Below are 55,365 nucleotides of genomic sequence, written 5' to 3'. Positions count from 1 at the left end.
CATGGCTGCCTACGAATACCTCGCCATGTGCAACGCCGGACGCCGCAGCCGCGGCGTGCAGGAAGCCGACAGCCTGCGCCAGGCGCGCCAACTGCTGCGCGAACGCAACCTGGTCCCCCTGCAGGTCAGGCCGGCGCGGGGCAGCCGGGCTCCGGAGCAGGCCGCGGGAGCACCCTCCAGCCGCGGCCTCGGCGCCGCCGAGCTGGCCCTGCTGACCCGCCAGCTGGCCACCCTGGTACAGGCCGCCCTGCCCCTGGAGGAAGTCCTCTCGGCGGTCGCCGCGCAATGCGAGAAGCGCAGCCGGCAGGGCATGCTCCTGGCGATCCGCTCGCGGGTCCTCGAAGGACACGGCCTGGCCCGCGCCATGGGCGAGTTCCCCCGCGCCTTCCCGGCGCTGTACCGGGCCACCGTGGCCGCCGGCGAACGCGCCGGCCACCTCGGCCAGGTGCTCATGCAACTGGCCGACTACACCGAGGCGCGCCAGGCCGCGCGCCAGCAGATCCAGCTGGCGATGCTGTACCCGGGCATCCTCCTGCTGGCGGCCTTCGGCATCGTCGGCTTCCTGCTCGGTTTCGTGGTACCGGACGTGGTCAAGGTGTTCATCGACAGCGGCCAGGAGCTGCCGGTCCTGACCCGCGGGCTGATCGCCCTGAGCAACCTGCTGCGCGACTACGGGATGCTCCTGCTGGTGATCGGCGGCGGCCTCTCCGGGGCCGCCCGGATGGCCCTGCGCAAGCCCGCCGCGCGCCTGCGCTGGCACCGTCTTCAGTTGCGCCTGCCATTGCTCGGACGGGTGATCCGCGCCAGCAACTGCACCCGCTTCGTCAGCACCCTGGCGATCCTCGGGCGCAGCGGCGTGCCGCTGGTGGACGCGCTGGAGATCGCCGCCGAGGTGGTCGCCAACCAGCAGATTCGGACCGGTCTGAAAGACGTCGCCCGCTCCGTGCGCGAAGGTGGCGGCCTGACCCGGGCGCTGGAACGGAGCGGGCATTTCCCGCCGATGATGCTCTACATGATCGCCAGCGGCGAACGCTCCGGCGAGCTGGACGCCATGCTCGACCGCGCCGCGCGCCAGCAGGAAGCCCAGCTGGCGAACCGCATCGCCATGCTGGTCGGCCTGTTCGAGCCGGCGATGCTGGTGTTCATGGGCGCCAGCGTACTGCTCATCGTGCTGGCGATCCTGATGCCCATCCTCAGCCTCAACCAACTCATCACCTGAAAGACAGGAGCGCGCATGCGCACGCACTTCAAGCAACGGGGTTTCACCCTGATCGAAATCATGGTGGTCGTGGTCATCCTCGGCGTGCTCGCCGCGCTGGTGGTCCCGCAGATCATGAGCCGTCCGGACCAGGCCAAGGTCACCGCCGCACAGAGCGACATCAAGGCCATCGCCATGGCCCTGGACATCTACAAGCTCGACAACCATGGCTACCCGAGCACCCAGCAGGGCCTCGAGGCGCTGGTGAGCAAGCCGTCGGGAAGCCCGCCGGCGCGCAACTGGAATCCCGACGGCTACCTCAAGCGCCTGCCGATCGACCCCTGGGGCAATCCCTACCAGTACATCGTGCCCGGCAGCCAGGGCAACGCCTACGACCTGTTCTCCTACGGCGCCGACGGTCGCAGCGGCGGCGAGGGGCTGAACGCCGACATCGGCAGCTGGAACCTCTGACATGCCTGTGCGCGGCATGCTGCGACAGCCCGGCCAGCGCGGCTTCACCCTGCTGGAAGTGCTGGTGGTGGTTCTGCTGGTCGGCCTGCTCGCCGGCCTGGCCGGCCTGGCCCAGGTCGACAGCGGCGGCCAGCAGGCGCGGCGCGAGACCGAACGCCTGCGCAGCCTGTTCGGCCTGTTGCGCCAGGACGCCCTGCTCAGCCAGCGTGACTACGGCCTGCGCATCGAGCGCCGGGGTTACTCGGTGCAGGTACTCGACCTCGACGGCGAGTGGCGTCCGGCGCCCGGCTACCGGCCGCAGACATTGCCGGAGAACCTGCGCCTGAACCTGGAGGCCGGCGCGGACGCACCGACGCCGGGACGCTCGCAGCGTAGCCGCGCCCCCCAGTTGCTGGTGCTGTCCAGCGACGAGATCACGCCCTTCAGCCTGCGCCTGGAGTACCGCGGCCAGCCGCTGTACGCGCTGTCCAGCGACGGTCTCGCGGAGGTCCGCGTTGAAGCGCTGTGAAAACCGGCGGCAACGGGGCTTCACCCTGCTCGAGGTGATGGTCGCCCTGGCTATCTTCGCCGTCCTCTCGGTCGCGCTCTACAGCGCCGCCCAGCACATCGCCGGCAACAGCGCGGGGCTGACCGAGCGCAGCCTCGCCCAGTGGCTGGCCGACAACCGGCTCGGCGAGCTGCGCGCCGGCATGCGTCCGCTCGGCGATGGCCGGCGCCAGGAACAGGTCGCCTTCGGTGGCCGCGACTGGCTGCTGGCCAGCGACGTCGAGGCCGCGCCGGACCCGCGCCTGCGCAGGGTCAGCGTCGAGGTCTCGCTCGCCGGGCCGCGCCCCGTGCGACGCGCGCTGCTGGTCGGGTTCGTCGGGGTGCGGCGATGAATCAGCGCGGCTTCACCCTGCTCGAGGTACTGATCGCCATGGCCCTGTTCAGCCTGCTCGGCCTGGCCTGCTACCAGTTGCTCGAGCGGGTCCTGCACAGCGAGCGGCGCATCGACCAGCACGACCGGCAACTGCGCCAGTTGCAACGCGCGCTGGGCATCTTCGAGCGCGACCTGAGCCAGGCCATCGGCCAGCCGCTGAGCGACGACCCGAGCCGCCGCCAGGCGCTGATCGGCCGCGCCGACGGCCTGCGTCTGGTGCGCGGCGGCTGGAGCAATCCGCTGGCGCAGAGGCGCAGCGAGGTGCTGGAAGTGAGCTACCGCTGGCAGGACGACGCCTGGATCCGCGAGTACCGCAGCCCGCCGGAGCGCGACCAGGACGTGCCCGCCGGCCACAGCCAGCGACTGCTCGAGGGGGTGGCCCTGAAGCGCCTGGGCTATGTCGACGCCCACGGCCGCACACACCCCGCCTGGCCCGCCCACGGCGCGCCGCTGAGCCTGCCACAGGCGATCGACATCGAGTTCGACGCGCCCGGCTATCCCGGCCTGCGCCGGGTCGTCCTGCTGCCCGGCGGCCAGGAGCGCGACGATGAGTGACACGCACAGGCAGCGCGGCGTGGCCCTGATCAGCGTGCTGCTGATCACCGCCCTGGTCACCCTGGTCATCAGCGACATGCTCGCCCGCCAGCGCCTGAACCTGGCCAGCGGCGCCAACCAGTCCGCCCAGCTACAGCTCTGGCAACTGGCGCTGAGCGGCGAGGCCTGGGCGCGCCAGCAATTGCTCGCCGACCTCGGCGATGCCGACGGCCTCGCTCGCGTCCACCTGGGACAGCGCTGGGCCAGCGGCGCGCAGGAGTTCGAGATCGAGGGCGGCCATATCCGCATCCAGTTGCAAGACCTCGGCGCACGCTTCAACCTCGACCGCCTGCGCGATGGCCGCGACCACATCAGCCGCGCCCGCTACCAGCGCCTGCTGGCCCTGCTCGGCCTGGCCCCGCACGACCCGGCCCGGCTCCCGGTACCGCTCGGTCACGACGGCAAGCCGTTGCCATTCGCCGACGCCAGCGAACTCTGGCGCCTCGAAGCGCTGGACGCCGCCGGCATGCGTCGCCTGCGTCCCTGGGTAGCGGCGACGCGCGATGCCGGCCTGAACCTGAACACCGCGCCGGCCGAGCAGCTGGCCTGCCTCGAAGGACTCGACCCGGGCATCGCCCAGGCCCTGGTACAGGCCCGTCCGGCCGACGGCTATCCCAGTGTGCAGGCCTTCATCGAGCAGCCGCTGCTTTCCGGGCGCAAGGTCGAGCAGTACGGCCTCGCCGTGGCCAGCGAGCGCTTCCGCGCCGTGCTCGACGTCCAGCTCGGCGAACACCGGTTACGCCTGCTCAGCGACCTGCGCACCCGCAGCGACGGCCAGGTGCAGGTTCTGCGCCGACGGCTCGCGGCGCCCGACCTTCCCTTCCCGGAGTAACCACCGTGCAAGCCTGGCTCTACCTCACTTCCACCGCCGACGACGCGCCGCTGTGCTGGTGGCGCGCCGACCATGACGTCCGCCACGGCGGCCTCGGGCAGGCCGCCGCTGACCTGGCCGATGCCGAGCTGACCCTGCTGCTGCCGGCCGAGGCCACCAGCCACCATGAAATCGAAGTACCGGCCCGCAGCGGTCGCTGGCTGCGCCAGGCGCTCGATTCGGCGCTGGAGGAACGCCTGCTGGAAGACCTCGAAGAACTGCACCTGGCGCGCGGCGGCCTGCGCGACGCTCGTTTCTGCCGGCTGTTCGCGGTGCGCCGCGACTGGCTGCGCGAGCGCCTCGCGCGCCTGGCGGCCCGGCACCTGCGACCGAAGCACATCCATGTCGACGTCGACTGCCTGCCGGGCGATCCGCCGCTGGCCCTGCGCTGCGCCGGCCGCTGGCTGGTGTCCGCCGGCAGCGCGCAGCGGCTGGCGCTGGACGACGCCGGCCTGGAGGACCTCGGCCCGGTGCTTCCCCCCGGTTTGCGGCGCAGCGAGGCCCCGCCCTGGCCATTGCTCGCCGAAGGCGCGCGACTGGCCATCGACCTGCGCCAGGGGGAGTTCGCCGCGCACGCCGCGAAACGGATTCGCTGGCCCCTGCTGGCGCTGCTCGCGGTGCTTGCCGGCGTGGCGCAAATGGGACAGGACATCGGCCATCGCCTGCTGCTGGAACAGCGCAGCGCGGAGCTGCGGCAGGACAACCTGGCGCTCTGGCAGCAACGCTTCCCCAGCGAGGGCCGGGTCGTCGACCTGACCCGCCAGGTGCAGGCGCGCCTGCGCCAGGATGGCCAGTTGCCGGTCGACCTGGCCCGACGCCTGGATCGCCTGGCCGACACCTGGAGCGCCGGTGGCGGCGCCACCGCCACGGTCCGCCGGCTCGACTACCAGGCCGGCGAGGGCTGGAGCCTGGAGGTCGGCGCGCCGGCCTTCGCCGATCTCGAGCGCCTGCGCGAAGGCCTGGCGCGCCAGGGCCTGGACGTCCAGGCCGACTCCGCGGTGCGCGGCCACGATGGCGTCAGCGCCCGCCTGCAGATAAAGGACTGAGCCATGCCCCGCATCCCTCCCGCCCTGCACGCCCGCTGGCTGCGCCTGCCCACTCGCGAACGCCGGGCGCTGCTCGGCCTGGCGGCGTTCCTCGGCCTGTCCCTGGCCTGGGTCCTGCTCTGGCAACCGCAACGCCAGGCCTTGCTGGATGCCGAACGGCACTACCAGGACGAACTGCGTCTGCACGCCGATCTGCAGCGTCTGCCCGGCGATACGGGCGGCGGCCCGCGCATCGACGCCACGGCGCTGCCCGGCCTGCTGGCGCGCAGCAGCGCGCAAGCGCGGCTGAACGTGGAGCGCATGGACAGCGAAGGCAGCGGACGGATGAACCTGGCCCTGGAGGGCCAGCTCGCCGACCTGCTCGGCTGGTTCGAATCGCTCGGCCGCAGCGGCGTGGAAGTCACCAGCCTGGACCTGGAGGTGAGCCCGGATGCGCTGGCCAGGGCGCGCCTGGCGGTGGAGCTCCGCTGAACGCGCGCCGCCGCTCGTTGCGGCACCGGCGCAGGCGCTAGAATGTCCCGCAGCGCCGGCCACCTCCGTGCCCGCCCTCACCAAGGATGCCTTCGACATGGACCGTGACCGCCGTCTCTACGCCTGGACCTGTTGCCTGCTGCTGGGGCTTGCCAGCCAGGCGCAGGCCCGAGAAGCGCAACCCTGCGCGCCCCATCTGCTCGATGCCGTGGCCAGGCAGCTCGGCCACAGCGACTGGGTCGAGCCGACGTACGACGTCCCCGGTCCGTTCCCCGCCGTGGCCTGCAAGCCCTGGCCGGACGATCGCGGACAAACGGTGATCGCCATGGCCTACCTGGATCCCGGCGACACCGCCGTGGAAGGCGAACGCCATCCGCATCTGTTGCTGGCCAAGGTCGACAGCCGCAGCGGCAAGCTGCTCGAACGCCATGACAGCGAGTTCGAGGAGGACGCCGCCGTCGCCGTCGGCAGCGATAGCCTCTGGCTGGACACCGCGCGCTACCGCCTGAGCCCGACGGTGCGCGCCTTCGGCGTGGTCTTCCACAGCGTGGCGCGCGGCGCCAGTTGTCCGGACGCCGGCTTCGACAACCTGCTGACCCTGGTGGTACCGGCCGGCGACGGCAAGCTGCGCCCGGTGCTGAGCACCTACCTGGACCAGTGGCGGACGCTGAAGGGTTCGGTCTGCTCCGCCGAGCCCGGCTTCGAGCAGGAAGTCTCGCAGTTGACCCTGGCGCTCGGCCCGGGGCGCACCAACGGCTTCGCCGACCTGATCGTCACCTCGCGGGTCGGCGATGGCGAGGCGGAGGACGGCAAGCCGTTGCGCACGGTGAAGCGCACGCTACGCTACGATGGCCGGCGCTACCCGCTCGAGGAGTACTCGGACTTCTGGCATCGCCCATGAAGGAAGGCCGTGGCCGCGAGCCACGGCGAAACAGCGCGCCCGTCATGAGGGACGGACGCGCGCGAGGAACTCAGCCCTCGCTGGTTTCCCCGTCCTCTTCGGTGGGCGCCGGCTCGCTCTCTTCGTCCTGCCCGTCGTCGTCCGACTGGCAGTAAGGCGTCGGATCCTGCGGCCAGATCGCCTTGCCGTTGCCATCGAGCAACTGTTCGGCGCCGCACTCGGTGGTGGTCACGCTGAAGCGCGGCTTGCCGTTCAGGTCGTACAGCGCGCGCAGGGTTTCCGTGGCTTCGTCGCCGCTGCCGCTGACTTCGTAGCCAAGCACGTAGCCCTGCTCCAGGTTCACCTCCAGCTTCTGCCAGAGCGCCGGCACCAGCGTGCGGCCCTGGCGGTCGAGCAGGACGGTATGGGCATGATTGTCCATCCCGTCGATACCCTCCAGGTAGCGGCCATCATGCGCCGACTGGATACTGATCAGTTCGCCCGGCTCCAGCAGCATCTTGCCGCTGCGGTCCATCAGGCCGACCACCGGCACCTGGCTTTCCGAGCCCATGAAGCTGACCGTCTTCTGCGCGCCGCCCTTCTTCGCCACGACGAACAGGTCGTTGCCCAGCGCGCCGATCTGCGGATAACCCGGCTTCACCCACTCGCTGCCTTCGTCGAGGTTGAAGATGCCGAAGTCGGCGCTGAACAGGCCGGTGCTCACGCCGACCGCGGCCAGCCCAGGCACCTCGGTGGTGTAGCCGAGCGCGGTGAGTCCGGCGCTGTCGGCCGAATCGTACTGCGGTTGCACCTTCCAGGCGCCGCTGCGATCGATCAGGCCGTACTTGCCCGACGAACCGTCCTCCAGGCGTTGCTGGGCCAGCCCGCCCTGCTTGCCGAAGGCGCCGCAGCCGGCGAATTGCGCGGCGATCGCCACCTTGCCCTGGTAGTCGAGGTAGCCGCAGGGGCTGTCGAACTTCTCGCGGAACGCCACCAGGCCATTGGCCGGAGTGCCCAGGTAGTCGTAGCTCTTGCCGTCGCCGAGCGCGTCGCCCTTGGCGTCCACCAGCTGGTAGCCCTTGCCTATGACGCTGGCGGTCATCACGCCATCGTGAAGGTCGCCCAGGCTGTCGTAGGCCACCGCCTTCTGCTCGCCGCTGGCGAGGTTGATGATCCACTTCTCCTCGCCACGCTCGGCGCTGATCAGGCCGCCGTACTCGGCGACGCTGCCGTTGACCAGGGTGGTATCGTAGAGCGCCTCGGTCAGTTGCCTGCCCTTGGCGTCGAGGATGCCGCGCTTGCCATCGATCTCGTAGATGATGAATTCGTTGGCGCTGTTGGGGTAGATGTCGTCGAAACGCGGCGCCTGGACTTCCTTGCCCTGGCCGTCGACCACGCCGTACTTGTCGTCGCGGACGAACCCGTAGAGGCCGGGGGTGAGCAACGACAGGGCTTCGCCGATGTCGTCGCGCAGCACCTTGCCGTCCTTCGCCTGGATCAGGTTCCAGCGCTCGTCGCGGGCGGCCATCAGGGTGCCCTGGAAGGAACTGGCGACGAGGTTGTCGTAGTCGTTGTCGAAGGGAATGAGCAGCTTCGCGTCCTGGTCGATCACTGCGCACTGGCCGTTCAGGCACAGCGGAATGCTCAAGGCGGCCATGCTCGGCGCGGCCGGTTGCGGCGCGGCTGCCGTCGGGCTGGGCGCATCGTCGCCCTGGTTGCAGGCACTGAGGAGCAGGGTGGAAACGGAGACGGCCAGGGTGTTGCGGCCGATACGCGACAGTCTTTGCATACGGATAGGTTCTCGAATGATCCCTGAGATGAATGTCCTGCCGCGACACGCGTCGATCGCGAGACGCGGCGAGCCTTTCTCCGTGGAAAGGCGCGGGCATGATGCCCGTGCCATGCCTTGCCTGGCAATGCCCGCGCACCGCCTGCCCGCTCCGCGTGACGACAGGCGGCGCGGTTGCTGGCAGAATCGCGGCTTTCCACAAGCGGCGCAGAGAGCCCCATGAACGACGAACTGCGGATCGAAGACCTCCGGCTGGGCGATGGCAAGGAGGTGGTCAAGGGCGCCCTGATCACCACCCAGTACCAGGGCACCCTGGAGGATGGCACGGTGTTCGACTCCTCCTACCAGCGCGGCCGGCCGTTCCAGTGCGTGATCGGCACCGGCAGGGTGATCAAGGGCTGGGACCAGGGCCTGATGGGCATGAGGGTCGGCGGCAAGCGCCGGCTGTTCGTCCCCGCCCACCTGGCCTATGGCGAGCGGCAGGTCGGTGCGCACATCAAGCCGCACTCCGACCTGCTGTTCGAGATCGAATTGCTGGAAGTACTGACCCGCGACGACTGAGCCGGACGTCGACGCCGACCTTCGACCCTCCACGAGGCAAGGGTCTCTTCTAGCCCGAGGGACGAGCCGCGAAATCCGTGGAAGCGACCGTTGGCAGATTGCCCAGCGTACGCAGCAGGCAGACCCCCAGGGCGGCACCCGCCACCCCCGCCCCCAGCATCAGTCCTATCGCCCCCGACCAGTCGAAGCGGCTGACGATCAGGCCGATCAGCAGCGGGCCGACCACCTGTCCCAGGTAGTTGCCCTGCATCACCCAGCCGATGGCCAGTGGCGTCAGCGCGGGCGTGGGCGATGCCAGCGGGGCGCTGGCCAGGGTCGTGGTGGGAAGCATGCCGGCGACCGCCGAGAAGACGAAGCCCAGCCCGACCGCCAGCGATGCCGGAGTGGCGGCATGGAAGAAGGCCGCCCCAGTGACGCCCATCAGGACGGCGGTCAGCGCCAGCAAGACTCCGGGACGGACCCCGCGGGACAGGACGACGCCCGCCGCGAGATTGCCGAGGGCGTTCGCCGCGACGATGGCCGCCCCGACGAGCCCGGCGGTTTCCAGGGGAACTCCCAGGCGCTGCATGAGGAACACCGGAAGGAAAGTCATCAGGGCGAAGAACTGCAGGTTGTAGACGCTGAAACTCAGCGCCAGCAGGCTGATGGCGGGATTTCGCAGCAGCACGCCCAGCCCGCCTCGCTGGCCGCCCGCCGTCCCGCCAGCCGCGGCGGGCACCGTGACGAACAGCAGCGCCGCGGCGAGCAGCACCGGCAACGCGCTCGCCAGCCAGTCCGCGCGCCAGTCGGCGAGCAGCGGCCCGATCAGCATCGAAAGGGCGATCCCGCCCGCCATGAAGGTGCTCCACAGGCCGAACACCAGGCTACGCCGCGACTCGGCGGTGATCCGGTGGAGCACGGCGGGAGCCGCCACCACCACGATGAGAAACCCCAGACCCTCGACGAAACGGGTACCGAGCAGCCAGGCGAAGTCTGTCATCGACGCGCCGAGCAGGCTGGCGCCCCCCAGGATCGCCAGGCCGATGGCAAGCAGCCGGCGATCGCCCCAGCGGCGCACGAGGATGCCGGCGGCGATGCCACCGAACACGCCGACGAAGGGAAAGGCAGACATGATCCAGCCGAGCGCGGCGAGATCGCCGCCGAAGTCCTGCTGCAGCGACGGCAGGGCGATGGACGCCTTGCCGACATGCAAAGCCGCGGCGATACCGGCGAAGATCAGATTGGCGACCGCCATGGCCTGGGTACGCGGACGTGCGGGAGTGGACGGGCTATCCATCGTCGTTGCCTCCGGGCAGGGAGTGACGCCCGGCACGATCGCCAGACGCGTTGCCCGGATTCTGATAGCTCAACTTAACTTGAGGTAAAGCCCCTAGGAATCGAACGGTGCGTTCCCTGGAGCGAACCAGTGGCGGGCCCGCCAAGATGGATCAGTAGAAGTGCTCGGCGTACAGGTCCCAGGCATTGCGCCGGGCCATGCGGCGCAGGCGCTCGGTACAGCCCCGCCGACCGGCGGCGGGACGCGGAACGGCGCTGGTGGTGGCGTCGCCATCCTCCCGCGCCGGCTTGCTGTGTGGAGTGTTCAAGCGCATGCCGACCTCACCAGTTCATTCCCTTCGCCGCTTCGCTCAGCAGAGCCTTCGCCATGCCGCGGGCGGACGCGAGGTCCGGCGCCACGCTCACCGGCGGACCATAGACCGCCTGTAGCACCGGGGCCAGCTGTTGCAGGTCGGCGAGATTGTCCGGTTGGCCGTTGGCGCTGAGCAGGATGCCCCGGCAGTGCTCGACGAAACGCTGGCGGTTTTCCTTGAGCCACAGGACCAGGCGTTTGCGCGCGCGCTGATCGCCTTCCCCCTCCCCTGCGGGGAACGGTGGATAGACCAGGGCGAAGTCGCGCTCGACGGCAAGCACCGCCTCGACCTCCTCCAGCCAGCGCTCGACTGCCGGCAGGTCGCGCGGCATGTCGCGGACCTGGACCAGGGGGAAGGCATCGATATCCAACAGGCTTTGAATGGCGGCATTCATGGGGGCGGACTCCTGCGGTGGAAGCAAGGTTGGGGGCGAAAGGACTTGCCAAAACAGTACTGTACGATACAGTTCTGAAATGACCAGCGTCAACCATGACGAGAAACGTTCTCAGCAAATTGCCGGGAGACTTGAACGGGCGGTCCCTACGCCCCACCATGCGCACCTCCCGCACGCCACCCCGCGAGGCCCGATACCGCCCATGAACGAAGCTTCCCCCCGCCTGACCGAACGCGGCCGGCAACGCCGCCGCGCCATGCTCGACGCCGCCACCCAGGCGTTTCTCGAACACGGCTTCGAAGGCACCACGCTGGACATGGTGATAGAACGAGCCGGCGGCTCGCGGGGAACCCTGTACAGCTCGTTCGGCGGCAAGGAAGGACTGTTCGCCGCGGTGATCGCCCACATGATCGAGGAAATCTTCGACGACAGCGCCGACCAGCCCCGCCCCGCCGCCACGGTGCGCGCCACCCTCGAGCATTTCGGCCGGCGTTTCCTCACCAGCCTGCTCGACCCGCGCTGCCAGAGCCTGTATCGCCTGGTGGTGGCGGAGTCCCCGCGTTTTCCCGCGATCGGCAAGACTTTCTACGAACAGGGGCCGCAGCAGAGCTACCTGCTGTTGACCGGGCGCCTGGCCGCGGTGGCCGGCGAGGTGGCCGAGGAAACCCTGTATGCGGTGGCGTGCCAGTTTCTCGAGATGCTCAAGGCCGACCTGTTCCTCAAGGCCCTCAGCGTGGCCGACTTCCAGCCGACGATGGCGCTGCTGGAAACCCGCCTGGCGCTCTCGGTGGACATCATCGCCTGCTACCTGGAGCACGGGGCGCGCAGGCCCGCCGCGGGCTGAGCGAAGCGTCCGGCGGTCAGGCCGGTGGCGATGACGCCTGGGCCGGCAACTCGGTGAGGTGGATCTCGGTGACCAGCGGCTCCTGGCGCGGCAGCGTGCGTTCGAGCAGGGGCGAGAAACGCGACAGGACACCGATCAGGTCCCACTGGGTTTCCAGGGCGGCGCCCAGTTCCGAGAGTTCGTTCAGGACCCGGTGGCCGACCCGCTGCAGGCGTGGTTCCTCGCTCTGGCTGAGTTCCACCGAAAGGTGCGCCAGCATGGTCGTCATGTTGTTCATGTTGCGCGTCGCCAGGACCAGTATGTTGGCCAGCAGGGCGACATCGCTGTCAGGCAGGGAAGCGTGGGAGGAACCGGCGGTAGCGTGCATGCGAGCATCCTTTCTCGAAGTGCGGTCCGGAGCGAACGTCGCGGGAGAATAACATCATATTGCCATTACGCAATATCACCCGCGAAACGCTCAGGTTGATTTCCTGATTCCAGGCAGACCGCCCAGGGCGACAAAGGTTTCCATCAGGTAGGCCGCCGGCGCCTCGCCGCGCCGACGGCCCGACGGCTCACTGCATTTCCAGGGATTTGCGCGGCGGCGTGCTGCGATGGGCGGCACGCAGGTATTGCGGCGGCCAGGGCATCTGCTCGTTGCGCAGTTCGTCGGCGGCATGCAGCGGCCAGTACGGGTCACGCAGCAGCTCGCGGGCCAGCAGGATCAGGTCGGCCTGGCCGGTGCGCAGGATGTGCTCGGCCTGCACCGGCTCGGTGATCATGCCCACCGTGCCGCTGGCGATGCCGGCTTCCTTCCTCACCCGCTCGGCGAACTCGGTCTGGTAGCCCGGTCCCACCGGGATTTCCGCGTTCGCCGCGGTGCCGCCGGAGGACACGTCGATCAGGTCCACGCCCAGCTCCTTCAGGCGCCGGGCCAGCTCCACGGTCTCATCGGGATTCCAGCCATCCTCCACCCAGTCGGTGGCCGAGAGCCGGACGAACAGCGGCAACGCCTCCGGCCAGGCCTTGCGCACCGCCGCGGCGACCTGCAGGAGCAGACGGATGCGGTTCTCGAAGCAGCCGCCGTACTGATCGCGGCGCTGGTTGGACAGCGGCGAGAGGAACTGGTGCAACAGGTAGCCGTGCGCCGCATGCACCTCGGCGACCTTGAAGCCAGCCGCCAGGGAACGCTCGGCGGCGCGCACGAAGGCCTGCACCAGCGCCTCGATCTGCGCCTCGCTCAAGGCCTCGGGGGTCGCGTGCTGGGGGTCGAACGGGATCGCCGAGGGCGCCACCGGTACCCAGCCGCCGTCAGCGATCGGCACGCTGCCGTGCTTGCCCAGCCAGGGCCGCCAGGTACTAGCCTTGCGCCCGGCATGGGCCAGCTGGACCCCGGCGACGGCGCCCTGGGACTCGATGAAGCGGGTGATGCGGTGCAACGGCTCGACATGCGCGTCGCTCCAGATCCCGAGGTCGTCGGCGGTGATGCGCCCCTCGGGCAGCACCGCGGTGGCCTCGACGATCACCAGGCCGGCACCACCCACGGCGCGGCTGCCCAGGTGCACCAGATGCCAGTCGTTGGCCAGGCCTTCCTGTGCCGAATACTGGCACATGGGAGAGACGGCGATACGGTTGGGCAGGGTGATCTGACGGAGGGTGAGAGGCTCGAACAGCAGGCTCATGGCAGGGCTCCCGGTCGGTCTTGGAATGGAGGCTCACTTCTGAACTCTAGACCGGGATCGCGCAGGTCAGCGCGCAAAGCGACATACAGCAGGCAGGAAAGCTCGGCGCGGGACGCCCGCCAGCACGCCGCGAGGCATGCCGACGGGCGGCGCGGGCGCTTAGAGCGCGCTCGGACAGGTCACGCCGACGGTGCTGAAGGCACGAGTGACGTCAGCCGCCGGGTAGTTGCGGTTCTGTGCCGAGCGGATCACCCCGCAGGCGCCGCTGTTGAAGGTGCTGGTCGCGGTCCAGTAGTAGCGGTTGGCGTCGACGAACACTTCGAAGGCCTTGCGGGTATCCCAGCCCGGCGAGTTGGCCAGCAGGTAGAAGGCGCGGTTGTACACGCCGCTGGAATGGTGCACGTCGATACCGTTGTAGTACTGCCCGGCGTTGTCGATGGAACGCCCGTCACGGCTGGGCTGGTCCATGTAGCGCAGCGCACCGCTGCCCTTCTTGATGTCGTAGCCGATCAGGAAGTCGTTCTTGCCGCGCATGTAGAATTCGGCCGCCTCGCCGGCCATGTCGGAGAACGCCTCGTTCATCCCGCCGGACTGGCCACGGTAGACCAGGCCGGAGTTCTGCTCGGTGAAGCCGTGGCTGACCTCGTGGGCCGCCACGTCCAGCGACACCAGCGGATAGAACATGGTAGCGCCGTCGCCGAACAGCATCGCCGTACCGTCCCAGTAAGCGTTCTCCACACTGCGCCCGTAGTGCACCTTCATGTACAGCTTGTGGGTCAGCGGGCTGGCGCCGAACCAGTCCTTGTACAGCTTGAACACCACACCGCCGAAGAAATGCGCGTCGTTCAGCGGCGAGTAGGCGCCATTGATCTGCTTGTAGGTATTGGTCGGGCAGGCGAAGCGGAACGGCGTGGACTTGCTGTCGTCGGTGCTGCTGTTCATGTCGACGGTGATGACGTTGCCATCGTCCATCTCGCAGCGGTCGTTGACGATCAGCGGACCGTAGTCGGTGCCGTAGTTGTACTTGCCGATCTTCTGGTTGCCGCCGGGTCCGCCGGCCTGGGCGTGGGCCAGGCCCTCCCACTGCTCGAGCACCTCGCCGGTCTTGGCGTCGATGACGAAGTGCGGGCGCGACAGCCCCTCGCCGGGAATCAGGTAGGAAACGTTGTAGACCAGTTGCGCGAGGTTGTTCTCGCCCAGGCGGATCACCAGTTCGACCTTCTCGTTCTCGGTCTTGCGGCCCTGGGCCTTGAGGCTCTTGGCCTGGGCCAGCACCTGCTCGGCGGAGACCGCCGGGGTGGTGTTGCCTGGCAGGTCGGCGGCGATGTTGGCGACGAAATGGCCGCTGCGCTGCGCCGCCACGCTCTTGCCTGGCGACTTGACTTCGGTGATGGCCTCGCCGACCACCCGCACGCCATTGTGGAACTGTTCGTAGCGGGTGACCCGCTTGCCGCTGGGCAGGGTGGTGCTGCGTACAGCCTTCAGCTCATCCGCCCCACCGGCGCCGACCGCGGCTTGCAAGGTGGCCGGCGCGGGCGCGCCCTGGGCAGTCTTGTCGGGGAGTTTGGACACGTCGATCAGGTCGGCGGCGAAAGCGGCCGGCGAAACACCCATGATCGCAACGAACAACAGGTCAAGCGTGGAAACCTTCTTCATCTTGTTCAGTTCTCCTGGTTTTTTCAGGCCGAAGTACTCGGCCGACGCTTACCGCCGCCTTGTGGGCTGATCGGAACAGCCGTATCAGTCCTTCGGGTGGAAGGAACTGCACTCCCCTGGCTCGGTCCCGTTCGACGGTGCTTTCGTGTACCAAAAAGAACCCGCGGCCAAACCTGCCAGAACTGGCAGGTGACCTTGATTTCGCCGCAAATCTGTATGTTTTCGCGGGAATAGCTAGCAGAAAAGCAAGCAGCAGCTAGGCTGGCCAGCTGCCGCCCCAGGCCTTCAGCGGGGCGCCAGGTGGACGACCATCAGCTGCACGCTTTCCTGGCCACGGAACTCGTTGACGTCGAGCCGATAGGCCAGCTCGGCCCAGCGCACGGTGGGATTCGGCCATTGCTCGCGGTCGACGTTGAAGGCGATGCCGTCCAGTTGCAGCGAGCCGCACTCGCTCTTCAGCGCCAGCTTCAGATGGCGCTCGCCGACGATGCGCTGCTGGACCAGCTGGAACACCCCGTGGAACATCGGCTCGGGAAAGTGCTGGCCCCAGGGCCCGGCCTGGCGCAACGCGCGGGCCAGTTCCAGGTGGAACTCCTGGATGCTCAACTGGCCATCGGAGAGCAGGCGCCCGGCCAGGTCTTCCTCGGCCAGCTGGCGACGCACCTCGGCATCGAAGGCTGCGGAAAAGGCACCGAAGTTCTCCCGCGGCAACGACAGCCCGGCGGCCATGGCGTGGCCACCGAACTTGCTGATCAGCCCCGGATGGCGGGCCGCCACCGCGTCCAGCGCGTCACGGATATGGAAGCCGGGAATCGAGCGCGCGGAGCCCTTCAGGCTACCGTCGCCGGCATCGGCGAAGGCGATGGTCGGCCGGTGGTAACGCTCCTTCAGGCGTGAGGCGAGGATCCCGATCACGCCCTGGTGCCAGTCGGCGTCGAACAGGCACAGGCCGAAGGGCAGCTGTTCCAGGCTCAGGTCCTTGAGCTGCGCCAGCGCTTCGCGCTGCATGCCCTGCTCGATGGCCTTGCGGTCCTGGTTCAACTGGTCGAGCTGTACCGCCATGTCGCGGGCCAGCGCCTCGTCCTCGCAGAGCAGGCACTCGATGCCGAGGGACATGTCGTCGAGACGCCCCGCCGCGTTCAGCCGCGGGCCGAGGATGAAGCCCAGGTCGGTGGAGGTGATCCGCGCCGGCGGCCGTCCGGCGACCTCCAGCAGCGCGCGCAGCCCGGGCCGGGCACGGCCGGCGCGGATCCGCGCGAGGCCCTGGTGGACCAGGATGCGGTTGTTGGCGTCCAGCGGCACCACGTCGGCGACGCTGCCCAGCGCCACCAGGTCGAGCAGCTCGGCCAGGTTCGGCTCCTTCAGGCCACGCCGATCGAACCAGCCCAGTTCGCGCAGGCGCGCGCGCAACGCCAGCATCACGTAGAAGATCACCCCGACCCCCGCCATCGCCTTGCTGGGAAACTCGCAGCCCGGCTGGTTGGGGTTGATGATCGCATCCGCCGCCGGCAGTTCCGGGCCGGGCAGGTGGTGATCGGTGACCAGCACCTTGAGGCCGGCAGCCTTCGCCGCCTGCACGCCGTCGACGCTGGAGATGCCGTTGTCGACCGTCACCAGCAGGTCGGGACGCTTCTCCAGGGCCACCCCGACGATCTCCGGGGTCAGGCCATAGCCATACTCGAAACGATTCGGCACCAGGTAGTCGACCCAGCTCGCGCCGAGCATGCGCAGGGCCAGCACGCCGACGCTGCTGGCGGTGGCGCCGTCGGCGTCGAAGTCGCCGACGATGAGAATCCGCTGGCCGCCCTCCAGGGCCTCCACCAGCAGCGCCACGCCCTCCTCGATGCCTTTCAGCCGCTGGTAGGGAATCAGCCGCGCCAGGCCCTTGTCCAGCTCCTCGGCGCAACGCACGCCACGCGCCGCGTACAGGCGCGCCAGCAACGGCGGCAGGTCGCCGAGATCGGGCAGGGTTTCGGGCAGGGGACGGGGTTCGATGCGCATCAGATCACTCGTTCGATTCGACGGAAGGAAGCGGCGGCGCTCAACGCTCGCCCTGCAGCCACTCCAGCTGCAGTTCGTGCTGGCCGTTCTCGTCGGTGACGAAGATCGTGCCCTCGCTGATCATCACGGTCCAGTTGATCGAGCGTGGCAGGTCGCGGGAGAGGTTCTCCAGGGCTTCCTGGGGCACTGCCGCGACGTTGAGGTTCTTCAGGCTGCGTACGCTGTCCAGCACCTTGGTCTGCCAGACCCGCAGGTTGCCGTAGGCGAGCAGGCTGAAACGCTCGCAGCGGCGCGAGCACCAGGTGATGCGCTCGGCGTCCGGCTGGCCGACCTCGATCCAGTGCAGGACCCGGCCGTCCAGGCTCTTTTCCCAGAGCGCCGGCTCGTCCACGTCCGACAGGCCGCGCCCGAAGGCGATCTGCTCGCCATACCACAGCACATAGGCCAGCAGGCGTACCGCCAGGCGCTCCTCGGTCTCGGAGGGGTGGCGGGCGACGGTCAGGCGCAACGTCTCGTAGACCCCGCGGTCCAGGTCGGTCAGGGAGATATCGGCTTTGTAGGGAGTGGATTGCAGGGCCATGGGAATACCGGCGTGGGAAGCGAAAGGGCGCAAGTCTAACCCGAAACCCGGCGGCGTGCGGCCCGCCGGCCGACCGCCTGCCCGGCCTTTTCCCATCCTTGCCGATCAACGCGGCGCGTAGCGCCCCAGAGTTCCTCGAACTCGCGCCGATAGGCGCCGATCAGCACGGCGTCGTCGGTCACCAGCAGGTTCTCCTCGTTGTTGACGCTGGCGCTGCGGGTCCAGTTGAAGCTGCCGTTGAGCAGCCAGGCGCCGTCCACCAGAGCGAACTTGTGGTGCATGTGGAAGGGACTGTCGTCGATCCGCACCGGTACGCCGGCCTCGCGCAGCGCATGGATATCGCTGCCCTCGTCGAACCGCTTGTCGTCGTCGCTGACGATCCGCACCGGCACGCCGCGCTGGTGGCAGGCGAGGATTTCCGCGCTGAGTTGGTCGTCGGAAATGGTGAACACGCAGATATCCAGGCTTTGCCGGGCCTGGCGGCACAGCTCGCGGATCTTCCGCCGACACTCCTCGCCGGGGCTGAAGTGGGCGCTGGCGCGGCTGCGCGGCGCCGCCGCGGTGACCTCCAGGGTGCGCACCACCTGCTCCAGCCATTTCAGGGCGGCCATGCGCTCGTCCCGCTCCTCGACGAGAACCAACTCGCGCACCAGGTCGAAGGCGCGGTTACGCAGGAAACGCACCTGGTCGGGCGCCAGCTCGCTGCCCAACTGGCGCAGTTCGTCACGTTCCTCATTGCTCAGCTTCAGGTCCGCCAGGCTGTCACGCAGTTGGCGGTCCAATCCGTCGAAGTCCATTTCCGCTCCTCGCATCTCAGGGTTGATCGTTCTCCAGCGGTCGCTGCTCGCCGCCCAGCAGCCGGCCCAGTTCGTCGAGGCGGCTGGATATTTCGTTGATACGGCTATGGGTGCGCAGGTCGACGTCGATCTTGCGGTCCATCACCTTGATCAGCGGCAGGAAGCTGTCCTGCAAGCATTCGGCGAGACTCTCCAGCACCTGCTGGACGCCCGGCTGCGCCGGCGCCGTGACCTCGACGTTCAACGCCGGCGCGCCCTGGCCGAGCTGGCGCAGCCCCGCCAGCAACTCGTCCCAGGGCGCCGCTTGTACCGGCTGGGGTTCACGGGCCAGGCCGCGCACGCTCTCCACCAGGTCGTTGAGCTGCGCCACCAGGCGTCCGCCGACATCGGCGTCGCTGCCGCCCATGGCCTTGTTGCGCAGGAAGTCGCGCTTGATCTGCGCCCAGCGCTCGGCCTGCGCGGGAGTCTGGTTGCCGCGCAACTCGGCGAGCTTCAGCAGGTTTTCCTCGGCGCCGGTGGTCAGCAGTTGCGACTCGCCCTGGTAGTGGTCGGCGATCAGTTGCAGCAGCTCGGCGTCGTTCATCACCGCGGAGATCTTCTCCGCCATCTTGTTCATGTTGCGGTAGCTGCCCTGCAGCTTGAACGGCGGCTCGCTGCGGTACTGGTCGGCCTGGGCGGCGCTGGCGATGTACTGCTGGTTGACCTTGAGCACCACGTCGCGCACCTGCATGAGGCGTTGCAGGGTGCTGCTGATCTCGTTGATCTCGGCACCGCTGTAGCCGTGGGCCAGCTCGTTGCTGGAGAACGGCTTGCCCTCGGCCTTGGCGACGAAGCGATAGACGTCGGCCATGTCGCGGGTGGCCAGCGGCGCGAGAACCGGGTTGGAGGTCAGGGCGTTCTCGATGTAGCTGAGGGAGAACGCCTCCTGCATGCCGCTGAGGGTGTCGCCGAGATTGTAGATGTCGGCGCGGTTGGCGAGCATGTCGGGAATACGGAAGACCTCGCCGGACTCGGTGTAGGGATTGCCCGCCATCACCACGCAGAATTTCCGCCCGCGCATGTCGTAGGTCCTGGTCCGTCCCTTCCATACCCCTTCCACCCGGCGCGTGCCGTCGCAGAGGGAAATGAATTTCTGCAGGAACTCCGGATGGGTGTGCTGGATGTCATCGACGTAGAGCATCACGTTGTTGCCCATTTCCAGCGCCAGGTTGAGCTTCTCCAGCTCCTGCCGCGAAGTCGCGTCCGGCGCCTGGCCGGGATCCAGCGAGCGCACCTCGTGGCCCAGCGCCGGGCCGTTGATCTTCATGAAGATCAGGCCCAGGCGGTGCGCCACGTACTCCATCAGCGTGGTCTTGCCGTAGCCGGGCGGCGAGATCAGCATCAGCAGGCCCATCAGGTCGGTGCGCTTGTTCTCGCCTACCGTGCCCATCTGCTTGGCCAGGTTGTCGCCGATGACACCCAGGTAGACGTCGTTGATCAGCTTGTTGCGAACGAACGAGGACAGCGGACGCGGCTTGAACTCGGCCAGGCGCAGCGCCTCGCGCTCGCGTTCGACGATTTCCTGGCGCAGCGCCTGGTAGCGCCGCAGCCCCGGCAGGAACTGCTGGCGATGGCGGCGCAGGCGGCCGAAGAAATCGTCCACCGCCAGCGCCAGGCCGCGCTCGACGATGCGCGGATGCTCGCCCATCAGGCCGTCGACCTGGAAGCGCAGGTCGACCTCGGTGATCCGTCGTGGCATCTCCTCGTCCAGCAACGAGAGCGCCACCGCCTCGTCCAGGTAGGCCGCCAATGGCTGGAACTCGGCGTCTCCGCAGAGCCCGCGCAGCCAGTTGCCGGCCAGTTCCCACTGGGCCGCGGGCCGCTCGCCGAGGCGCTCCAGGGTCTGCTGGTAGTCGTCCCACAGACGCGCGCCTTGCAGGCGCAGCTTGAGTCCTTCCTGCAGTTGCCGGGCATATTTGCTGAAGGTGAACTCGGGACGCTCGGCGGACAACTCCCAGACCAGGTACTCGGCCGCCTCGTCGATATGCTGCGGGTCCAGCGCGATGGGTTGTTCGGCGAGCAGCGTGCGCATCGCCGCGGCCACTTCGCCGCGAAGGGCGAGCAGGCCGTCGTCGCGGCCGAACATCTGCTGGATGCTGCGGCTGCCGCGTGCCCGCTCGGGCCAGCCGGCGATCTCCCGTCCCTCGCGCTGGCGGCTCCAGAACAGGCTGGCGAAGGCCCGCGCCGAGGGCGCGTAACGCAGCAGTCCGGCGCTCTCGCGCAACGGCAGCAGGCGCACCAGGATCGCCGCCGCATCATGATCGTGAATGCCTTTCTCGTAGCCCTCCTTGTAGCGCGGCGCGGCGAAATCGCGGATCGCCCGTGCCAGCTCGTCCGGCTGCGCCAGCAGCGCCTGCAGGCGCTCCAGACTGAAGCCATCACGTCCCGCGTCGGCGGCGGCGAGCACTTCGCCGGCGAGATATTCGGCGCGGTACAGCGTCTCCGACTCGGACTCCAGGTTGACCTGCCAGAACCCGCGCAGCTCGTCGAGACGGGCGTCCTGCAGCGGTTCGAGGAAGTCGGTGCCGGTCAGGTGCAGGTACAGCGCGTCGCCGCGCGGCATCAGGGTCAGGTCGAGTTCCTGGGTATTCACACTGAAGCGATGGCGCGGACCGAGGCGGATGACGTCGCCGCCCTCCTCGAACAGTTCGCTCTTGTCGCGCAGGGCGCGCACCGCCTGGTCGCGGGCGGCCTTCAGGCGTGCCTCGACGTCGTCGGCCTTGACGCTGTCCTTCAATTCGCGAAGGCGTTCGGCCAGTTCGCGCAGCTTGAGGATCAGCGGGTCGGCGGCGAAGAACGCATTCAGCTCGACCGCCTCGGTGAAGCGCGCGGTACGTCGTTGCAGGCTGTCGAGGATTCGCCGGGCGGCGTCGAGCAGGCCCTGGGCCTTGCGCTGGCGCTCGTCGAGCAGGGTCTGCTTGTGCGCCTCGAAGGTTTCCAGCAGTTCCTCGCGCTTGGCCAGGATGTCGCCGAGGAACTGCTCGTGGTCGCCGAACTGGCTTTCCAGTTCCTCCAGTTGCACCAGCAGGCGCGACAGTTGCTCGTCGCAGCGCTCGGGGTCCTGAGCCTGGGCCAGGGCGTTGGTGATGCCCTGGCCGAAGAGTTTGAACCGGGCGCCGAACTGGGCCACGGTCTCGCTCGAACCGAGCCCCTTGCGCCGCTGCTCGGCGCGCGCCTTGGCCTGGTTCAGGCGGGCGTAGATCTCCGAGATCGACTCGATGATCCGGGTCCGCTGGGTAGCGTCGTCGATGCGCAGCGAAGCCATCAGCGAGGACAGCATGTCGAGGTCGCCGGCCATCGCCTCCAGCGCCGCCAGCGGCTCGCCGAGCTGGGCCACGGTCTCGGCCTTCTGCGCCTCGCCGTCGAGGGCCTGCAGGCGCTCCAGCAGCGGCTGCAGGGCCTGTTCGCTGGCGAGGAAGGTCGCGGTGGCAGCGGCCACCCGCTCGTGGGCCGCAAGCAGCTCGGCCTCCATGGCGTCGAGTCGCGCCACGTCGATGTAGCGGTACTCGCGGATGGTCAGCAGCAAGCCGCGCTGGGCGGTGATGCCGTTGAGTCCGTCGACGAACTGCTGCACCCGGTCCCAGCCGTCCGGCAGCAGTCCGGACAACAAGGCCTTGTGCCGCTCCTCCGCGTCGACCATCGCCTGGGCCGACTGGCGGCGGATGCTTTCGACCTTCTCGTATTCGTCGAGCACCAGTTCGGCGGTCGCCGCCACTTCGCGCAACAGCGGCGCCAATCCGTCCAGCTGGTCGCTGCCGAGCCAGTGGTAGACGTCGAACAGGCGCCGGGTGTTCTGGCACAGCAGCGAGTAACGCTGGAGCGAAACCGCGGGGGTCTCGATCTCCCGGCACAGGTCGTAGAGGTCGGAGACGCCGCGCACCAGCTCGGCGTTGCCGATCCGCCCGAGGAAGCCGCTGCGCGCCGGTTGGCGGGCCGCGTACTCCTCGCTGCAGAACGGCGTCTGCCAGACCTGCATCGGATGGATGCGGGTCGGCTCCTCGCCTTCGGCGGCGAAGATCACCATGCGCCCGTCTTCCAGGCGCGCGTAGCCGTGGCCGAACAGAGGGTTCTGCAACTGGCGGTTGATCAGGTTGTAGGTGAGCAGCACGTTCCGCCCCTGCTCGGGGTGATAGAAGATGTACTGCACGTCCTCGCCGTTGGGCGAACGCACCGAGCGCTTGAAGCGCATGCCCTCCATGGACTGCTCGAAGGTACGGTACTCGCCGTTCTGCAGGTAGTAGCCGCCGGGGAAGATGATCCCGTGGTCCTCCGGCAACTGGATGCAGGCCAGGCCGATGGCGTCGATGCGCTCGACCTTGCCGGTCAGGCTGTTGAACACCAGGTAGCGCCACTGCTCTTCGCGATAGGGCAGGACCTTGAGCAGCAGCAGGCTGCCGAGGCGGGCGAACTCGACCTGCGCGTCATCCAGCGACTGGGTCTTGTCCATCACCTCTTCGCGATAGATGCCCAGGCCGACCTCGGTGTTGTTCTCGACCTTGATGGTCAGGTCGCCGCCGATGGTCTCGACGAACAGGGTGTCGAGGATGTTCAGGTGCGGGAAGCGCCCCTCCACCACCATCTCGCGGGTCGCCCGCTGCCATTCGAAGTCGAACGGTGCCGGCAGGGCGATGTCGCGCTCGCCGCGGTTGTCGATGTAGCGGACTTCGCTGCCGTCGCTGGAGATCGACCAGCGGAACACGCGGATGTCGGTGATCCGCTCGCCGATCTGGAAGCTCGCCAGCAGCTTGCCGTCGCGGATCGCCAGTTGCAGCAGGCGGGTGTTCTTGTAATAGGTGTAGAGCTCGTTGAAATCGTTGACGAAGCCCGGCGCGGCGAGAAAGCTGCCCTCCAGCGGCACCGGCTCGGCCTCGTAGCCCTCGCTGCCCTCCACCAGGCGATAGAGGGAGAACACGTCGGCCACGCCGGTTTCCTTGCGCAGGCCGATGAACACGTTGTAGCCGAACAGCAGGCAGTCGCCGACCTGGACGATGTCGCGGGCGATGCAGTTGTTCTCGGTACGGATACGGACCCGGCCGATCACGTCCATCTGGCTGTCGCCGAACTCCTCCAGGCGACTGGCGTTCAGCCGTTCGGCGGTCTGCCGCAGGCGCTGCCCCTGCTCCAGCAGGCGCTTGTGCAGCACCTCGTAGGCGCCGCCCTCGGCGACGGCCTTGTCCAATATGTCCTGTGCGGGGGTTGCGGCTTGAGTGTCCGACATCCTGGTCTTCCTGGGTCTGCGGCGGTCATCGAGGGAACACGGCCCGGGCGCCCGGTGCCGGGCGCAGCCGGCGGGCGACGCCCGGGCCGGCGCCGTTCAGGGCGTGGGCAAAGCGCCTCCGCCGCATAGGGCGGAGGCTGGGCGGCAATTCAGACTTCCGCCGCCGGCTCGCTTTCGTGGCCGCTCTTGCGCTCCGGAACGGAGACCGAGGGCGCGCCGCGACCGTTGAGCAGGCGGGCGAGAACGTCCTGCACCACCGGACTCTTGCCGACCACGCCCTCGATGGCCTTGCCCACCGACAGCGACTTGGCGAAGGAATTGAAGAAGTCGCCCTCGCCGCCGACGATCTCGATGTTCGCCTTGCCCAGCGCGGTGGCGAGCACCTCGGCCTGTTCCTTGGCGATGTCCTTGTTCGCGGCAATGGCCGCCATGGCTTCCTCGAAGCTCTTCTCCAGCTGCATGCGGAACTCTTCGTGCTGGCGGGCGCTGTCGCTGAGAGCATCCAGTGCGCCGAACTTCTTCGCCAGGCCCTCGGCCTCGGCATTCAGGCGCTGCAGCAGGATCTCCGCTTCCGCGCTGCCCTGGTCCTTGGTCGCCTTGGCCTTGGCCGCGCCGAGCTGTTCCTCGCCACGCGCCTGGGCGCCGAGCTTCTCGGCCAGCACCTTGGCTTCAGCCAGGCCGTCCTTCTCCTTGGCCGCCGCCTGCGCCTCGAGCACCCGGGCGTCGGCCAGGCCGCGCTCCTCGTCGCCGCGGGCTTCGGCGACCAGCTGTTCGGCGCGTACCCGCGCCGCCGCCAGGCCGTCCTTTTCCTTCGCCGCGGCGGTGACTTCCAGCACCCGCGCATCGGCCAGCCCCGGCGCCGCGCGCTCGGCCTCGATCCCCTCGGCCAGGCGCTTCTTCGCCTCGGCCTGCTTCGACGCGGCCTCCAGCTCGGCCTGGGCCATGGTGTTGATTTCCACCGCCTTGTGCCGGGAACGCACTTCGTCTGCCTCAGCCTGCTTGACCTGGCGCACCAGTTCCTGCTCGGCCTCCGCCTGGGCCTGCAGCAGAATCACCTGCTTGACCCGCTCGGCCTCGGAGACCTCGCGGACTTCCTTGATCCGCTCCTCTTCCTGGGCCACGGTCTTCTCTACCGCGACGCGCTCGCGAATCACATTGGCGATGTTCTTGCGCTGCTCTTCCAGCGCCTTTTCCTTCTCGATCTTCTGCAGCTCGACCTCACGCTCGCGGGCGACGATCTCCAGGTCCTTGGCGCGTGTGACCTTCTCCACCTCGATGACCACCGCGCGCTGACGGTTCTGCTGCGCCACCTCGACCTCGCGCTGGTGATTCTCGGTGCGCACGTCGATTTCCTGCTGCGCCTGGATCCGCGCCTGTTCGGCCTTCAGCCGCTCCTCTTCCTTGACCCGCGCGGTTTCCGCTTCCTCGCGGGCGCGGATGGTCTCGATCTCGCGCTTCTGCCGGGCCTCGGCGTCCGCCTGCTGGCGCTCCAGGGCCAGGGCCGCCTCGCGGGTCTCGACGTTCTTCTTCTTGATCGCCAGCTCTTCGTTGCGCTCCAGTTCGTTGGTGATGACGTTCTGGGTGGCGGTCAGCTCGGTGATCTTGCGGATACCCTCGGCATCGAGGATGTTGCTCGGGTCCAGCGAGTTCTTCGCGGTCTGCTCCAGGTAGTCGATGGCGACGTCTTCCAGGACATAGCCGTTCAGGTCGTTGCCGATCACCTCGATGATGCGGTCGCGGAAGTCCTGGCGATTCTCGAACAGCTGGACGAAGTCGAATTGCTTGCCGACGGTCTTCAGCGCCTCGGAGAACTTGGCGTTGAACAGCTCGTTCACCGCCGAACGGTCGGAAGCACGGTCGACGCCGATGGCCTTGGCCACCTTGAGCACGTCGTCCTGGGTCTCGTTGACCCGCAGGTAGAAGGCCACGGTGATGTCCGCGCGCATGTTGTCGCGGCAGATCAGTCCGTCCTTGCCGCGCCGGTCCACCTCCAGGGTGATCAGCGAGATGCGCATGAACTCCTTGAGGTGGATCACCGGATAGACCAGCGCACCGGTGAAATGCACCTTGGGCGTCGACGACATGTCGTTGACGATCAGCGCGGTGCCTTGCGGGACCTTGATGTAGAAGGCCTTGAACAGGGCCAGCAGGCCCACGACCAGCAGAACGACCAGGCCTACTCCCAGCAGGAGGGGCATCAGCGACGTCATATCCATAGCAGCAGTTCTCCTTGATTCTCACCGAGCCCGGGTCAGATACCGCGGAACTCTTCCTCGGTAACGACCCGGTAGGCGTGCTCCGCCTCCAGGTACTCCAGCAGCACGACGCGATCGCCGCGCTTGAAGCCTTTGTTCTCTTCCGCACGGACTTTCAGGATCAGCCCGGCGCCACCGTCTTCCAGCAACGCCTCGCCATGTTGCAGGGTCACCCGCCCGCTGCGCACCACCGCGACCTGCCCCAGAACCGTCTTGCTGCTGGTGCTTTCCAGCTTGCGGAACAGCGGCCGCAACGGCCGGCACAGCGTGGCGGCCAGCGGCGCCGCCAGGAACAGCGCGCCCACCGCCACCACGGCACCCAACGGGTAGCGCAGCCAGCCGAGCGGCAATGCGCTGAGCAGCCACAGCTGGACGAAGTAGCAGAGGAACCAGGCGAAGAAGGACAGCAGGGTCAGCACCAGGGTGACCGGTACGCCGTTGAGTTTCAGCTTCGCCAGCAGCGCGGCGAGGCCTTCGGCCTGGCCGGCGCCATCGACGACCGATTCGGCGTCGAGATCGAGCACGTCGATCTCGACCATGCCCAGGGCGACGATGCCCCAGTAGATGATCGCGAGGATCAGAAGAAAGCTGAACAGCACGGTCGGGAACGACAGCGCCGTCTGCAGGAAACCTTCCATTGTCGCTCTATCCCTGAAAAACAGGCCCGGACGCCTTCGCCGGGCCGACGGCCGCTCAGGCCTTGCCCTTTTCCTTCAGGCGCGCCAGCACGCCATCCACGCTGTTGCCCGAAGCCTTGATCCCGGCCGCGCGCAGCTTGGCGTCCAGCGCATCGTCCGGCGCCGCCGCGCTGGCCAGCTCGGCAGCGGCGTCCATGGTCGCGGCGCGCTCGGCCTGGCGCTGCTTGATGCGTTCCAGGGAGTCCACCGCGGTCTGCAGCTTGCTCTTCGAGTTGCCGTAGCGCTGGGCCACGGCCATCTGTGCCTTCTGCACGCTTTCGGTGGCCTTGACCGTATCCACCTGCTGCTTGAGCTGGCGGATGTTGCCCTCGGCCTGGGTCACCGCCTTGCGCAACTGCGCCACGCTGGCGGCGAATTCGGCGACCTGGGCGCGCTCCCCTTCGAGCTGGCTCTCCAGGGTGGCGATCTTCTCCGCCACTTCGCGGGCCAGTTCCTCGTTGCCGGCCTCGAGTGCCTTGAGCGCGTACTGCTCGTATTCGGCGACCTGGGCCGCGGCCTTCTCAACCCGCTCCTGGGCCAGGCGGTGGCGGGCCATGATCGAGGCCAACGCCTCCCGCGACTTGCGCAGCTCGACATCGGCGTCGCGGATTTCCTGGTCGAGGATGCGCAGCGCCTGGCTGTCGACGATCGCCTCGCCGACTTCGTTGGCTCCGCCGCGCAGTGCGCTCAGCAGCTTGCTCCATACCGTCATGATGGTGTCCTCCCTCAGGCCCGGGCTTTCAGGTAGCCGGCGTAGACTTCCGTGGCGCGGATCACGTTGCCGGCCAGGGTTTCGATCTCGTGCAGCACGCTGGCCAGCGACGAAGTCGTGCTCAACGCGCCGAACATGCTGTAGCAGCGCTCCTCGCCCGGCAGGTTGAGCAGGCCGATGCTCGACAGCGGGAACAGTTGCCGGCTGAGCAGGACCTCTTCATTGAAGGCGGCCGCATCGGTAACGTCGCTTTCCGGCCAGAGCAGCGCCTCGACGATGATCTGCTCGCCCTGCGGGGCGACGAACACCGGCAGGTCGCCGTATTCGCGCATGATCACGTAGAGGCTCGCCTCCGCCCCCTCGATCAGCTCGATCTGGGCCTCGCCGCTGCTGAACAGCTCGGTGCCGCTCAGGGCCTCGGCCAGCGAGCGAGCGTTCCATACCCGGGCTTCCGTCATGTCTTTCTCCTTCTCCAAATGAGCCGCTCCGGCAGCGGGGCGACGCAGCATCCGCTCGATGCCGGCGAGCGCCACGGCGTTCTCCGGCAAGATCCAGACTTCCTTCTTCACCAGGCCCTGCTCGCGCAGGCGCTGGCGAAAGACACGCTGATAATGGGCTGACGATTTCCGTTCCATGGATTCACACTACGAAATTACATGTAAGACTTCAATAGCTCACATGTAAGAAATTCGAACACGCGCACGACCACGCCCCGGACCTGCCGGAGCGTCGGAGAACTGAAGGGGAAAGGGGGAACGGAACGACATGGGGGCCTCCCTGGCTCACTGTTGGCGCGCTACATCCTGTATCGACGCCTGCATTAAACCCTCTATGCAAAAAGAATTGAAGGACCGCCGAGCGCATGAAGGAAAAATGGGAAACGTCTCACCTTCACCGGGACGCCTGCCCAGCCCTTCGGGAAATGCTCTAGGCTATGCGCACACAGCAGCCCGACGGACACTCCATGGAACATTCGCGCAAACCGCTGGCCGGCCTGAAGGTGGTCGAGCTCGGCACCCTGATCGCCGGTCCCTTCGCCTCGCGAATCTGCGCCGAGTTCGGCGCCGAGGTGATCAAGATCGAATCGCCCGATGGCGGCGACCCGCTGCGCAAATGGCGCAAGCTCTACGAAGGCACCTCGCTGTGGTGGTTCGTCCAGGCACGCAACAAGCAGTCGCTGACCCTCAATCTCAAGCACGCCGAAGGTCTGGCGATCCTCAAGCGCCTGCTCGGCGAGGCCGACATCCTGATCGAGAACTTCCGCCCCGGCGTGCTGGAGAAACTCGGCCTGGGCTGGGACGTCCTCCACGCGCTGAACCCGCGCCTGGTGATGGTGCGCCTGTCGGGCTTCGGCCAGACCGGGCCCTACAAGGACCAGCCAGGCTTCGGCGCGGTCGGCGAGTCGATGGGCGGGCTGCGCTACATCACCGGCTTCGAGGATCGCCCGCCAGTGCGCACCGGAATCTCCATCGGCGACTCGATCGCCGCCCTCTGGGGCGTCATCGGCGCGCTGATGGCCCTGCGCCACCGGGAGGTCAACGGCGGTCAGGGACAGGTGGTCGACGTCGCGCTCTACGAGGCGATCTTCGCCATGATGGAAAGCATGGTCCCGGAGTTCGACGTGTTCGGCTTCATCCGCGAGCGCACCGGCAACATCATGCCCGGCATCACGCCCTCCTCCATCCATACCAGCGCCGACGGCCGCCATGTGCAGATCGGCGCCAACGGCGACGCGATCTTCCGCCGCTTCATGCAGGCCATCGGCCGCGACGACCTGGCCGAAGATCCGCAACTGGCGAGCAACGATGGCCGCGACGCGCGCCGCGACGAACTCTACGGGGTGATCGATCGCTGGGTCGCCTCGCTGCCACTGGACGAGGTACTGGCGGTGCTGGCGCGGGCCGAAGTGCCGGCCAGCCGAATCTACTCCGCCGAAGACATGTTCAGCGATCCGCAATTCCTCGCTCGCGAGATGTTCCTCTCGGCACGCTTGCCGGATGGCAAGCCGTTCCGCATACCTGGCATCGTACCCAAGCTGTCTGCCACGCCAGGCTCGGCGGATTGGGTAGGGCCGGAACTGGGCGAGCATACCGATGCCCTGCTCGCCGGCCTGGGCTACGACACCGAGCGCATCGCCGCCCTGCGCCGGGAAGGCGCTATCTGAACGATACGCGAGCCCCTACCGGTGCCCAGCGGCAGGCGCCTCTCCCCCACCTGTCCATCCAGGGAGAGGGGGGGTATCCGCACATTTCCACGGCCATGGCGCCATCCGGAAAGAGCCGCTGCACCGGCGCGCTCCTGCGGCCTGACGGCCCGAAGCGAAACGCGCCTCTCGAACGAGACGGCGCTAGCGCGACGAATACAGCAACACGTGATCCCGCTCGCGGAAGGTTGCCAGCACGTCTTCCTCCATCCGCCCGACCAGCACCTGCAATTCGCGGCGAATGGTCTGCACGGCATCCTCGAGATAGCTTTCGTCGTTCAACTGCACCTTGGCGATGACCCGCTGCAACAGGGTTTCTCCCTGTGGGTCGACCAATGTCACCACCCGCCCGCCATCGGGCCGGGGCTGGCTGAGGGTGAAGGGATGGGGAGCGAAGGCATCGGCCAGTCGTTGCTTCAGGCTGTCCAAGTCGGGTCTCCTGTTTCGACGATAAGACTCGTCAGAGACCGAAAAAACGCGAATTGGGTTCGTCCAACCAGGAATTTACCGGACTAACGGCAGAATTCGGCAAAAGGCCATGAACCAGCACATAAGGGAAATGCCGGCGAAAAGTGCCAACCATCCCGCCTGCGCGCAACGCCCTCACCCACCTGAAATGGCAATATCGGGCTCGCCCGCCAGGTAGTGACAACGAGCCTTCCCACCAGCGCATCGAGCAGCGAGGACCTCATGTCGGCCATCGCTCCCCTGCGCGGCGCCTGGCGCGCCTTCCTCCTCGCGTCGGCATTCGCCGCCGTCCTTAGAGAAGGCATGAAAAAGCCCGCCATCAAGGCGGGCTTCTTCCTTTCACGACAGACTCAGAGCGGCTTGCCGCGATTGCCGTGCTGGCTGACGAAAGCCTGTACCTTGGCCAGCTCGTTCGGCAATACGGTGCAGCGCTCCTCGCGCTCGAACAGATCGGCGAGGTGCGCCGGCAGCGCCGGCGCCTGGCCGATACCGGCCTTCTCCACCGCCTCGGGGAACTTGACCGGGTGCGCGGTGCCCAGGATCACCATCGGCACGCCCAGGCTGCGCCGGCATTCGCGGGCGGCGCGCACGCCGATGGCGGTGTGCGGGTCGAGCAGCTCGCCACAGGAGCGGTAAACCTCGGCGATGGTCTCGCAGGTCTGCTCGTCGCTGACCGCCAGGGAATCGAACAGCTTGCGCGCCTCGGTCCAGCGCTCGTCCTCCACCGACAGCCTGCCGCTGGCCTTGAAGGCGTCCAGCAGCTCGGCGACGGCCTTGCCGTTGCGGCCGTGCAGGTCGAACAGCAGGCGTTCGAAGTTGGAGGAGACCATGATGTCCATCGACGGCGACAGCGACGGGTGCAGGGTGTCCTTGTCGTAGCGGTTGCCGCTCATGAAGCGGTGCAGGATGTCGTTGCGGTTGGTCGCGACGATCAGTTGGCTGACCGGCAGACCCATGTTGCGCGCCAGGTAGCCGGCGAAGATGTCGCCGAAGTTGCCGGTCGGCACCGAGAACGCCACCGAGCGGTGCGGCGCGCCGAGCTGCAGCGCGGCGTGGAAGTAGTAGACGATCTGGGCCATGATCCGCGCCCAGTTGATCGAGTTCACCGCCACCAGGCGGGTACCCTTGAGGAAGCCCTGGTCGGCGAAGCTGGCCTTGACCATCTCCTGGCAGTCGTCGAAGTTGCCTTCGATGGCGATGTTGTGGATGTTGTCGCCGAGGATGGTGGTCATCTGCCGGCGCTGCACCTCGGACACGCGGTTGTACGGGTGCATGATGAAGATGTCGACGTTGTCGCAGCGACGGCAGCCTTCGATGGCCGCGGAGCCGGTATCGCCGGAAGTGGCGCCCATGATCACCACGCGCTCGCCGCGCTTGGCCAGCACATGGTCGAGCAGGCGGCCGAGCAGTTGCAGGGCGAAGTCCTTGAACGCCAGGGTCGGGCCATGGAACAGCTCGAGCACCCACTCGTTGCCGTTCAGCTGGCGCAGCGGCGCCACCGCGTCATGAGCGAAGACGCCGTAGGTTTCCTCGAGGATCTTCTTGAAATCGGCGTCGGCGATGCTACCGGCGACGAACGGGCGCATCACCCGGAAGGCCAGTTCGTGGTACGGCAGGCCGGCCCAGGAAGCGATCTCCTCGAGGGTGAAGCGCGGCAGGTTTTCCGGGACGTAGAGACCGCCGTCGCTGGCCAGGCCGGCGAGGAGGACGTCTTCGAAGTTCAGGGCGGGCGCTTGGCCGCGGGTACTGATGTAACGCATGTTCAAAACCTTCGCTGTGGTCGCGGGACCGCGAACGGCGCCCGCGCTCGATCAATTCAGTTGTTCGACACGGATGCGCACCACCGGCCCGGACACGCCTTCCAGCGCTTCCAGGGCGGCGATGGCATCGTTGATGCGTTGTTCGATGACCCGGTGGGTAACCAGGATCATCGGCACCAGGCCGTCCTGTTCCTCGGCCTCCTTCTGCATGATCGATTCGATGTTGATGCCGCGCTCGGACAGGATGGTGGCCACCTGGGCCAGTACGCCCGGATGGTCCTTGGCCTGGATGCGCAGGTAGTAGGCGCTTTCGCAGGCCTCGATCGGCAGGATCGGGTGATCGGACAGCGCGTCCGGCTGGAACGCCAGGTGCGGCACGCGGTTCTCCGGATCGGAAGTCATGGCGCGGACCACGTCGACCAGGTCGGCGACCACCGACGAGGCAGTCGGCTCCATGCCGGCGCCGGCGCCGTAATAGAGGGTGGAACCGACGGCGTCGCCGTTGACCATCACCGCGTTCATCACGCCGTTGACGTTGGCGATCAGGCGGTCCGAGGGAATCAGGGTCGGGTGCACGCGCAGCTCGAAGCCGCTCTCGGTGCGGCGCGCCACGCCCAGGTGCTTGATGCGGTAGCCGAGGGCGTCGGCGTAGTTGACGTCGGCGCTGGTCAGCTTCGAGATGCCTTCGGTGTAGGCCTTGTCGAACTGCAGCGGGATGCCGAAGGCGATCGAGGCGAGGATGGTCAGCTTGTGCGCGGCGTCGATGCCTTCCACGTCGAAGGTCGGGTCGGCCTCGGCGTAGCCCAGGGCCTGGGCCTCGGCGAGGACGTCGGCGAAGGTCCGGCCCTTCTCGCGCATCTCGCTGAGGATGAAGTTGCCGGTGCCATTGATGATTCCGGCCAGCCAGTTGATACGGTTGGCCGAGAGGCCCTCGCGGATCGCCTTGATCACCGGGATGCCGCCGGCGACCGCGGCCTCGAAGGCGACGATCACGCCCTTCTCGCGGGCCTTGGCGAAGATCTCGTTGCCATGCACGGCGATCAGCGCCTTGTTCGCGGTGACCACGTGCTTGCCGTTCTCGATGGCCTTGAGCACCAGCTCATGGGCCAGGGTGTAGCCGCCGATCAGCTCGACGACCACATCGATCTCGGGATTGCAGGCCACCTCGAAGATATCGGCGGTGATGGGGGTCGCGCCGGTGTCGCACTTCGGGTTCGGCCGGCGGGCGGCGATCTGCGCAACCTCGATGCCGCGCCCGGCACGGCGGGCAATCTCCTCGGCGTTGCGTTTGAGCACATTGAAGGTACCGCCACCGACGGTCCCCAACCCACAGATGCCTACTTTGACCGGATTCACGCTGGAACTCCCCATCTCACCTACGACGGCCGGACGCGCCGGCCTGCTATGGTTCCCCGATCGAATCGAGGTTTGACGCGACCACTGTAAGGGCCACGAAGCATCCTGGCGATGGATTCCGCCGCCGAGGGCGGCCGGGATCGCCAATGATGAAAACAAAAGAGCCGCACATTACGAAGCGGCTCTTTATTAGTCAATTGTTCGGCAGGCCCGGCGCTACTTGGCCTCCAGCGCCAGCTTGGCCAACTGCTTGGCCGGCTGGTAGCCGGGGAGCAACTGGCCGTTGGCCAGGACGATCGCCGGCGTACCCTGCACCCCGACCATCTGACCCATCTGGAACTGCTTGTCCACCGGGTTCTTGCACTCGGAGGACTTGACCTCCTTGCCGTTCATCATGGCGTCCATCGCCTTGGTCGGCTCCTTCGCACACCAGACCGCCTGCAATTGCTTGTCGCCGGCCGATTGCGGGCCCTGCCGCGGGAACGCCATGTAGCGCACCTCGATGCCCTGTTCGGTCAGGTCCGGCACTTCGGCGTGCAGCTTCTGGCAGTACGGGCAGGTGGTGTCGGTGAACACGGTGATGTGCGCCTTGGCCTGGCCCTTGGCCGGATAGACCACCATCTCGCTGGCGGGTACGCCGTTGATCGCCTTGGCGATCGCCTGGCTCTCGGCCTTCTCGGTCAGGTTGACCGGCTTGCCGTCCTTCACCTGGTACAGGTAGCCCTGCATGACGAACTGGCCGTCGGCGCTGGCATAGAGCACCCGGCCGCCTTCCAGCTGCACCTGGTAGAGCCCCGGCAGCGGACTGCTGGCGATGGAATCGATGGGCAGATCCGGCTGCAGGGCCTGCAGGGTCTTGCGGATGTTCTGATCGGCATTGTCTGCCAGGGCCAGGGTACTGATCAGGCCGAGGGCGGCAGCAGCCAGAAAACGGGTCACGCGCATGTGTCACTCCTGTCGTGCGGTCGGCGAAGCCTACCATAGACCGCCGGCCCGACGGGTCCGACGCTTGTCGCAGAACGCTACGAAAGCGCCTCTTTTCGGATAGGTCCGGACTTTTCGGACAAAGCGTCAGCCGCGCGGATGATGGCGGGCGTGCAGGTCCTGCAAGCGGGCCCGGGCGATATGGGTGTAGATCTGGGTGGTCGACAGGTCGCTGTGGCCGAGCAGCATCTGCACCACCCGCAGGTCGGCGCCATGGTTGAGCAGGTGGGTGGCGAAGGCATGGCGCAGGGTGTGCGGCGAGATCGACTTGCCGATCGCCGCCACCTGCGCATGGCGCTTGATGCGATGCCAGAAGGTCTGGCGGGTCATCTGCTCGCCACGCAGGCTGGGGAACAGCACATCGCTGGGGCGTCCGCCGAGCAGGTCGGCGCGCGCCTCGCGCAGGTAGCGTTCGAGCCAGCCGATGGCTTCCTCGCCGAGCGGCACCAGGCGCTCCTTGCTGCCCTTGCCGAAGACCTTGACCACGCCCTGGCGCAGGTTGACCTGCTCGAGGGTCAGGCCGACCAATTCGCTGACCCGCAGCCCGCAGGCATACAGCACCTCGAGCATGGTGCGGTCGCGCAGGCCGAGTGGATCGTCGACTTCCGGCGCGGCCAGCAGGGCTTCGACGTCCGCTTCCGACAGTGACTTGGGCAGCGGTTTGCCCAACTGCGGCAGGTCCACCTGCAAGGTGGGATCCTCGGCGATCAGGCCGTCGCGCAGGCAATAGCGGTAGAAACCGCGCAGGCCGGAAAGGAAGCGCGCCGTCGAGCGGGCCTTGTAGCCCTGCTCCAGGCGCCAGGCCAGATGGTCGAGGATGGCGTCGCGGCCCACCCCTTCCAGGCGCAGACCGCGGCCGTCGAGCCAGGCATTGAACTGCTCGAGGTCGTTGCGATAAGCCTCGCGGGTGTTGTCGGCGAGGCCTTTTTCCAGCCACAGGGCGTCGAGGAAACGGTCGATCAGGGGATGTTCGAGGGTACTCATGGATGAAGGCTGCGAACCAAATGAAAGCGCGGCTAGTCTTTCATAGCCTGGGCGCTATCGCGAGCGTTGGCCGTCATCGCCACGTAATGGTTAGTCAGGCCGGTCGACAGGAGGTCGGCCGGCTTCCCGTGCCCGCGGGAAAAAGCGGAGCCATGTGGCTCGATGGTTCGCCCCGGCTCAGGACGAGCGGGGCGACGCTGACAAGGAATCCTCGATGGACCAGAACGCTATCCTGCTCGCCCTGGGCGGCATCGGTGCCGCCGCCCTGCTCAGTCAATGGCTGGCCTGGCGCCTGCGCCTGCCAGCCATTCTTTTCCTGCTGCTGTCCGGGATCGTCGCCGGCCCCCTGCTCGGCTGGCTCGACCCGGACGAGATGTTCGGCCCCCTGCTGTTCCCGCTGGTATCCCTGGCGGTGGCGCTGATCCTCTTCGAGGGCAGCCTGACCCTGCATTTCAGCGAATGGAAGGAAATCGGCACCGTGGTGCACCGGATGGTGACCATCGGCGCGCTCTCGACCTGGGGCGTGATCGCCCTGGCCGCCCACTACCTGCTCGACTTCAGCTGGGAAATGGCCCTGCTGTTCGGCACCCTGACCCTGGTCACCGGGCCCACGGTGATAGTCCCGATGCTGCGGGTGGTCCGGCCCAAGGCCGCGGTGGCGAACATCCTGCGCTGGGAAGGCATCGTCATCGATCCCATCGGCGCCCTGCTGGCGGTCGTGGTGTACAGCTTCATCATCTCCAGCGGCGAAGGCGACGGCTGGCTGCACAGCCTGCAGACCTTCGGCGGGGTGATCCTCTGCGGCAGCCTGTTCGGCATCCTCGGTGGCTGGGCGCTGGGCGTCGTCCTGCGTCGCCACTGGCTGCCGGACTATCTGCACAACCTGGCGACGCTGGCCGCGGTGCTGGGCGTGTTCATCGCCTCGAACCGGGTGATGCACGAATCCGGGCTGCTCGCCGTGACCCTGATGGGCATGGGCCTGGCCAACATGAAGGGCGTCGACGTACGGCAGATCCTGCACTTCAAGGAAAACCTCAGCGTCCTGCTGATTTCCGGCCTGTTCATCCTCCTCGCCGCGCGCCTGGACATCAATGCCCTGCTCGGCCTGGGCCCGGCGGCGCTGCTGGTGCTGCTGCTGATCCAGTTCGTCGCCCGTCCGCTGAACGTGGCGCTGTCGACCTGGGGCTCGCCGCTGAGCTGGCGCGAACGCGCCCTGCTCAGCTGGATCGCCCCGCGCGGGATCGTCGCCGCGGCGGTCTCGGCGATCTTCGCCATCCGCCTGGGCGCCGAAGGCCATGCCCAGGCGGCGCTGCTGGTGCCGCTGACCTTCCTGGTGATCATCGGCACGGTGGTCCTGCAAAGCGCCACCGCGCGCCCCCTGGCCCGCCTGCTGAAGGTCGCCGAGCCCTCGCCCAGCGGCTACCTGATCGTCGGCGCCAATCCGGTCGGGCGCGCCATCGGCAAGGCCCTGAAGAGCCTCGGCAGCCGCGTGCTGCTGACTGATTCGAGCTGGGAAAACATCCGCGCCGCGCGGATGGACAACCTGCCCACCTATTTCGGCAATCCCACCTCGCAGCATGCCGAAGCCCACCTCGACCTGGTCGGTATCGGCCACCTGCTGGGCGTGTCCCCGGCCGGCGAGCTGAACACCCTGGCGGCGATGCGTTTCCGCCACGAGTTCGGCCACCGCCAGTTGTTCGGCCTGCCGACCAGCCAGGAAGCCAAGCGCACCGACAAGCACCGCTCCAGCGACGAGCACCGTGGCCGCCCGCTTGGCCAGCGGCCGCTGACCTACGCGCAGTTCGCCAGCCTGCTGTCGCGCGGCGCGGAAATGCGTACCACCCTGCTGACCGACAATTTCGGCTGGAACGAGTACCAGGCGCTGCACGGCGAGTCGGCGGTCCTGCTGTTCGCCCGCGACCCGAACGGCCGGATGCACGTCGCCACCCCGCAGACCACGCTCACGCCCGGCACAGGCTGGACGCTGCTCTCGCTGATCGAGGCGGAACCGTCAGTCAGCAAGTCGCAGGCCACGGAAATCGCCGACTAGACTTCAACGAGTCGACGAAAGAGGGCCGTCACCCTATCCAAGGTTGGGTGACAAACGAAGCACACGAAGAGGATGATTGCATCTAGCCATCATCCTCTTTTTTCATCAGGCCACCACCATGTCCAATCAACAACATTCCCGTCTGGGCCAGATCCTGATCAACAAGGGGCTGATCAGCGCCGCCCAACTGGACGCCGCGATCCAGGCGCAGTTGACCAACCGCAAGCGCCTGGGCGAAACCCTGATCGAACAGGGCCTGCTGAGCGAACGGCAACTGAGGAAGGCACTGAAGAAGCAGACCAGCCTGCGCCTTGCCGCGACCCTGGTCGCCGCCCTGCTCAGCCCGTTCCAGATGGCCAGCGCCGACATCCAGCGTATGCAGCCGCCAGCGGCCATGGGCCGCCAGGAACTGCCGAAGAGCCTGCGTCCGCTGACCGACGTCGAGATGAGCAACGTCAACGCCCAAGGCCTCAATGAAAGCCTCGAGGGCCTGTTTCTGAAGGCCGAGGGCGGCGACGGCCTGGCCGCGGTGAAGCAACTGGCGAAGCTGGTGATGCCGGTGCTCGACAGCCTGGAAGCGGAAACCTCGATGAGCGACGTGCGCTACGACACCGGCAAGACGCAGAGCACGCTCAACCCCGACGGCTCGGTCAACCTGCGCCTGCCAAGCAGTATCGGCGAGGTGCGTTTCGACAACATCCGCATCGCCGGCGCGCCGCGCGAGCAGACCTTCGGCAGCGTGAGCCTGCAGCAGATCGATCTGTCCCAGGCCTCCCTGAAGATCAGCCTGCGGCCCTGAATCCAACGCCCGAGGGTGGTCGTCCAGGACCATGAAAAAAGGCACCCGAAGGTGCCTTTTCGTTGCCTGGCTCAAGCCGCCTGGCTGGCCGGGAATCCCGGCAGGACCGGAACCGGACGTTTTTCATCGTCGATGGCGACAAAGCTGAACAGGCCGTGTATGGCCTTCTCGCGGCCGTCGGCGTACATGCTTTCCAGGTACACCTCGACCTCCACCTTGAGGCTGGTGTTGCCGACCTTGACCACCCGGCCGACCAGTTCGACGATCGAGCCCGCCGGAATCGGATGGTTGAAGTCGATGCGATCGGTGGAAACGGTCACCAGCGGCAGGCGGCAGAAACGCGTGGCGGTGATGAACGAGACCTCGTCCATCCAGGCCAGCGCGGTACCGCCGAACAGGGTGTTGTGGTGGTTGGTGGTGGGCGGGAATACCGCCTTGGTCACACGGGTTTCGGAAAGCTCGGTGCGACGCAGGATTTCTTGCTCTCTGGGGGTCATGCCACGAATACCGGATGGAGTGGCTGCCCGGGTGCCGCGGATGTTGTACTGGTTATGCGCTGCCGTGGGCAGTAGGAAGCGCCGCCGGAAAGGCGAACGCCAGGCATGAAAAAAGCAGCCCTCGGGCTGCTTTTCTCGGAGAAGAACCGGATTAGACCAGTTTTTCCTTGATGCGCGCGGCCTTGCCGGACAGGGCGCGGAGGTAGTACAGCTTGGCCTTGCGCACGTCGCCGCGACGCTTGACGCTCAGGCTGTCGACGATCGGGCTGTAGGTCTGGAAGGTACGCTCTACGCCTACGCCGTTGGAGATCTTGCGCACGGTGAAGGCGCTGTTCAGGCCACGGTTGCGCTTGGCGATGACGACGCCTTCGAAGGCCTGCAGACGCTGACGGTCGCCTTCCTTCACCTTGACCTGGACGATCACGGTGTCGCCGGGGGCGAACGCCGGGATCTCTTTGTTCATCTGTTCAGCTTCGATCTGCTGAATGATCTTGTTGGTCATGCTGTGCTCCTAAGACCGGCAATCGGCCAGCCATCGATACGTTAACTATCGTCCCGCTGACGGATATATTCCGCCAGCAGCTTCTGCTCTTCTCCAGAAAGCGAGCGGCTATCCAGAAGATCGGCGCGTCGTTCCCAGGTCCGCCCAAGGGCCTGCTGCAAACGCCAACGCCGGATGTGTTCATGGTTGCCACTGAGCAACACTTCAGGAACACGTTTGTCCGCGTACACCTCGGGTCGGGTGTAGTGCGGGCAGTCGAGCAGGCCATCCGTGAAGGAGTCCTCCTCGGCGGAATCTGCATGACCCAATGCACCGGGCAGCAACCGCGTCACTGCATCGACCAGCACCATGGCCGGCAATTCACCGCCGGACAGGACATAATCGCCGATCGACCATTCTTCATCGACGTGCTCTTCGATGAAGCGCTCGTCGATGCCTTCGTAGCGCCCGGCGATGAGGATCAACGCTTCCTCTTCGGCCAGTTCGCGTACGCCCGCCTGCGTCAGCTGGCGGCCTTGCGGCGAAAGGTAGATCACCTTCGCCTTCCTGCCCCCGGCGGCTTGCCTGGCATCCGCCAGCGCGCCCTCCAGAGGCTTGATCTTCATCACCATGCCCGGGCCACCGCCGAAGGGCCGGTCGTCCACCGTCTGGTGGCGGTCCTCGGTGTAGTCCCGTGGATTCCAGCAGGTCAGCGTGAGCAACCCCTGCTTTACCGCACGGCTGGTGATGCCATAGTCACTGATCGCGCGGAACATCTCCGGAAAGATGCTGACGACGCCCACCCACAAACGCTTGTCCATGGATGATCAGAAGTCCGCGTCCCAGTCCACCCGCATCTCGCCAGCGGCCAGGTCGATCGACAGCACGCACTGCCCGGTATAGGGCAACAGGCGCTCGCGGTCGTCCAGGCTGCCCGCGCAGGGCTTGACCACCATGACATCGTTGGCACCGGTTTCCAGCAGATGGTCGATCACGCCGAGCAACTGCCCGCCCTGGTCGATCACCTTCAGGCCTTCCAGCTGGTGCCAGTAGTACTCACCTTCCTCGAGAGAGGGCAACTCGCTACGCGGGATGCAGATCTCGTAACCGGTGAAGGTGCGGGCCTCTTCGCGATCGTCGAGCCCCTTGAGCTTGGCGGCCAGGACCTTGCCATGCAGGCGCCCCCTGACCAGCTCGGCCTGCCGGGTCTCGCCGTCGCGCCGGAGCGTCCAGCGGCGATAGTCCAGCAGGTTGTCCAACGGGTCGGTAAAGGAATACACCTTCACCTCACCGCGGATGCCGTACACCGAAACGATCTTGCCGATCACGACCAGGTCGTCGGCGGGTGTCGGCATTTCACTCATGACGGCTTAGGCGTTGGCCTTGGCAGCGTCCTTGAGCAGCTGAGCGACGCGCTCAGACGGCTGTGCACCCTGGCCGAGCCAGTAGGTGGCACGCTCCTGGTCGACGGACAGACGCACTTCGCCACCAGTCGCAACCGGGTTGAAGAAACCGATGCGCTCGACGAAGCGACCATCGCGCGCATTGCGGCTGTTGGTCACGGTCAGGTGGTAGAAGGGGCGCTTTTTGGAGCCGCCACGAGCAAGACGGATGGTTACCATGTGAACTTCGTTCCTGTAGTCGGTGCTTGCAAAATGAATGCACGCTGGGCCCACGGCCCGAAAGGCCGCATATTCTAAGGATTATCGGGGAATTTGCAAATCTCTTTTTCGGCCACCCATCGGCCGGCGCGGAGAGCGCGAGAAGCGCGCGGTCCGCCCGCCGGCCGACGGAGCGGAACCGCCGGCGTGGCCAGCGGCCGCGCGTCCGATCAAAGCTTGGGCATGCCCCCCGGGAACATGCTGCCCATGCCTCGCATCATCCTGGCCATGCCGCCCTTGGCGGTGACCTTCTTCATCATCTTCTGCATCTGCTTATGCTGCTTGATCAGCCGGCCGACGTCCTGCACCTGGGTACCGGAGCCAAGGGCGATGCGGCGCTTGCGCGAGCCGCTGATCATTTCCGGATCGCGCCGTTCGCCGGGCGTCATCGAGTTGATGATCGCCTCCATCTGCTTGAACTGCTTCTCCGCCGCGCCCTGGGCATTGCCCATCTGCGCCAGGTTGACCCCGCCGAGCATCGGCAGCTTGTCCATGAGCCCGCCGAGGCCGCCCATGTTCTTCATCTGTTGCAACTGGTCGCGGAAGTCCTCCAGGTCGAAGCCCTTGCCCTTCTTGATCTTCTTCGCCAGCTTCTCGGCCTTGTCGCGGTCGAGGTTCTGCTCGGCCTGCTCGATCAGGCTGAGCACATCGCCCATGCCGAGGATCCGCGAGGCCACGCGGTCGGGATGGAACGGATCGAGCGCTTCGCTCTTCTCGCCCATTCCGAGGAACTTGATCGGTTTGCCGGTGATGGCCCGCACCGACAGCGCGGCACCACCACGCGCGTCGCCGTCGACCTTGGTCAGGACCACGCCGGTCAGCGGCAAGGCGTCATTGAAGGCCTTGGCGGTGTTGGCGGCGTCCTGGCCGGTCATGGCGTCGACCACGAACAGGGTCTCCACCGGCTTGATCGCCGCGTGCACCTGCCTGATCTCGTCCATCATGTCGGCGTCGATGTGCAGGCGGCCTGCGGTATCGACGATCACCACGTCGATGAACTTCAGCCTGGCCTCGCGGATCGCCGCCTCGGCGATGGCCACCGGCTTCTGGCTGACATCGGAAGGAAAGAAGGTCACGCCGACCTCGCCCGCCAGGGTTTCCAGCTGCTTGATCGCGGCGGGACGGTAGACGTCGGCGGAAACCACCATCACCGACTTCTTCTTCCGTTCCTTAAGGAAGCGCGCCAGCTTGCCCGCGGTGGTGGTCTTGCCCGCACCCTGCAGGCCGGCCATCAGGATCACCGCCGGCGGCGCGACGCTCAGCGCCAGGTCCTCGTTGGCCGCGCCCATCAGCTCCTCGAGCTCGGCGCGGACGATCTTCACGAACGCCTGTCCCGGGGTCAGGCTCTTCGAGACCTCGGTACCGACGGCGCGCTCCTTGACCTTGTTGACGAAGTCCTTGACCACCGGCAGGGCCACGTCGGCCTCGAGCAGGGCCATGCGCACTTCGCGCAGAGTGTCCTTGATGTTGTCCTCGGTCAGCTTGGCCTTGCCGGTGACATGGCGAAGCGTCTGCGAGAGGCGGTCTGTAAGGTTTTCGAACATGCGCGATCCTTCCACGGGGGTTGCGGCAAGCGGCGGATTATAACCAAGAGCGCGTCGCGGGACACGCGATGAAAGACGGAGTGTGTGTCCGGCGACGACCGGGGGCCAGCCTCAAGTCCTTGATTTGCCGACGCGTTCCGTCTTTGCCGGGACGACTGCCCGGCCAGGAGGTCGCGGCGCCCGCGGCAGGCGGTCCGCCAACCCGGCCACAGGCACGAGAGAACTGTTCGCAACGGCTTTCTCGCGACGCTCGTTCTATGCCAAACTCCCTCCCTTTCGGGCCCGCGATTACAAGGACTTATGCATCCCCTGCTGCCCAGCCTCATCGCTGCTGTTCTCTACCTCGGCACCACCGCCTACCACGGCGCCTGCCTGGCCAGGCGCACCACGCCGGGCAAACCCCTGCTGCTCGGGTTCGGCATCCTCGCGCTGGCCGCCCACGCCTTCAGCCTCTACCAGCAATTGCTGACCCCGGCCGGACTGGTGCTGGACTTCTTCAACGCCGCCAGCCTGATCGCCGCCGCGGTGATCCTCCTGACCCTGCTGGCGACCCTGCGGATACCGGTGGAGAACCTGCTCCTTCTTTTATTCCCGCTGGGCGCCCTCACCACCCTGCTGGCGGTATTCATCCCCCACGGCACCGTCGAGCCGATCAACGAGCAGCCGGGCATCCTCGCCCATATCCTGCTGTCGATCCTGGCCTATGGCCTGCTCACCATCGCGGTGTTCCAGGCGCTGTTGCTGCTGCTCCAGGACTATCGCCTCAAGCACAAGCACCCGTCCGGGCTGATCCGCAACTTCCCACCGCTGCAGACCATGGAAAGCCTGCTGTTCGGCTTTCTCTGGGGTGGCTGGTCGCTGCTCTCGCTGTCCCTGCTGTCCGGCTGGCTGTTCGTCGACAACCTGTTCGCCCAGCATCTGGCGCACAAGACCATCCTCTCCTGCTTCGCCTGGGTGGTGTTCGCCGTGCTCCTGTGGGGCCGCCACCAGCTCGGCTGGCGCGGCCACAAGGCGATCCGCTGGACCCTGGCCGGTTTCTGCCTGTTGATGTTGGCGTATTTCGGCAGCAAGCTGGTGCGGGAATTCATCCTGCACATCTGATGGGCCTCCTTCATGGATGAGCTGCACCCCGGGTACCTGGTCGGCCTGCTGGTTCTCCTGGTCGCCTGCTCGGCGTTCTTCTCCTGCGTCGAGACCGCCCTGCTCAACCTCGACCGTTACCGCCTGCGCCTGCAGGCCAAGCAAGGGCTGCGCGGGGCCCGGCGCAGCAGTTGGCTGCTGCTGCACGACGACCGCCTGCGCGGCACCCTGCTGATCGGCCGCACCCTGGTCAATGTCAGCGCCGCCGCCCTGGCCAGCTGGGCCGCGGTGCGCCACTGGGGCGTCATCGGCCTGGCCGTCGCGATCCCCGGCCTGACCCTGCTCCTGCTGCTGTTCGGCGCGCTGCTGCCGCGTCGCTACGGTGCCCTGCGCGCCGAGCGCGTGGCGCTGCCGGCGAGCCTGCCGCTGCTCCTGCTGCAACGCCTGTGCTGGCCGCTGCTGTGGCTGCTGACCGTCCTCAGCAACGCCCTGCTGCGCCTGCTCGGCGTCGCCGCGGCGGAGCGGGACGAGGGCCGCAGTCGCGACGAGGAAGCCCTGCGCCCCGCCGATAACCCGCAGGCGACCGAGGTCAGCCGCCAGGACATGCTACTCGGCCTGCTGGACCTGGAACGGGTCACGGTCAACGACCTGATGATCCCGCGCAACGAAGTCGAAGGCATCGACCTCGACGACCCGCTCGAGGACATCGTCGAGCAGTTGCGCACCACCAGCCACACGCGCCTGCCGGTGTACCGCGACGACGTCAACCAGATCGAAGGCATCGTCCACATGCGGCAGATCGCGCGCCTGCTGACCCAGGGCCGGCTGACCAAGGACAACCTCCGCCAGGCTTGCGTCGAGCCGTACTTCGTGCCGGAAAGCACGCCGCTGTCGACCCAACTGGTGAACTTCCAGAAGGAAAAGCGCCGCATCGGCGTGGTGGTGGACGAATACGGCGAGGTGATCGGCATCGTCACCCTGGAGGACATCCTCGAAGAGATCGTCGGCGACTTCAACGACCTCGACAGCCTCGACAACCCGGACATCCAGGCCCAGGAAGACGGCAGCTTCGTCATCGACGGCAGCGCCAACCTGCGCGAGCTGAACAAGTCGCTCGGCTGGCAATTGCCCTGCGACGGGCCGAAGACCCTCAACGGCCTGGTCACCGAGGCACTGGAGCAGATTCCCGACTGCGCGGTGTGCCTGCGTATCGGCCCCTACTGCCTGGAGATCCAGCAGTCGGCGGAAAACCGCGTGAAGAGCGTGCGCGCCTGGCATCCCCGCGCCCTGGCCCCACTGCTGGAGAGCGACACCGGGGCCTGATCCGGGATTGCCGAACCCGCCCCGCGGCGCTCTATAATCGACCCAGCTTATCCAGCCCTGCCGCCGGCTCCGCCGCTACCCGCAGCCCGAGCCCCGGCCAGTCACCCGCCAGTCCCGCCTGCCCGTCCGGCCCACCGCCGACGGTCCAGCCGGCGCACGGCGCGCAGGCTCACCCTCCCTGCGCGACCGACCTCGTCCGCCCCACCCGGGCGCCGCGCCGCCGCATCGGCGCGCTGGCATAACCATCCGGCCGCACGGAAGCACTCCGTCCTGCCCTGACTGCCAGGGACCTCCCCACCATGACCGCCGCCACCCTCGCCGCCGCCCCCACTCCGGAAGCGGCCAACTCGACCACCCGGGTCGCCGTCGCCAGCTTCATCGGCACCGCCATCGAGTTCTACGATTTCTACGTCTACGCCACCGCCGCCGCCCTGGTGATCGGCCCGGTATTCTTCCCGCAGACATCCGGCACCGCGCAGATGCTCAGCGCCTTCCTCACCTTCGGCATCGCCTTTCTCGCCCGTCCGCTGGGCTCGGCGCTGTTCGGCCACTTCGGCGACCGCATCGGGCGCAAGTCGACCCTGGTCGCCTCGCTGCTGCTGATGGGGGTCTCCACCACCCTGATCGGCGTCCTCCCCGGCTACGACAGCATCGGCTACTGGGCTCCGTTGCTGCTCTGCCTGCTGCGCTTCGGCCAGGGCCTCGGCCTCGGCGGCGAATGGGGCGGCGCCGCGCTGCTGGCCACGGAGAACGCGCCGGCCGGCAAACGCGCCTGGTTCGGCATGTTTCCCCAGCTCGGCCCGTCGATCGGCTTCCTCGCCGCCAACGGCCTGTTCCTGGCCCTGGCGATGCTGCTCAGCGAGGAGCAATTCCGTGAGTGGGGCTGGCGGATCCCGTTCCTGCTCAGCGCGGCGCTGGTGATCGTCGGCCTCTATGTGCGCCTGAAGCTGGCGGAGACCCCGGTGTTCGCCAAGGCCATGGCCAGGCACGAGAGGGTGCGCCTGCCGATCGCCGAGCTGTTCGCCCAGCACTGGCGGCCGACCCTGCTCGGCGCCCTGGCGATGGTGGTGTGCTATGCGCTGTTCTATATCTCCACGGTGTTCTCGCTGAGCTACGGAGTCGCCAGCCTGGGCTTCAGCCGCGAGGAGTTCCTCGGTCTGCTGTGCCTCGCCGTGCTCTTCATGGCCGCCGCCACGCCACTCTCGGCCTGGCTCAGCGACCGCTTCGGGCGCAAGCCGGTACTGCTGCTCGGCAGCCTGGCGGCGCTCGCCTCCGGGTTCGCCATGGAGCCGCTGCTGAGCCAGGGCTCGGCATTCAGCGTCGCCCTGTTCCTCTGCATCGAATTGTTCCTGATGGGCGTCACCTTCGCCCCGATGGGCGCCCTGCTGCCGGAAATCTTCCCCACCCACGTGCGCTACACCGGCGCGTCGGCGGCCTACAACCTGGGCGGCATCCTTGGCGCATCGGTGGCGCCCTACATAGCCCAGAAGCTGGTCGGCATCGGCGGCCTGGGCTGGGTCGGCGGCTACGTCTCGGCGGCGGCGCTGCTCAGCCTGCTGGCGGTACTGTGCCTGAAGGAGACCCGCGACAACGACCTCGGCGCAGCACCCTGAATCCCGCTCAGGGGTCCGCGGCGCCACCCTCTTCCCTCGCCGCCAGCCAGTCGGCGAGGGAGGAGGCCCAGACCTGGTAGCCCAGTTGCGACGGATGAAAGCCGTCGATGGCCAGGTAGCCCGGAAGCAGGTCCAGCGAGATCGGGCAGTAGCCGGCGCCGGCCGCGCCAGCGAGATCGCGCAACGCCTCGTCGAGCAGCCGCCCGCGCCACCCCAGCAGGGCCCGCAGCAAACCGGGCAGGGCGGAGAAATGCCGCAGCGGCGGCACCGCGGTGCAGATCACCTGCGCGCCGGCCGCCTGGAAGGCTCCGATGAGGGCAGCGCAATCGGTTCGCCAGCGTTCGAGGGAGCGCAGGCCGGTGGTGTCGTTGACGCCGAAGACCAGGATCACCCGGTCGAAGAAACGTCCTTCCACCTGCGGTAGCAGGCGTTCGCGCGCCTCGCCGCTGGTGATGCCGTTCTCGCCCAGCGCCAGCCAGGCCACCGGGCGCCGCAGACGCTCGCCCAGCGCCGCGGCCAGGCGGCCGGCCAGAGCGTAGTCCAGGCAACTGGCGCCAACCCCGGCTACCGTCGACTCACCGAACAACAGCAAGCGCAGCGGCTCGCCGCTGCCGGGCTCTCCGACCAGCCCTTCGCGAGGTCCCGCCGCGGGCACCAGGCGCAAGGCCCGGCGGCGGGTACGGATAGCCAGCGGCACCACCAGTGGGAGCAACGGCAGAGCCGCCGCCCACCAGGCCAGCGATGCCAGCCGGCGCATCTCAGAGTTCGACGCGAACCGCCTGGGCGGCACGGGTCGCCTTGGCCCGCGCGGCATCGATGGACTCGTCGCGCGCCAGGGCCACCCCCATCCGCCGCTGGCCATCCACTTCCGGCTTGCCGAACAGGCGCAGCGCGGTATCCGCCTCACCCAGGGCGGCGCCGAGGTTGGCGAAGGCGACCCGGTCGGACTTGCCTTCCACCAGGATCACCGCCGAGGCCGACGGGCCGAACTGGCGGATCAGTGGGATCGGCAGGCCGAGGATCGCCCGTGCGTGCAGGGCGAACTCGGAAAGATCCTGGGAAATCAGGGTCACCAGGCCGGTATCGTGCGGGCGCGGCGACACCTCGCTGAACCACACCTGGTCGCCCTTGACGAACAGTTCGACGCCGAACAGCCCGCGTCCGCCGAGGGCCTCGGTCACCGCCCGGGCGACCCGCTCGGACTCGGCCAGGGCCTGCGCGCTCATCGCCTGCGGCTGCCAGGACTCGTGGTAGTCGCCCTTGACCTGGCGGTGACCGATCGGCGCGCAGAAAGTGGTACCGCCGACATGGCGCACGGTGAGCAGGGTGATCTCGTAGTCGAAATCGATGAAGCCCTCGACGATCACCCGGCCCTTGCCGGCGCGCCCACCTTCCTGGGCATAGTCCCAGGCCGCCTGCAGGTCGTCGAGGCCTTTCAGGACGCTCTGGCCCTTGCCCGACGAGCTCATGATCGGCTTCACCACGCAGGGGTAGCCGACGCGCTCGACGCCCAGGCGGTAGTCCTCGAAAGTATCGGCGAAGTGATAGGGCGAGGTCGGCAGGCCGAGTTCCTCGGCAGCCAACCGGCGGATGCCCTCGCGGTTCATGGTCAGTTGTGCGGCGCGGGCGGTGGGCACCACGGTGTAGCCTTCGGCCTCCAGCTCGACCAGGGTGGCGGTGGCGATGGCCTCGATCTCCGGGACTATGTAGTGTGGCTTCTCCTGCTCGATCACCGCGCGCAGGGCGGCGCCGTCAAGCATGCTGATCACGTGGCTGCGATGCGCCACCTGCATGGCCGGGGCGTTGTCGTAGCGATCGACGGCGATCACCTCGCAACCCAGGCGTTGCAGCTCGATGGCGACCTCCTTGCCCAGCTCGCCGGAGCCACAGAGAAGGACGCGGGTCGCGCTCGGCGACAGGGGGGTACCGATACGGGTCATGGACGAACCTCGGAAATGAAGGAAAACGGGTTCCACCTCAGGCGGAACCGCTGAGCAGCCCTTGCGCCTTGGCGCGTGCGAAGCAGCGGCCAAGCACCTCGCGGCGCTCGTCGTCGCTCATCAGGCCCCAGCGGGTGATCTCGGCCGCCGTGCGCTGGCAGCCGATGCAGATGTCCTGCTCGTCCAGCGCACAGACGTGGACGCAGGGCGAAGCCACCGGCCGCTCGTTCACCCCTGGTCCTCGGCGAGGTCGCGGGCGTAGCGGCGGGCGTTGTGCACATAGTGGGCGGCGCTGGCCTCGAGCATCTTCCTCTGCGGTTCGCTCAGCTCGCGCACGACCTTGCCTGGCGAGCCCATCACCAGCGAGCCGTCGGGTATTTCCCTGCCCTCGGGAATCAGCGCGTTGGCGCCGATGATGCAGTACTTGCCGATCTTCGCCCCGTTGAGGATCACCGCGTTGATCCCCACCAGGCTGTAGTCGCCCACCGTGCAGCCGTGCAGCATGGCGTTGTGGCCGACGGTGACGCCCTTGCCGAGGCTCAGCGGATACCCCATGTCGGTGTGCATCACCGCGCCGTCCTGGACGTTGCTGTGCTCGCCGATATGAATCAGTTCGTTATCGCCGCGCAGCACCGCGCCGAACCAGACGCTGGCGCCGGCGTCCAGGCGAACCTTGCCGATCACCGCGGCGGTGGGGGCGATCCAGCTGTCGGAGTGGGTTTCGACGCGGGCGTCGCCCAGGCGGTATTTCATCGCGATCTCCTCGTGGCCGGGGTCTGCGCCCCGTCGGTCAACTCAGTTTGATGAAGGAAGCCGGTGGCGTGTGCAGGTCGATGGGGTCGTCGAAAAGCAGGTTGACCAGTTCCACCACCATGATGGCGGTCAGGCCCCAGATCTTGAACTCGCCGAAACGATAGCTGGGCACGTACCAGCTGCGACCGAAGTAATCGATGCGGTGGGTGACCTCGCGCGGATCGTCGCGAAAGAAACTCAGCGGCACGTTGAACACCGCGGCGATCTCGCCATCGTTGGGCTGGTACTCGACGAAGTCGGGAATGAAGGCGACATAGGGCGTGACCTTGATCCCATGCCGGGAGACCAGGGTACTCAGCGGCCCGACCACTTCCACCAGGCCCGGTGGCAGGGCGATCTCCTCCTCCGCCTCGCGCAGGGCGGTGCGCACCAGGTCGGCGTCTTCCGGGTCGCGTCGGCCGCCCGGGAAGGCGACTTCGCCACCATGGGTGGACAGGCCGGCGGCGCGCAGGGTCAGCACAAGCTCCGGGTCGTCGCTGCGGGTGATGGGCACCAGCACGGCCGCTTCGGGGAAGCGCTGGTCGGTATTCAGTTGGCGGGGGCGGTGCGCCTCGATGCGTTGGCGCAGCTCGTCGAGCGTGCAGTTCATACTGCCGGGGTTTCCGAGGTCTTGTCGTTTCCCCGAGATCATGGCACGAAAGCCACGGGCAGCCCACCCCTTCCGTACAGGCCCCTTGTCGCCCCCGGGCCGGCCGAGCAAGATAGGCCTTTTCCCGAAGAAGAAGCCCGCATGAAATTCTGCAGCCAGTGCGGCGCCACGGTGGTCGAGCGCATCCCGGACGGCGACAACCGCCTGCGCTACGTCTGCGACGCCTGCCATACCGTGCACTACCAGAATCCGCGGATCGTCGCCGGCAGCCTGCCGGTGCGGGACGGCCGGGTCCTGCTCTGCCGTCGCGCCATCGCGCCGCGCCTGGGCTACTGGACGCTCCCGGCCGGCTTCATGGAGAACGGCGAGACCCTCGCCCAGGCGGCGGCCCGCGAGACAGAGGAAGAAGCCAACGCGCGGATCGGCGACCTGCAGCTCTACACCCTGTTCGATCTGCCGCACATCAGCCAGGTCTACCTGTTCTTCCGCGCCGAGCTGCTCGACCTGGATTTCTCCGCGGGCGACGAGAGCCTGGAAGTGCGGCTTTTCGACGAAGCGGAGATTCCCTGGTCGGAGCTGGCTTTTCCGACCATCGGCCGTACCTTAGAATGCTACTTCAGCGATCGCCGCGAAGGATGCTTCCCGGTGCGCAACGAAGCCATCGCGCCTATGCTGGCTTCCCATAAGAAAGACTGACCGCCAAACACTCGAACACCGCCGCCGTTGCGGCTCAAGGGAACATCGGGGATCTCACTTCCATGCGCTGGTTGCTTGCTGTGCTGTGCTTGACCTTCGCCAGTCTGACCCAGGCCAATGCCGCGCCGACGCTGGACGGCAAGGTGGACAAGGTCCTGGTGCTCAAGTCCGAGCGAAAACTGCTGCTCCTCAACAAAGGCAACGTCCTCAAGAGCTATCGCGTCTCGCTGGGCAAGCGCCCCACCGGGCCGAAGCTGGCCGAAGGCGACAACCGCACGCCGGAAGGCTTCTACTGGATCGACTGGCGCAAGACCAGCAACAACTACAACCTGTCCATGCACATTTCCTACCCCAACGCCCGCGACGTGGCCAAGGCCCGGGAAAAGGGCCTGCCGGCCGGCGGCATGATCATGATCCACGGCACCCCGCTGGATGACGAATACCCGGAGTGGTACTTCTCCACCCTGGACTGGACCAATGGCTGCATCGCCATGAACAACACCGACATGCGCGAAGTCTGGAGCGTCGTGAAGGACGGCACGCTGATCGAGATCCGCCCCTGACAGAACCAGGCTGATACCACTCGTCAGCCGTCAGCCACGCCACGAACGCCGCCGCGAACCTTTCCGGCGGCGTTTTCTTTTTTCCGTCAAGCCCTTGCATCCCGTACCCAGGCCGTCTCGCTCGAGGAGACGGCAGGCTGACGCGCGCGCTCCGTGCAACTGGCATTGACGTGGTATTCAAGTGGTATTAATTTTTCCGCCATTACCGGGCGACAACAACGCAATCCGCACTGGAACCTTTCCATGAAGACAGCCCACGACCTGCTCCTGGCCCTGCGTCCCGACGAGGCGCAACCCACTCCGCTCTATCTGCAACTGGCGCGCAATCTCGAAAGCGCGATCCATGCCGGACAGTGGAAGGCCGAGGAAGCGCTGCCCTCCGAACGCAGCCTCAGCGAAACCCTGAACATTTCCCGCGTCACCGCGCGCAAGGCTCTCGAAATCCTCTTCGAGCAGGGCCTGATCCGTCGCAACCAGGGCTCGGGTACCTTCATCACCCCGCGCCTGGAACAACCGCTGTCGCGCCTCTCCAGCTTCAGCGAGATGCTCCGCCTGAAAGGCTTCACTCCCGGCTCCACCTGGCTGGAGCGCGGCATCGCCCTGCCCACCCACGACGAACTGATCCGCCTCGGCCTGTCGCCCACCGAGAAGGTCGCGCGCCTGAAACGCCTGCGCAAGGCCGACGGCACGGTGATGGCGATCGAGCACAGCACCCTGCCGGCACGCCTGCTCAGCGACCCGACGGCGATCGGCGACTCCCTCTACGAATACCTGGACAGCATCGGCCGCCCGGTGGTCCGCGCCCTGCAGCACGTGCGCGCGATCAACGCCTCGCCCGCCGATGCCGCGCTGGTCGGCATCGAGCCGGGCACCGCGATGCTGCTGATGACGCGGATCGGCTACCTCGAGGACAACACCCCGATCGAGCTGACCGACACCTACTGCCGCAACGACTACTACGACTTCGTCGCCGAACTGCGACGCTGACCGATACGGAGCCGCCATGCTCGAAGGCAACATCCTCACCCCTCAAGGCTGGGTCCTCGGCCGTCTGCACATACAGGACGGTCGCATCCGGCGGATCGACGGCGATCCCGTCGATCCAGCCGGCAACTCCCTGCCCTATCTGCTGCCGGGCTTCATCGACCTGCACGTGCATGGCGGCGGCGGCCGCGACATCATGGAAGGCGGCGACGCCTTCGCCACCATCGCCCGTACCCACCGGCGTTTCGGCACCACCTCGCTGCTGGCCACTACCATGACCGCCCCGCACGAGGAAATTGCCGGCATCCTCAGCCAGCTCGGCGAGTATTGCCGGAAGCCGCTGGCCGGTGGTTCACGGGTGCTCGGCGTGCACCTGGAAGGCCCCTACATCAACTCCGGAAAACTCGGCGCGCAACCCAACTTCGCCCACGCCGCGGTGCTCGAGGAGGTCGAGGACTACCTGCGCCGCGCGCCGATCCGGGTGATCACCATCGCCCCGGAGATCGCCGGCCACCAGCCACTGATCCGCGCCCTCGCCGAACGCGGCGTGCGCCTGCAGGTCGGCCATACCCTGGGCAGCTACGAGGACGGCGTGGCCGCCCTGGAAGCCGGCGCCAGCAGCTTCACCCACCTCTACAACGCGATGACCGGCCTGCATCACCGCGAACCGGGCATCGTCGGCGCGGCCCTGGCCCATGCGCGCTACGCCGAGCTGATTCCCGACCTGCTGCACGTGCACCCCGGCGCGATCAAGGTGGCCCTGCGCTCGATCCCCTGCCTGTACTGCGTGACCGACTCCACCGCCGCCGCCGGCATGCCCGACGGCCAGTACAAGCTCGGCAGCCACACCGTGACCAAGTGCCTGGGCGGCGTGCGCCTGCCCGACGGCACCCTGGCCGGCAGCACCCTGACCATGGACCAGGCGCTGCGCAACCTGGTGAAGATCGGCCTGCCGCTGGCGGAAGCCTCGCAACGCCTCGCGCAGTTCCCCGCCGACTACCTCGGCCTCGCCGAGCGTGGCCGCCTGGCGCCCGGCGCCTGGGCCGACGTGGTGCGCCTGGACCGCTCCCTGGAGCTCGACGCCGTGATGGTGGAAGGAGAACTCGAATGACTTCGCTGATGCTCGAGGAAGCGCTCTCCGCCGCCGCGGTGGCGAGCCGCCAACTGGCCGTGCTCGATGCCCGCCTGCCGGCGCTTGGCCAGCGCCTGCGGGAAGTGGACCCGAACCTGGCGCTGACCGTCGCGCGCGGCAGCTCCGACCACGCGGCCAGCTACTTCGCCTACCTGGCCATGCAGCACGCCGGGCTGCCGGTGGCCTCGCTGCCGATGTCGGTGGTGACCCTCAACCGCTCGCCGCTGCGGGTCGCCGGGCAGGTCGCCTTCGCCTTCTCGCAATCCGGGCAGAGCCCCGACCTGGTGGACAGCCTGCGCACCCTCCGTGAACGCGGCGCGCTCAGCGTCGCCCTGGTGAACGCCGAGGACTCGCCGCTGGAAGCCGCCAGTGAATTCGTCGTGCCGCTCGGCGCAGGCGTGGAACGCAGCGTCGCCGCGACCAAGAGCTTCATCGCCACCCTCGCCGCCAGCGCCCGCCTGCTCGCCCACTGGCAGCGCGATGCCGCCCTGCTGGACGCCGGCCAGGCACTGGCGGCCGGCCTGGAGCAGGCCGCCAGGCTCGACTGGTCGCCCGCCATCGAGGTCCTGCGCGACTGCCAGCGACTGATGGTGATCGGTCGCGGCGCCGGCTACGCCATCGCCCAGGAGGCGGCGCTGAAATTCAAGGAAACCTCGGCGATCCAGGCCGAAGCCTTCAGCAGCGCCGAGGTCCGCCATGGGCCGATGGCGCTGGTCGAGGAGCGCTATCCACTGCTGCTGTTCGCCCCCCGTGGCCCGGAACAGGACGGCCTGCTGGCGCTCGCCGAGGACATGCGCCAGCGCGGCGCGCGGGTCCTGCTCGCGGCCCCCGACGACGTCGCCGGACGCGACCTGCCGCTACTGCGCGCCGCGCACCCGGCGCTCGACCCGATCCTCGCGATCCAGAGCTTCTACGTCATGGCCGCCAGCCTGGCCGAAGCCCGCGGCATGGACCCCGACCAGCCACGACACCTGAGCAAAGTCACCCGAACCCACTGAACCCGAGCGCCCGCCCATGAACAACAAGAACCTGGCCCTCAAAGCGCCCCTGAGCGGACCCGTGATGCCGCTCAGCCGAGTCCCCGATCCGGTGTTTTCCAGCGGCACGCTGGGCGAAGGCATCGCCATCGACCCACTGAACGATTGCCTGCACGCGCCTTGCGCCGGGGTGGTCAGCCACCTCGCGCGGACCCGCCACGCCCTCAGCCTGCGCGCCGACAACGGCGCCGAGCTGCTGCTGCACGTCGGCCTGGACACCGTGCAACTGCAGGGCGAAGGCTTCCAGCCACTGGTCGAGGAAGGCGCGCGGGTGATCGAGGGCCAGCCCCTGCTGCGCTTCGACCTGGACCGTGTCGCACGAGGCAGCCGCAGCCTGATCACGGTGATGATCCTGAGCAACGGCGAAGGTTTCCAGGTGCGCCCGCTGACCACCAACCCGGTGGAGGTCGGCGCGCCGTTGCTGCAATTGAGTCCGGAAAAGAGCGAAGCGCGTCCCGCCGCGGCATCCGCCACCACGGGCGAAACGCCCCAGGCCCGGGGCCTTGCGCGGGTCGCCCACCACGGCGGCCTGCATGCGCGGCCGGCGGCGCTGTTGCGCAAGACCGCGCAAGGTTTTTCCAGCCAGGCCGAACTGCATTTCGCCGGCCAGGTGGCCAGCGTCGACAGCCTGGTCGGGATCATGGGCCTGGGAGTCGCCGAACAGGACGAAGTGGAAGTGATCTGCCGCGGCGACGACAGCCAGGCGGCACTCGACGCGCTGCTCGCGGCGCTCGCCAGTGGCGCCCCGGCCACAGCGTCCGACGCTTCGCCACGCCATGCGCCACCAGCCACGCCAGCCGAGGCCGCGGCCGCCGGTACCCTGGCCGGGGTCTGCGCCGCGCCCGGCCTGGCCAGCGGACCCCTGGCCCGGCTCGGCGCCGTCAACCTGCCCGCCGACGGCGGCCCGCATCGGCCCGAGGAACAGCACATCGCCCTGGACCAGGCCCTGCAGCGGGTGCGCGACGACGTCCAGGGCAACCTGCAGCAGGCCAGGCTGCGCGGCGACGAAAACGAAGCGGCGATCTTCTCCGCCCATCTGGCGCTGCTGGAGGACCCGGGGCTGCTGGATGCCGCCGACATGCTGATCGACCAGGGGGTCGGCGCCGCCCATGCCTGGCACCGGGCGATCCAGGCGCAGTGCGAGATTCTCCAGGCACTGGGCAACCCGTTTCTCGCCGAACGCGCCAACGACCTGCGCGACCTGGAGAAACGCGCGCTGCGCGTGCTCCTCGGCGACGCCGCGCAACTGCAGGTGCCGGCCGGCACCATCGTCGTCGCCCACGAGTTCACCCCCTCCGACCTCGGCCCGCTGGTCGAGGCCGGCGCCGCCGGCCTGTGCATGGTCGAAGGCGGCGCCACCTCCCACGTGGCCATCCTCGCCCGCAGCAAGGGCCTGCCCTGCCTGGTGGCGCTCGGCCCGTCACTGCTGGGACTGGAGGAAGGCCGGCCGGTCGTGCTCGACGGCGAGCAGGCCCGCCTGGAACTGGCGCCCACGCCCGAACGACTGCAGCAGGTCGCCGCCGAGGTCCGGCGCCGCGCGCAGCAA

General features: G+C 67.6%; 53 protein-coding genes and 1 pseudogene (1 of these 54 running past the window's edge). 23 read left to right on the top strand and 31 right to left on the bottom strand.

All coding sequences use genetic code 11. The annotated features are described in order from the left end of the window. Position 1 precedes the first annotated feature (1 nt). The 9 genes from gspF (at position 2) to B7D75_RS06505 (ending at position 6,471) form a co-directional block, all read left to right on the top strand. Complete coding sequence (gene gspF, locus B7D75_RS06545) at positions 2 to 1,219, top strand: type II secretion system inner membrane protein GspF (RefSeq protein ID WP_058136426.1); 1,218 nt, start codon at positions 2 to 4, stop codon at positions 1,217 to 1,219. A gap of 15 nt (positions 1,220 to 1,234) precedes the next feature. Continuing rightward, positions 1,235 to 1,669: a type II secretion system major pseudopilin GspG gene (gspG, locus tag B7D75_RS06540; RefSeq protein ID WP_012074641.1), complete on the top strand. Its 435-nt coding sequence runs from the start codon at positions 1,235 to 1,237 to the stop codon at positions 1,667 to 1,669. A 1-nt stretch (position 1,670) separates the two neighbouring features. Continuing rightward, positions 1,671 to 2,177 carry a type II secretion system minor pseudopilin GspH gene (gspH, locus tag B7D75_RS06535; protein ID WP_107113856.1) on the top strand — a complete coding sequence of 169 codons (507 nt, stop codon included), beginning with the start codon at positions 1,671 to 1,673 and terminating at the stop codon, positions 2,175 to 2,177. Further along, positions 2,164 to 2,547, top strand: a complete 384-nt coding sequence (gspI, locus tag B7D75_RS06530) for a type II secretion system minor pseudopilin GspI (protein ID WP_012074639.1) — start codon at positions 2,164 to 2,166, stop codon at positions 2,545 to 2,547. Before gspH ends, gspI begins: the two co-directional genes overlap by 14 nt. Continuing rightward, a complete protein-coding gene (gene gspJ, locus B7D75_RS06525) occupies positions 2,544 to 3,143 on the top strand; it encodes a type II secretion system minor pseudopilin GspJ (RefSeq protein WP_034080271.1) in 600 nt (199 codons plus the stop codon). The genes gspI and gspJ overlap by 4 nt, the downstream gene beginning before the upstream one ends. Then, entirely contained in the window at positions 3,136 to 4,014 is an 879-nt protein-coding gene (gene gspK, locus B7D75_RS06520) for a type II secretion system minor pseudopilin GspK (RefSeq protein WP_107113855.1), read from the top strand. Before gspJ ends, gspK begins: the two co-directional genes overlap by 8 nt. A 5-nt stretch (positions 4,015 to 4,019) precedes the next feature. Continuing rightward, the gene (gene gspL / locus B7D75_RS06515; protein WP_107113854.1) at positions 4,020 to 5,099 is read left to right on the top strand and encodes a type II secretion system protein GspL; all 1,080 of its coding nucleotides are present in this window, start codon (positions 4,020 to 4,022) and stop codon (positions 5,097 to 5,099) included. A 3-nt stretch (positions 5,100 to 5,102) separates the two neighbouring features. Further along, positions 5,103 to 5,570: a type II secretion system protein GspM gene (gene gspM, locus B7D75_RS06510; protein ID WP_034080267.1), complete on the top strand. Its 468-nt coding sequence runs from the start codon at positions 5,103 to 5,105 to the stop codon at positions 5,568 to 5,570. Between the two features lie 97 nt (positions 5,571 to 5,667). Continuing rightward, positions 5,668 to 6,471 (top strand): PA3715 family protein, encoded by an 804-nt coding sequence (locus B7D75_RS06505; protein WP_058129835.1) that lies wholly within the window; start codon positions 5,668 to 5,670, stop codon positions 6,469 to 6,471. 70 nt (positions 6,472 to 6,541) lie between these two features. Here B7D75_RS06505 and B7D75_RS06500 read toward each other — a convergent pair whose 3' ends face one another. Next, on the bottom strand, positions 6,542 to 8,239 hold the full coding sequence (locus B7D75_RS06500; RefSeq protein ID WP_003155042.1) for a WG repeat-containing protein: 1,698 nt from the start codon (positions 8,237 to 8,239) through the stop codon (positions 6,542 to 6,544). A gap of 219 nt (positions 8,240 to 8,458) precedes the next feature. Between B7D75_RS06500 and B7D75_RS06495 the strand changes: the two genes are divergently transcribed. Continuing rightward, a complete protein-coding gene (locus B7D75_RS06495; RefSeq protein WP_012074632.1) occupies positions 8,459 to 8,800 on the top strand; it encodes an FKBP-type peptidyl-prolyl cis-trans isomerase in 342 nt (113 codons plus the stop codon). A gap of 49 nt (positions 8,801 to 8,849) precedes the next feature. Here B7D75_RS06495 and B7D75_RS06490 read toward each other — a convergent pair whose 3' ends face one another. The 3 genes from B7D75_RS06490 to B7D75_RS06485 form a co-directional block, all read right to left on the bottom strand. Continuing rightward, positions 8,850 to 10,076, bottom strand: a complete 1,227-nt coding sequence (locus B7D75_RS06490; protein ID WP_107113853.1) for an MFS transporter — start codon at positions 10,074 to 10,076, stop codon at positions 8,850 to 8,852. A 151-nt stretch (positions 10,077 to 10,227) separates the two neighbouring features. Further along, positions 10,228 to 10,389 (bottom strand): hypothetical protein, encoded by a 162-nt coding sequence (locus B7D75_RS29525; protein ID WP_003157923.1) that lies wholly within the window; start codon positions 10,387 to 10,389, stop codon positions 10,228 to 10,230. Between the two features lie 7 nt (positions 10,390 to 10,396). Further along, on the bottom strand, positions 10,397 to 10,822 hold the full coding sequence (locus tag B7D75_RS06485) for a hypothetical protein (protein WP_003157922.1): 426 nt from the start codon (positions 10,820 to 10,822) through the stop codon (positions 10,397 to 10,399). Positions 10,823 to 11,024: 202 nt separating this feature from the next. On the opposite strand from B7D75_RS06485, the gene B7D75_RS06480 reads away from it, so the two are divergent. Next, positions 11,025 to 11,666 carry a TetR/AcrR family transcriptional regulator gene (locus B7D75_RS06480; protein WP_003157921.1) on the top strand — a complete coding sequence of 214 codons (642 nt, stop codon included), beginning with the start codon at positions 11,025 to 11,027 and terminating at the stop codon, positions 11,664 to 11,666. Positions 11,667 to 11,682: 16 nt separating this feature from the next. Here B7D75_RS06480 and B7D75_RS06475 read toward each other — a convergent pair whose 3' ends face one another. From B7D75_RS06475 to bacA, 11 genes and pseudogenes are all read right to left on the bottom strand, one after another. Beyond that, on the bottom strand, positions 11,683 to 12,033 hold the full coding sequence (locus B7D75_RS06475) for a hypothetical protein (protein WP_012074628.1): 351 nt from the start codon (positions 12,031 to 12,033) through the stop codon (positions 11,683 to 11,685). 187 nt (positions 12,034 to 12,220) lie between these two features. Then, entirely contained in the window at positions 12,221 to 13,327 is a 1,107-nt protein-coding gene (locus tag B7D75_RS06470; RefSeq protein WP_012074627.1) for an NADH:flavin oxidoreductase/NADH oxidase, read from the bottom strand. Positions 13,328 to 13,486: 159 nt separating this feature from the next. Further along, on the bottom strand, positions 13,487 to 14,983 hold the full coding sequence (lasB, locus tag B7D75_RS06465; protein ID WP_003157919.1) for a M4 family elastase LasB: 1,497 nt from the start codon (positions 14,981 to 14,983) through the stop codon (positions 13,487 to 13,489). Between the two features lie 285 nt (positions 14,984 to 15,268). Continuing rightward, on the bottom strand, positions 15,269 to 16,984 hold the full coding sequence (gene recJ, locus B7D75_RS06460) for a single-stranded-DNA-specific exonuclease RecJ (RefSeq protein ID WP_053813480.1): 1,716 nt from the start codon (positions 16,982 to 16,984) through the stop codon (positions 15,269 to 15,271). A gap of 40 nt (positions 16,985 to 17,024) precedes the next feature. Further along, positions 17,025 to 17,564, bottom strand: a complete 540-nt coding sequence (locus tag B7D75_RS06455; protein ID WP_034081117.1) for a YaeQ family protein — start codon at positions 17,562 to 17,564, stop codon at positions 17,025 to 17,027. A gap of 105 nt (positions 17,565 to 17,669) precedes the next feature. Then, positions 17,670 to 18,361 (bottom strand): annotated as a pseudogene (locus B7D75_RS06450) (phospholipase D-like domain-containing protein). A gap of 16 nt (positions 18,362 to 18,377) precedes the next feature. Further along, positions 18,378 to 23,618 carry a DNA repair ATPase gene (locus B7D75_RS06445; protein WP_107113852.1) on the bottom strand — a complete coding sequence of 1,747 codons (5,241 nt, stop codon included), beginning with the start codon at positions 23,616 to 23,618 and terminating at the stop codon, positions 18,378 to 18,380. A gap of 149 nt (positions 23,619 to 23,767) precedes the next feature. Continuing rightward, positions 23,768 to 25,834 (bottom strand): flotillin family protein, encoded by a 2,067-nt coding sequence (locus tag B7D75_RS06440; protein WP_034081120.1) that lies wholly within the window; start codon positions 25,832 to 25,834, stop codon positions 23,768 to 23,770. Positions 25,835 to 25,869: 35 nt separating this feature from the next. Continuing rightward, a complete protein-coding gene (locus tag B7D75_RS06435) occupies positions 25,870 to 26,511 on the bottom strand; it encodes a hypothetical protein (protein ID WP_003149990.1) in 642 nt (213 codons plus the stop codon). Between the two features lie 55 nt (positions 26,512 to 26,566). Continuing rightward, positions 26,567 to 27,262: a PspA/IM30 family protein gene (locus tag B7D75_RS06430; RefSeq protein ID WP_012074618.1), complete on the bottom strand. Its 696-nt coding sequence runs from the start codon at positions 27,260 to 27,262 to the stop codon at positions 26,567 to 26,569. Positions 27,263 to 27,276: 14 nt separating this feature from the next. Then, positions 27,277 to 27,897, bottom strand: coding sequence for a biofilm formation regulator BacA (bacA, locus tag B7D75_RS06425; protein WP_012074617.1), 621 nt, complete (start codon positions 27,895 to 27,897; stop codon positions 27,277 to 27,279). Between the two features lie 299 nt (positions 27,898 to 28,196). Between bacA and B7D75_RS06420 the strand changes: the two genes are divergently transcribed. After that, positions 28,197 to 29,426 (top strand): CaiB/BaiF CoA transferase family protein, encoded by a 1,230-nt coding sequence (locus B7D75_RS06420; protein ID WP_023443085.1) that lies wholly within the window; start codon positions 28,197 to 28,199, stop codon positions 29,424 to 29,426. A 183-nt stretch (positions 29,427 to 29,609) separates the two neighbouring features. Here the strand turns inward: B7D75_RS06420 and B7D75_RS06415 are convergent, their stop codons facing one another. The 5 genes from B7D75_RS06415 to xerD all read right to left on the bottom strand — a co-directional run bounded on the left by B7D75_RS06415 (position 29,610) and on the right by xerD (position 35,017). Beyond that, positions 29,610 to 29,894 carry a DUF3509 domain-containing protein gene (locus B7D75_RS06415; RefSeq protein ID WP_003092618.1) on the bottom strand — a complete coding sequence of 95 codons (285 nt, stop codon included), beginning with the start codon at positions 29,892 to 29,894 and terminating at the stop codon, positions 29,610 to 29,612. Positions 29,895 to 30,283: 389 nt separating this feature from the next. Continuing rightward, positions 30,284 to 31,693, bottom strand: coding sequence for a threonine synthase (thrC, locus tag B7D75_RS06410; RefSeq protein ID WP_003153970.1), 1,410 nt, complete (start codon positions 31,691 to 31,693; stop codon positions 30,284 to 30,286). 51 nt (positions 31,694 to 31,744) lie between these two features. Next, entirely contained in the window at positions 31,745 to 33,049 is a 1,305-nt protein-coding gene (locus B7D75_RS06405; protein ID WP_003153969.1) for a homoserine dehydrogenase, read from the bottom strand. A 216-nt stretch (positions 33,050 to 33,265) separates the two neighbouring features. Beyond that, positions 33,266 to 33,994 (bottom strand): bifunctional protein-disulfide isomerase/oxidoreductase DsbC, encoded by a 729-nt coding sequence (dsbC, locus tag B7D75_RS06400; RefSeq protein WP_012074615.1) that lies wholly within the window; start codon positions 33,992 to 33,994, stop codon positions 33,266 to 33,268. 126 nt (positions 33,995 to 34,120) lie between these two features. Further along, positions 34,121 to 35,017 (bottom strand): site-specific tyrosine recombinase XerD, encoded by an 897-nt coding sequence (gene xerD / locus B7D75_RS06395; RefSeq protein WP_034081124.1) that lies wholly within the window; start codon positions 35,015 to 35,017, stop codon positions 34,121 to 34,123. Between the two features lie 214 nt (positions 35,018 to 35,231). Between xerD and B7D75_RS06390 the strand changes: the two genes are divergently transcribed. Further along, positions 35,232 to 37,067: a cation:proton antiporter gene (locus B7D75_RS06390; protein ID WP_012074613.1), complete on the top strand. Its 1,836-nt coding sequence runs from the start codon at positions 35,232 to 35,234 to the stop codon at positions 37,065 to 37,067. 118 nt (positions 37,068 to 37,185) lie between these two features. Next, on the top strand, positions 37,186 to 37,866 hold the full coding sequence (locus tag B7D75_RS06385; protein WP_003153965.1) for a hypothetical protein: 681 nt from the start codon (positions 37,186 to 37,188) through the stop codon (positions 37,864 to 37,866). Between the two features lie 71 nt (positions 37,867 to 37,937). Here B7D75_RS06385 and B7D75_RS06380 read toward each other — a convergent pair whose 3' ends face one another. The 6 genes from B7D75_RS06380 to ffh all read right to left on the bottom strand — a co-directional run bounded on the left by B7D75_RS06380 (position 37,938) and on the right by ffh (position 42,049). Further along, the gene (locus tag B7D75_RS06380) at positions 37,938 to 38,363 is read right to left on the bottom strand and encodes an acyl-CoA thioesterase (RefSeq protein ID WP_003092635.1); all 426 of its coding nucleotides are present in this window, start codon (positions 38,361 to 38,363) and stop codon (positions 37,938 to 37,940) included. Between the two features lie 151 nt (positions 38,364 to 38,514). Then, complete coding sequence (gene rplS, locus B7D75_RS06375; protein ID WP_003092637.1) at positions 38,515 to 38,865, bottom strand: 50S ribosomal protein L19; 351 nt, start codon at positions 38,863 to 38,865, stop codon at positions 38,515 to 38,517. A 41-nt stretch (positions 38,866 to 38,906) separates the two neighbouring features. Then, positions 38,907 to 39,665 (bottom strand): tRNA (guanosine(37)-N1)-methyltransferase TrmD, encoded by a 759-nt coding sequence (gene trmD, locus B7D75_RS06370; protein ID WP_003119312.1) that lies wholly within the window; start codon positions 39,663 to 39,665, stop codon positions 38,907 to 38,909. Positions 39,666 to 39,671: 6 nt separating this feature from the next. Next, positions 39,672 to 40,199, bottom strand: coding sequence for a ribosome maturation factor RimM (gene rimM / locus B7D75_RS06365; protein ID WP_003153963.1), 528 nt, complete (start codon positions 40,197 to 40,199; stop codon positions 39,672 to 39,674). Between the two features lie 15 nt (positions 40,200 to 40,214). After that, positions 40,215 to 40,466, bottom strand: coding sequence for a 30S ribosomal protein S16 (rpsP, locus tag B7D75_RS06360; RefSeq protein ID WP_003092643.1), 252 nt, complete (start codon positions 40,464 to 40,466; stop codon positions 40,215 to 40,217). A gap of 209 nt (positions 40,467 to 40,675) precedes the next feature. Beyond that, positions 40,676 to 42,049: a signal recognition particle protein gene (ffh, locus tag B7D75_RS06355; protein WP_034081128.1), complete on the bottom strand. Its 1,374-nt coding sequence runs from the start codon at positions 42,047 to 42,049 to the stop codon at positions 40,676 to 40,678. Positions 42,050 to 42,349: 300 nt separating this feature from the next. On the opposite strand from ffh, the gene B7D75_RS06350 reads away from it, so the two are divergent. From B7D75_RS06350 to B7D75_RS06340, 3 genes are all read left to right on the top strand, one after another. Beyond that, the gene (locus tag B7D75_RS06350) at positions 42,350 to 43,150 is read left to right on the top strand and encodes a cytochrome C assembly family protein (protein WP_012074610.1); all 801 of its coding nucleotides are present in this window, start codon (positions 42,350 to 42,352) and stop codon (positions 43,148 to 43,150) included. Between the two features lie 12 nt (positions 43,151 to 43,162). Further along, complete coding sequence (locus tag B7D75_RS06345; protein ID WP_053813477.1) at positions 43,163 to 44,452, top strand: HlyC/CorC family transporter; 1,290 nt, start codon at positions 43,163 to 43,165, stop codon at positions 44,450 to 44,452. A gap of 299 nt (positions 44,453 to 44,751) precedes the next feature. Then, positions 44,752 to 46,065 (top strand): MFS transporter, encoded by a 1,314-nt coding sequence (locus tag B7D75_RS06340; RefSeq protein ID WP_012074608.1) that lies wholly within the window; start codon positions 44,752 to 44,754, stop codon positions 46,063 to 46,065. 7 nt (positions 46,066 to 46,072) lie between these two features. Here the strand turns inward: B7D75_RS06340 and B7D75_RS06335 are convergent, their stop codons facing one another. The 5 genes from B7D75_RS06335 to B7D75_RS06315 are packed head-to-tail and all read right to left on the bottom strand — an operon-like array spanning position 46,073 to position 49,407. Next, positions 46,073 to 46,822 carry an SGNH/GDSL hydrolase family protein gene (locus B7D75_RS06335; protein ID WP_107113851.1) on the bottom strand — a complete coding sequence of 250 codons (750 nt, stop codon included), beginning with the start codon at positions 46,820 to 46,822 and terminating at the stop codon, positions 46,073 to 46,075. A 1-nt stretch (position 46,823) separates the two neighbouring features. Then, positions 46,824 to 48,005: a formate-dependent phosphoribosylglycinamide formyltransferase gene (purT, locus tag B7D75_RS06330; RefSeq protein WP_058175031.1), complete on the bottom strand. Its 1,182-nt coding sequence runs from the start codon at positions 48,003 to 48,005 to the stop codon at positions 46,824 to 46,826. A gap of 37 nt (positions 48,006 to 48,042) precedes the next feature. After that, a complete protein-coding gene (locus tag B7D75_RS06325; protein WP_034081136.1) occupies positions 48,043 to 48,237 on the bottom strand; it encodes a DUF1289 domain-containing protein in 195 nt (64 codons plus the stop codon). Beyond that, entirely contained in the window at positions 48,234 to 48,758 is a 525-nt protein-coding gene (locus B7D75_RS06320) for a gamma carbonic anhydrase family protein (RefSeq protein ID WP_034081138.1), read from the bottom strand. Before B7D75_RS06320 ends, B7D75_RS06325 begins: the two co-directional genes overlap by 4 nt. 37 nt (positions 48,759 to 48,795) lie before the next feature. Next, the gene (locus B7D75_RS06315) at positions 48,796 to 49,407 is read right to left on the bottom strand and encodes a CoA pyrophosphatase (RefSeq protein WP_053816798.1); all 612 of its coding nucleotides are present in this window, start codon (positions 49,405 to 49,407) and stop codon (positions 48,796 to 48,798) included. A 141-nt stretch (positions 49,408 to 49,548) separates the two neighbouring features. On the opposite strand from B7D75_RS06315, the gene B7D75_RS06310 reads away from it, so the two are divergent. The 6 genes from B7D75_RS06310 to ptsP all read left to right on the top strand — a co-directional run. Continuing rightward, positions 49,549 to 50,103: an NUDIX hydrolase gene (locus B7D75_RS06310; RefSeq protein ID WP_107113850.1), complete on the top strand. Its 555-nt coding sequence runs from the start codon at positions 49,549 to 49,551 to the stop codon at positions 50,101 to 50,103. A 62-nt stretch (positions 50,104 to 50,165) separates the two neighbouring features. Then, complete coding sequence (locus tag B7D75_RS06305) at positions 50,166 to 50,666, top strand: L,D-transpeptidase family protein (protein ID WP_003157726.1); 501 nt, start codon at positions 50,166 to 50,168, stop codon at positions 50,664 to 50,666. A gap of 243 nt (positions 50,667 to 50,909) precedes the next feature. Further along, positions 50,910 to 51,653 carry a GntR family transcriptional regulator gene (locus B7D75_RS06300; protein WP_003157727.1) on the top strand — a complete coding sequence of 248 codons (744 nt, stop codon included), beginning with the start codon at positions 50,910 to 50,912 and terminating at the stop codon, positions 51,651 to 51,653. A gap of 16 nt (positions 51,654 to 51,669) precedes the next feature. Continuing rightward, positions 51,670 to 52,761 carry an N-acetylglucosamine-6-phosphate deacetylase gene (nagA, locus tag B7D75_RS06295; RefSeq protein WP_034081145.1) on the top strand — a complete coding sequence of 364 codons (1,092 nt, stop codon included), beginning with the start codon at positions 51,670 to 51,672 and terminating at the stop codon, positions 52,759 to 52,761. Beyond that, the gene (locus B7D75_RS06290; RefSeq protein WP_034081146.1) at positions 52,758 to 53,780 is read left to right on the top strand and encodes an SIS domain-containing protein; all 1,023 of its coding nucleotides are present in this window, start codon (positions 52,758 to 52,760) and stop codon (positions 53,778 to 53,780) included. The genes nagA and B7D75_RS06290 overlap by 4 nt, the downstream gene beginning before the upstream one ends. A 16-nt stretch (positions 53,781 to 53,796) precedes the next feature. Further along, a protein-coding gene (gene ptsP / locus B7D75_RS06285; RefSeq protein WP_107113849.1) for a phosphoenolpyruvate--protein phosphotransferase crosses the window boundary here: on the top strand, positions 53,797 to 55,365 show its 5' portion. It continues 957 nt past the right edge of the window; the window shows 1,569 of its 2,526 coding nt (coding positions 1–1,569); its start codon is at positions 53,797 to 53,799; its stop codon lies off the right edge, out of view.

It is taken from the genome of Pseudomonas paraeruginosa (assembly GCF_003025345.2).
In the GTDB taxonomy this organism is placed as follows: Bacteria; Pseudomonadota; Gammaproteobacteria; order Pseudomonadales; family Pseudomonadaceae; genus Pseudomonas; species Pseudomonas paraeruginosa.
The sequence above is the reverse complement of the archived record's forward strand: the minus strand, read 5'-3'. Positions and strand labels throughout refer to the sequence as shown.

Excerpts from the sequence above, each read along its gene's own strand:
- gspF (WP_058136426.1), top strand. The coding sequence starts at position 2 with ATGGCTGCCTACGAATACCTCGCCATGTGCAACGCCGGACGCCGCAGC.
- gspG (WP_012074641.1), top strand. The coding sequence starts at position 1,235 with ATGCGCACGCACTTCAAGCAACGGGGTTTCACCCTGATCGAAATCATG.
- gspH (WP_107113856.1), top strand. The coding sequence starts at position 1,671 with ATGCCTGTGCGCGGCATGCTGCGACAGCCCGGCCAGCGCGGCTTCACC.
- gspJ (WP_034080271.1), top strand. The coding sequence starts at position 2,544 with ATGAATCAGCGCGGCTTCACCCTGCTCGAGGTACTGATCGCCATGGCC.
- gspK (WP_107113855.1), top strand. The coding sequence starts at position 3,136 with ATGAGTGACACGCACAGGCAGCGCGGCGTGGCCCTGATCAGCGTGCTG.
- gspM (WP_034080267.1), top strand. The coding sequence starts at position 5,103 with ATGCCCCGCATCCCTCCCGCCCTGCACGCCCGCTGGCTGCGCCTGCCC.
- B7D75_RS06505 (WP_058129835.1), top strand. The coding sequence starts at position 5,668 with ATGGACCGTGACCGCCGTCTCTACGCCTGGACCTGTTGCCTGCTGCTG.
- B7D75_RS06500 (WP_003155042.1), bottom strand. The coding sequence starts at position 8,239 with ATGCAAAGACTGTCGCGTATCGGCCGCAACACCCTGGCCGTCTCCGTT.
- B7D75_RS06495 (WP_012074632.1), top strand. The coding sequence starts at position 8,459 with ATGAACGACGAACTGCGGATCGAAGACCTCCGGCTGGGCGATGGCAAG.
- B7D75_RS06490 (WP_107113853.1), bottom strand. The coding sequence starts at position 10,076 with ATGGATAGCCCGTCCACTCCCGCACGTCCGCGTACCCAGGCCATGGCG.
- B7D75_RS29525 (WP_003157923.1), bottom strand. The coding sequence starts at position 10,389 with ATGCGCTTGAACACTCCACACAGCAAGCCGGCGCGGGAGGATGGCGAC.
- B7D75_RS06485 (WP_003157922.1), bottom strand. The coding sequence starts at position 10,822 with ATGAATGCCGCCATTCAAAGCCTGTTGGATATCGATGCCTTCCCCCTG.
- B7D75_RS06480 (WP_003157921.1), top strand. The coding sequence starts at position 11,025 with ATGAACGAAGCTTCCCCCCGCCTGACCGAACGCGGCCGGCAACGCCGC.
- B7D75_RS06475 (WP_012074628.1), bottom strand. The coding sequence starts at position 12,033 with ATGCACGCTACCGCCGGTTCCTCCCACGCTTCCCTGCCTGACAGCGAT.
- B7D75_RS06470 (WP_012074627.1), bottom strand. The coding sequence starts at position 13,327 with ATGAGCCTGCTGTTCGAGCCTCTCACCCTCCGTCAGATCACCCTGCCC.
- lasB (WP_003157919.1), bottom strand. The coding sequence starts at position 14,983 with ATGAAGAAGGTTTCCACGCTTGACCTGTTGTTCGTTGCGATCATGGGT.
- recJ (WP_053813480.1), bottom strand. The coding sequence starts at position 16,984 with ATGCGCATCGAACCCCGTCCCCTGCCCGAAACCCTGCCCGATCTCGGC.
- B7D75_RS06455 (WP_034081117.1), bottom strand. The coding sequence starts at position 17,564 with ATGGCCCTGCAATCCACTCCCTACAAAGCCGATATCTCCCTGACCGAC.
- B7D75_RS06445 (WP_107113852.1), bottom strand. The coding sequence starts at position 23,618 with ATGTCGGACACTCAAGCCGCAACCCCCGCACAGGACATATTGGACAAG.
- B7D75_RS06440 (WP_034081120.1), bottom strand. The coding sequence starts at position 25,834 with ATGGATATGACGTCGCTGATGCCCCTCCTGCTGGGAGTAGGCCTGGTC.
- B7D75_RS06435 (WP_003149990.1), bottom strand. The coding sequence starts at position 26,511 with ATGGAAGGTTTCCTGCAGACGGCGCTGTCGTTCCCGACCGTGCTGTTC.
- B7D75_RS06430 (WP_012074618.1), bottom strand. The coding sequence starts at position 27,262 with ATGACGGTATGGAGCAAGCTGCTGAGCGCACTGCGCGGCGGAGCCAAC.
- bacA (WP_012074617.1), bottom strand. The coding sequence starts at position 27,897 with ATGGAACGGAAATCGTCAGCCCATTATCAGCGTGTCTTTCGCCAGCGC.
- B7D75_RS06420 (WP_023443085.1), top strand. The coding sequence starts at position 28,197 with ATGCGCACACAGCAGCCCGACGGACACTCCATGGAACATTCGCGCAAA.
- thrC (WP_003153970.1), bottom strand. The coding sequence starts at position 31,693 with ATGCGTTACATCAGTACCCGCGGCCAAGCGCCCGCCCTGAACTTCGAA.
- dsbC (WP_012074615.1), bottom strand. The coding sequence starts at position 33,994 with ATGCGCGTGACCCGTTTTCTGGCTGCTGCCGCCCTCGGCCTGATCAGT.
- xerD (WP_034081124.1), bottom strand. The coding sequence starts at position 35,017 with ATGAGTACCCTCGAACATCCCCTGATCGACCGTTTCCTCGACGCCCTG.
- B7D75_RS06390 (WP_012074613.1), top strand. The coding sequence starts at position 35,232 with ATGGACCAGAACGCTATCCTGCTCGCCCTGGGCGGCATCGGTGCCGCC.
- B7D75_RS06385 (WP_003153965.1), top strand. The coding sequence starts at position 37,186 with ATGTCCAATCAACAACATTCCCGTCTGGGCCAGATCCTGATCAACAAG.
- B7D75_RS06380 (WP_003092635.1), bottom strand. The coding sequence starts at position 38,363 with ATGACCCCCAGAGAGCAAGAAATCCTGCGTCGCACCGAGCTTTCCGAA.
- rplS (WP_003092637.1), bottom strand. The coding sequence starts at position 38,865 with ATGACCAACAAGATCATTCAGCAGATCGAAGCTGAACAGATGAACAAA.
- trmD (WP_003119312.1), bottom strand. The coding sequence starts at position 39,665 with ATGGACAAGCGTTTGTGGGTGGGCGTCGTCAGCATCTTTCCGGAGATG.
- rimM (WP_003153963.1), bottom strand. The coding sequence starts at position 40,199 with ATGCCGACACCCGCCGACGACCTGGTCGTGATCGGCAAGATCGTTTCG.
- rpsP (WP_003092643.1), bottom strand. The coding sequence starts at position 40,466 with ATGGTAACCATCCGTCTTGCTCGTGGCGGCTCCAAAAAGCGCCCCTTC.
- ffh (WP_034081128.1), bottom strand. The coding sequence starts at position 42,049 with ATGTTCGAAAACCTTACAGACCGCCTCTCGCAGACGCTTCGCCATGTC.
- B7D75_RS06350 (WP_012074610.1), top strand. The coding sequence starts at position 42,350 with ATGCATCCCCTGCTGCCCAGCCTCATCGCTGCTGTTCTCTACCTCGGC.
- B7D75_RS06345 (WP_053813477.1), top strand. The coding sequence starts at position 43,163 with ATGGATGAGCTGCACCCCGGGTACCTGGTCGGCCTGCTGGTTCTCCTG.
- B7D75_RS06340 (WP_012074608.1), top strand. The coding sequence starts at position 44,752 with ATGACCGCCGCCACCCTCGCCGCCGCCCCCACTCCGGAAGCGGCCAAC.
- B7D75_RS06335 (WP_107113851.1), bottom strand. The coding sequence starts at position 46,822 with ATGCGCCGGCTGGCATCGCTGGCCTGGTGGGCGGCGGCTCTGCCGTTG.
- purT (WP_058175031.1), bottom strand. The coding sequence starts at position 48,005 with ATGACCCGTATCGGTACCCCCCTGTCGCCGAGCGCGACCCGCGTCCTT.
- B7D75_RS06320 (WP_034081138.1), bottom strand. The coding sequence starts at position 48,758 with ATGAAATACCGCCTGGGCGACGCCCGCGTCGAAACCCACTCCGACAGC.
- B7D75_RS06315 (WP_053816798.1), bottom strand. The coding sequence starts at position 49,407 with ATGAACTGCACGCTCGACGAGCTGCGCCAACGCATCGAGGCGCACCGC.
- B7D75_RS06310 (WP_107113850.1), top strand. The coding sequence starts at position 49,549 with ATGAAATTCTGCAGCCAGTGCGGCGCCACGGTGGTCGAGCGCATCCCG.
- B7D75_RS06305 (WP_003157726.1), top strand. The coding sequence starts at position 50,166 with ATGCGCTGGTTGCTTGCTGTGCTGTGCTTGACCTTCGCCAGTCTGACC.
- B7D75_RS06300 (WP_003157727.1), top strand. The coding sequence starts at position 50,910 with ATGAAGACAGCCCACGACCTGCTCCTGGCCCTGCGTCCCGACGAGGCG.
- nagA (WP_034081145.1), top strand. The coding sequence starts at position 51,670 with ATGCTCGAAGGCAACATCCTCACCCCTCAAGGCTGGGTCCTCGGCCGT.
- B7D75_RS06290 (WP_034081146.1), top strand. The coding sequence starts at position 52,758 with ATGACTTCGCTGATGCTCGAGGAAGCGCTCTCCGCCGCCGCGGTGGCG.